Here is a 57,671-nt window from a genome sequence, read left to right on the forward strand (position 1 = left end):
AAACCTGATGAGTTTTACCATCTCCTTTTAGCCTGACAGCTGAACAGCAGGATGCTGCTCCGTACCCAGATGTGGCAAATTTGTTCTAATAAGTCGTCTCGTTAGGTACTCTTATCCATTTTGTCTAATATTGCAACAATGTTGCATTAATGAAGTTAAGTAGTCAGCATTAAAGGACTACGGCCTGACAAATGGGTAGTTTGAATAGAATAAGTATATTACTTGGGTTGTGGGTAGCCACAGGTTCGGGGTGTCTGGCGCAGAGCAGCACCTGCACCGGCGTGCTGAAAGGGCAAATTCTGGGGCAGGAAAACCGCGAGCCACTGGTTGGAGCGACTCTTTACGTTCGGGAGTTGAAAACCGGTGCCGTTGCTGACTCAGCGGGTTATTTTCAACTCGGTCAGCTGTGTCCGGGAAATTATACCATCGACTTCCAGTTTGTTGGGTACAAAGTCACGACACAATCAATCGTTATCAGGCAGGAACCGCTGGTTCGCCTAAATCCGGTTTTGTTGATGCCCGACAATCAAACCCTGCAGGAGGTTGTCGTAACGGAACACCGGTCCGAAGCTCAGCAACTCCTTCAAACACAGGTTAGTTTGTCAGGGGCGGCTCTCGATCAAACCAGGGGCCAATCGCTGGGTGAGAGTTTGAAGGCACTCACTGGCTTATACGCCATCCAATCCGGCCCCAGCATTTCAAAGCCGGTCATTCACGGGCTTTACAGTAACCGAATAATAATTCTCAACAATGGCATCCGGCAGGAAGACCAGCAATGGGGGAGTGAACACGCGCCCCAGGTCGACCAGTTTCTGGCGTCCCGACTGACGGTGATCAAAGGGGCGGCCAGTATCCGCTACGGTTCCGACGCTATTGGCGGGGTTATTTTAGTAGAGCCCAGCGCCATGCCCACCCGGCCGGGCATTCAGGCCGAGGTAAATCTGGTTGGAGCAACGAACGGGGGCATGGGTGTGGTATCGGGTCTGGTAGAAGGGGCCTTCGATAAAAAATTCGCCGGGTTAAGCTGGCGATTGCAGGGAACCCTGAAACGGTCGGGCTACGTCAAAACACCGAACTATTATCTCGAAAACACCAGCTACCACGAAAACAACTTTTCCGGTGATCTGCATTATGACCACAAGAATTTTGGTGTCGAGTTGTTTTACAGCCAGTTCGATACGAAAGTGGGCCTGTTTACGGGCGCACAGGTGGGCAGTCTGGCCGATTTATACACTGCCATCAGCCGGTCTGAACCGCTGGTTCAGCCGAATTTTTCCTATGCATTGAACCGACCTTATCAGGCTGTTCAGCATGACTTGTTTAAAGGGCGGGCTCATCTACATCTGCCAAAGGGGGGCACGCTGACCGCTACCGTTGCCCGGCAGCAAAATACCCGCCGGGAGTATGACTTTGTCTCGTTCAGCGGTATAACGACGCCCGAATTGTATCTGAAACTAGTTACCCATACCGCCGATCTGGTTTGGGAACATGCACCTATTAAAGCGGAAGCCAGAGGCCGTGCGGGTCAATGGTCGGGAAGTGTAGGTTTTAACGGGATTACACAAGGTAACGTGCGGCAATATCTGTTCCTGATTCCTAATTTCCGGAATTACGGTGCCGGACTGTTTGCCATTGAACGCTACGCGGTGGGACGTCTGACCCTGGAGGGCGGGTTACGGTATGATTACCGCTGGTTACGGGCCTACTTCCTCGATGAAGTTACCAAACAAACCTATTTTACCACCCATAACTGGCAGAATGCCAACGGATCGCTGGGGATAGCCTACCAGCTCCGACCCGACCTTACTCTAACCGGCAACGTCAGCACTGCCTGGCGGGCTCCCAATGTCGCGGATTTATATTCCAACGGCCTGCACCAAAGCGCGGTAGCCTACGAGCGGGGTAATCCCAACCTACGCCCGGAACAGGCTTTAAATAGTAACCTGGTGCTGGCTTATGCCGGGAAGCGGCTGAGTGGAGAAATTGGCGTTTATAACAATCGGATCGAAAATTACATTTACCTCAAGCCCGATTCGGTACCCATTGTCCGGCAGCGGGGCGCTTTCCCGTCGTATACCTATAACCAGGTTCGGGCCACGTTTCGGGGAGTCGATGCTACCCTGACTTATAAATTTACCGATCAGTTGGCGTTCACGACAAAAAACTCGCTGCTATTCGCCTATAACCAGACCGACCACGACTACCTCGTTTTCATCCCCGCCAACCGGTCGGATAATACGCTGCGTTACGATTGGGACCGGTGGGGCAAGTTCGCCAAACCCTACCTGTCCGTGACGGGCTTGTACGTATCCCGACAAAACCGGGCGCCATCCGTAACCACCCGACAGGAGAACGGGGCGGTCATCTTCACCGGTGATTTTGCCCCGCCACCACCCGCCTATTTCCTGCTGGGGGCCGAAGTGGGGTTCCAGACTCAGCTCGGGAAGCAGCCCATGAGTGTCATCCTGAGCGGCACCAACCTCGCCAATGTCGCTTACCGCGATTACCTGAACCGGTTCCGGTATTTCGCCGATGAGCCGGGGTGCAACATCATGCTCAAAGTGAAACTACCGCTGGCGTTTCCCAAAAGGTCTTAACCCGTTTTCAGTGCTTATTAACAACCTGTTTCACAATAAACCTCAACTACAATGACGTATACCCGGAAACCGTTACTTTTTATCGCTTTCCTGACGCTTTTTGCCGGAGCCTGCAAAAATGACGAAGAGAATGTAGCCCCAACGGACGATAACGAAGCGATTACCACAGCCACGCTTACGCTGACAAACAAAGCAGTACCTACCGAAATTGTCACGGCGACGATTGATAATCTCAACACCACGGCCGATTTCAGTAAGGCAACGCTGACCTTAAAAGCCAATACCACCTATACGGGCGTGGTGACACTGCTGGATAAAACAAAAACCCCTGTACTCGATGCGACGGCAGAGATCCGGGAGAAAGCGAATGAGCATCTGTTTGTCTACACCCCAAGCACGGGGCTGAATCTGACCGCTACGCTGACCGATAGAGACACGAATCCGGCACCGGGTCCCTATCCAATTGGCCTTACGACCGAAATGAAAACGGGTGCAGCTAGTTCAGGGAAACTGAAACTTGTCTTACGCCATCAGCCCGACACCAAGAATGGTACCGCCACCCCCGGTACGTCAGATTTGGATACAGATTTCACAATAGTGATTCAATAAACATAGTAAAGAAAATACAAGGCCTGATTCTTAACGAGTCAGGCCTTTGCGTTTTTAACTGTCTTGTAAGATAGCTCCCCTTATTCACTGGCGGCTAACTGCTGGATGATCCAGTCTATATATCACTGATTTTCGAAGGCAAACGGCTTCTCCTGCAAGAGAAAAGTATAATGGTTTTGATTACGCCAGGGAAGTACGAACCACACGCGTTGATCTGAACAGAGGCAGAGCAACTTATGACACTCTACATTGCAATTCTCACAAAAGGTATCTATGATTGTACCAAGCCTGAAAGGTCAATCCAATAGCGCCCATAGAAAGTGCACACTTAATGGTAAACAGTTGATAATTAGTAGGATTATCATTAAGTGACTTAACACACATTATTATGTTGGGTGAACACTTCATCATGTTTGCCGATAATCCATCGTTCGGGCGAAATCAAGCGCGTCTTCAAAGGCCAGATTTCGGTCGACAAACTGCGCTTGAGAGTTCGTTAAGTCCAAACGACTTAGTTACATTTCGGTTGATATTCAGTGCGTTAGAATTGGGTAAGTTTGAAAAAAGGCTGCGGTCGATATAAGGCGCTTGGGCGTTAGATAAACCTGTAAAAAGTAAGAAAAGCATCGGCTGAAAGTGGGCAACCGGGTGTTAGGCAAGCATAAAAAGTAAGGAAGGTATCAGCTAACTATTAAACTCAAATCTGATTATCATGGAATTCGATTTTATACCAAATCAGTATACAGAAAATTCAATTCCATCAGGTGGCATTTTTCCTGAGCGCTCCGAGTATCCTCATTCTGATATAATTGATGATACTTTGACTACTAATATATCCAAACAATTACATATTGAAATCATCCGTTTAGACAATAGATATTACCCTGTAAAGGGGCGAAAAAATGATCCTAACGAACGCCGAAGCCGAGTAACAGGTGTGCTTTTAGTAAATGGACGAGTAGTGACTGATACAATTGAAGATTATGATTATGGTTGGGATGATCATACGGCAGAAGCTGAAATGTTTTACTTTAAAGGCAGAGATGAAGGGAAGATTAAATATTTGGGAGTAAAGGATATTAGAACTAACATATCTTACACTGGAAGAGCCTCAATACCTACAGGCGAATATTATATAACGTTTGGTGGTGGTAAATTTGGCCCAGATGCTTTGATGGTATCAAAGAATGGAAAAGATGATCGTCTGCCCGGTTTTAATGGTGTGCGAATTCATGCAGGGCATCATAGTGGTTATAGCGTAGGCTGTATTTTAGTGGGAATGAGCAGAAACCTTGCAGAGAATCAATTAGAGACTATTGATACATTACCTTTTGATAAGGAAAAATTAAAAGACAAAAAAACCGGAAAAATTAAGGGCAATTCAACTTGGTCAGCCGATTGGCTGAAAGATTTACTAAGGAGCCATAATAATTGGGCAAGACTTACAATTAGGAGAAATTATTCAGCAGATTTGTGCTCAATAAAAGAACCTGATGAAGAATCTCTCGACTCTTTGAAAAAATATCGTAATAATATATTAATCCAGCATAATTTGGATTTAGACATAACAGTGAATAAAAACCAATTCGTTACTCCTCCTGCTTTAAATCCTTTTAAACCAATGCCTCATGCAAAACCAGGAGGCAAAAGGTAATATATTTTTGTAAATGAAGTTTTTCCGCTCCGCGTGGGATAGTTTTCCGCTGACAGGACTCTCGCCAAGTTGACAACGTCGGCAGCCCAACCGGCAAAGGATGTAAAGGTGGGGCTGAATCGTTCGACAATAGCAGCTTTCTCACCATCAGCCCTTTGGGTGCGGGTCCATTTTGCTGTAGTTGTTCTTCTGAAACCAAAAAAGATAACAAGAACGTAGAATTAGTAGATTATACGTTAGGAATGCAGGCATCTGATTCTGCCTTGCTGAAAGAAGTATTAGAAGCACCTTCGGCTCCAAAAGTCACGTTAAAAAAGTTTACCGAAGCGAATGTTGCCAAGTTTGTTATGGCATCTGTGATGTTCCAGCCGACGAAAATTATATCTGTAAAAAAAAGATGGAGATAGCTATATAGTTTCGTAAACCCGGCGCAATGAAGGACAAAGTTTCATGTACAAAGTCAAAATAGAATGCTATAGTGCCGTTTGGGCTAACATTGATGGTCGGTGGAGAGATAGTGCAGAAGATGAGCGAATAAAATATGTTGACGATGGTAAAAAACTTAAAATTATTCAGACGTTTAGTGATGGCTCGACTGACGAAAAAGAGTTTAGCAAATAGGTAATTTGAAAGGTGCGTCGTGTACGCTCCGCATGGGTAGGTTTCCGCTGACAATGACGCACGTCCCGAAAGAGAGTCTTCAGCCCAACATGACGGGTGTGTAAAGGTGCAGGGGGCTTGTGCTCAAGTAAGTTTTCTAATCACCATCAACAGCCGTGGTGGTTGGTGTGTAAGCAAGTAAATAAACAAACGCCGTGTTAGACTCCGACCAAACTACCTTGAATATGCAGGAGAGTATCATTGAAACCTCTCAAAAAAGATTTGGTACAAAACGGCCAGAGGTTATGGTAGAAAAAATCAGAAATACCCCTCGTAGTTATATAGGGTTGAAAAAGATAATCGACACGGTAGTTCAATAGACACTGCAACCTTGAAAGCGTATTTGGAAAGCTTATAGGTTGAGTGCAGATTAACATTTTGGCGATGTTTAATAAATAAGTAGCCTAGATAGAGACCGACTTAGAAAAAAGGATACAAGAAGCTAAAACCCAAGAAAAGGAAAGCTTTGTAGTTAGCCTATTACAACAAACTGATTTTGACGAAATAAAGATTATTACTCTTACAAACGTTTCGGTTGAGTTTGTGAAAAATATTCAACAAAAACTGATAGCTAACAAATAATGGCAGTAGTCGGCGACCGGATGCACGTCCCAAAGTCAACTTTGACAGCCCAGCATCCCATGTGTGTAAAGGCTCCTACGCCCACCATCAACACCTGCGGGTGTGGGATGGAAATTACAGAATGTGCTCGTTTGTGGGCATGCACAAGCTTAATGGCCATCTGAGTTTGTCTTCACCCTCAGCAAGCCAACTGTATCACGGTGTTAGCCAGATTGCCTGAATACTGGACCCAACTGACTGGCCATTTGTTGCGAGTGGGGTGGATAGTGCCATCGTTGCAGAGGGCTTATCAAAGAACTTTATCGGTGCTTAGATGGTCCCACTGCTTAACCTGGTCAATTAGTTTTCTCAGGGCTAGCTTACGTCGAATTTCACTAATCCGCTCAGTGCTTGTACCAGCGGGTTGGGTTGTTCGGATTTGTGAATGAGAACGTGCCGAATAGCGACCTCGTCAAAAGGGGTACCATCGGCATGTAGGATGGGTTTCGAAAGCAATTCCGGCTCCTGCCGTAAATCCAGTGAAGCGGGAATGAACGCAATCCCCTTCCCCAAACGAACCATACTCTTCAGCAACTCAAAAGAGGGCACGTGCTGCACGATGTTCGGTGCGCGATCGACGTTAGCCCGACGGCAGATCTCCTCCGCCTGGCCAAAAAACACGCCAGCCTCCCGTCCCACATCGATCCACTTCTGGTCGTGTAATTGTTCCAGCCGGATGCCCGTTTGGGTGGCCAGAGGGTGGTTCCGATTCGTTAGAATAGTATAATTCGTTTTAGCATAGGTTTTAGCTTCCAACCCTTCCCGGACTAACGGCAGCACTGTCATTCCCAGGTCGACCCGGTCGGTAGACACCCATTCCTGTACCTCAACCGTATTGGCCAACTCGACCAGTTGGACTGACAGGGCAGGAAAGTGGGTGGCAAACAGCTCCATCATCCCCACAATTCGTTCGGGTAGAATCAGTTTGAAGATCCCCAGCCTGACAGTGGGCTGATCGATCCCTACCTGCCGAACAGTTTGAATAGCCTGCTCACTTAATTGCAGAATACGTTTGGCATCGATCAGAAACAGGGCACCGGCCTGGGTCAATTCTACCTGATGCCATTTGGTGCGCTTGATACTAACAAACAGATCCACGCCCAACTCACCTTCGAGCAACTTGATTTGTTGACTCAACGCCGATTGACTAACAAACAGCCGCTTGGCCGCATGGCCAAAGTGCAGAGCTTCGGCTACGCCCACAAAGTACTTCAATTGCCGAAATTCCAAAGTTGATTCACCGATGTTGTGCCTATAACTAGTGAAGCAACCAACGTAATTAGTTTTACTTATTACCAGTTTAGAAAATAGAATTAGATAATTTAAAGGAAATTGCCTTATCTACGGAGATAAATGCCAACGATCAAAAGATCAGCCAGATGGACAGCGTAAACAGACGTGATTTTTTAACCCGATTAACATTGGCTACCGCAACGGTGAGCCTGCCCCAGTATGCTTTTTCGTTCAACGGGAGAGCCGATGAGTTTGTTACTACCGATACGACACATGGGAAACTGCGGGGAATACGAAAAGACGGTGTCAACCTGTTTCGCGGTATACCCTACGGTGGCCGGATTTCGGGCGATCGACGGTTCCGGCGGCCTGCTCCGCTTGACCCCTGGACGGGCGTTCGCGATGCGCTGGAATTTGGTGCACCGGCTATTCAGCCGCCCCGCAGGAATGAGCCAGCCCCGTCGGAAGACTGTTTGTTTCTCAACGTCTGGACGCCCGCGAATGATAATCGGAAGCGGCCCGTAATGTTTTATAGCCACGGCGGGGGCTTTGTCATTGGGTCAGGCGCATCGGGGGGACAGGATGGATCGAATCTGGCCCGAAATTTCGATGTCGTCGTTGTCGAGACGAACCACCGGCTAGGTTTACTTGGGTTTCTTTATTTGGATGAACTGGCGGGTGCCGACTATGCTGGCTCGGGCAACATGGGCATGCTGGATATCGTCGATGGACTGAAATGGGTTCATGACAACATTGCCCGGTTTGGGGGCGATCCTTCGAATGTGATGATCTGGGGAGAATCGGGTGGTGGCGCTAAAACCTCCTGTTTATACGCTATGCCTTCGGCTGCTCCTTATTTCAACAAAGCCTCCATTGAAAGCGGACCGGGGGTTCGGATGACCTCAAAAGAGACAGCCGCTGAAACAACAGCCATGCTGCTAAGAGAACTGAATATTGCCCCTAAAGACTGGCGGAAACTGCTGGATATTCCCGCATCCGAGCTGTTAGTCATGCAGGGGAAATTGCCTTTTGCCCCGCCATTTCAAGAGAAAAACAACCGGAAATCCCTGATGGAACGTAGAGCGGGCGGTTTTTCACCGGTAGTTGACGGAAGGGTATTGCCGCATAACCCCTTCGATCCGACGGCCCCGGCTATCTCCCGCAACAAACCGTTACTGGTTGGCTGGAATGAAGATGAATTTACCTTTTTCGCCTGGGAGCGTAAGGATACCGAATTTGCCAAACTGACATTCGAGACCTTGCCCAAACGGTTGGAAGCGCAATTTGGTGAGGATACCGCCAAAATTATCGATACCTACCGGAAAGCAAACCCCAATGCGACGGCTCCGAATGTTTTCATTGCCGTTTCGTCCATAACGATGATGGGACTGGGCTCGGTCGATATTGCCGAAAAGAAAGTCAAACAGGGAGGGGCACCCGTTTACCTGTACAATTTTGGCTATAAATCCGAGAAGCTCATTCCCGGTACCGACTACCCCATGGGGACACCCCATGCCATGGACATTTCGTTTAAGTTTAACAATGAAATCCCTCCCCGTGACGGTTCGCAGCCTAAAGAGAGCTTCTTTGGAGGAAACAAGCCGGAACGATTTACGGCGTCGCACCACTTCGCGGAATTATGGACGACGTTCGCCCGTACGGGTAAACCGGCTGCCAAAGACGTACCTGCCTGGCCTGCCTACAACCTCAAGGCTCGCCCAACGATGCGGATCGATGCCGAATGTGAGATAATCGATAACCGGTTTAGCCAGGAACTCGCCATGTGGCGGTCCATTGGCAAGTTATAACGCCAGGCTGATCCCGCCGTCCATCTCTTCACTATTTCCTTAATCTTAATCTTTACCTTGAAATGCAGTCTGCCTTTCACACCGTCATTACCTGTTTAATAACACTATCAGTCTTTCCCCGGCTCAGTGCCCAATCCGTCCGGGAATAGCTTCTGCAAAAACCCTGGAAAGCGCAATGGATTACCGGGCCGGGTAGACCCATTAACCGTTTTAATGCCACGTCGGACCTCAGCCTTAAGGAATACGGTGTTTATAAATTCAGAAAAACCATTTCGCTTCCTCAAAAACCGTCGTCTTTCGTTATTCATGTGTCTGCCGACAACCGGTACAAGCTTTTTGTGAATGGCAAACAGGTTGGGCAGGGGCCAACGCGGGGTGATCTCTATTTCTGGAATTTCGAGACACTCGATTTAGCGCCTTACCTGCAAGCGGGCCAAAATACGGTAGCCGCTGTCGTCTGGAACGATGGACGAGCCAAACCCGAAGCCCAGATTTCGTACCTGACCGCTTTTATTCTTCAGGGCAATACTGAAGGAGAAGAAGTGCTGAACACGAATGACAGCTGGAAAACGGTCAAAGACACTTCCTATCAGCCGTTACCGGTACGCGTTCCGGGCTACTACGTGGCTGGCCCCTCCGAATTGGTCGATATGACCAAACAGGTGAAAGGCTGGGAGAAAACAGCGTACGATGACAGTCGCTGGGCCAGCGCACGCCAGATTGGACCTGGCCTTACTAAAGATGCCGCCGTGAATGCATCGGGCTGGATGCTGGTGCCCTCTCCGTTACCACCTATGGAAATGACCGGGCAGCGTTTGGCTTCGACCAGTCAGGCGGTGGGCGTTCAGGTACCAGCGGGGTTTCCGGCCAGTAAAGTAAACGTTACCATACCGGCTAATACGAAAGCTACCATCCTGCTCGACCAGGGCTACCTGACCAATGCCTATCCAACCCTGGTCTTCAGCGGTGGGCAGCGTGCTACCGTGTCGATGGGCTACGCCGAAGCCCATCGACACGGTAGCACGCTGGCGCTGGACGGATGGGAGCGCTGGCCAAAGGAAACCGGAATGAGATCGACAACAAAATGTTTATCGGTAAAACGGATAGCCTGTTGTCGGATGGCACGGCCAGTCAAGTATATACACCGCTCTGGTGGCGCACATACCGCTATATACGGCTTACAGTCGACACAAAAGCGGAGCCACTGGTTATTGAAGACTTGTATGGAACGTTTACCGGCTATCCTTTTTCAGTAAAGGCAAAGCTTGAGACTGAAAATACTGAACTGGGGAAAATGCTTGACATTGGCTGGCGAACAGCCCGGCTGTGCGCATTTGAGACGTACATGGATTGTCCCTATTATGAGCAGTTGCAGTACATTGGCGATGCCCGAATACAAGGGCTGGTTTCCCTCTTCTACGCCGGAGATGACCGTCTGTTGCGCTATGGGCTGACGCTCATGGATCACTCCCGCATTCCTGAGGGCATCACCTTAAGCCGTTATCCGACGGATCTGCATCAACAGATACCCACCTTTTCTCTGTGGTGGGTAGCCATGCTCCACGATTATTACCGGTACCGACCCGATAGGGAGTTCATTAAGGCTAAACTGCCCGGTGCCCGGCAGGTTCTGTCTTTTTTTGAACGCTACCAACAACCCGATGGCTCGCTAAAAAATGTACCGTATTGGGTGTTTACCGACTGGACCCAGGGCAAAGGCTGGGATTTTGGTATGGCACCCATTGGTAAAAATGGTGAATCGGCCATCTTGGATATGCAGCTTCTGTGGACCTATCAACTGGCCGCTGAACTGGAAAACAATATCGGGCTGAAAGAGCTGGGCGGCCAGTATACAAGCCGGGCTGCACAACTTAAAACGACTATCCTGCGGAAGTACTGGAATTCGACAAGAAACCTTTTTGCCGATACCGAAACAAAAGATACGTACTCGCAGCACGCCAACTCGTTGGCTATCCTGTCGGGCATAACACCGGCTAGTCAGTCGAAGGTTATTGCCCAAACGATGCTGACGGATACGACGCTGGCGCCAGCCTCGATATACTTCAAGTTCTATCTGCATCAGGCGCTTAGTCAGGCCGGACTGGGTAATGACTACTTAAACTGGCTTGGCAAATGGCGGGAAAACATCGCGTTAGGTTTGTCGACCTGGGCTGAAACGTCCGATGTCAATACGTCCCGTTCTGATTGCCATGCATGGGGGTCAAGTCCAAACGTTGAATTTTTCAGGACGGTATTGGGTATCGATAGCGATGCACCCGGTTTTGCCAGCGTGAAAATTACCCCTCATTTGGGTTCACTAACGTCCATAAGCGGTGAGATGCCGCACCCCAATGGGACCGTATCGGTTAGTTACCGGGTGGAGCAGAACAAGCTACAGGTGCAAATCGACCTGCCGGATAAAACGCCGGGCCGATTCGTCTGGAAAGGAAAAACATTTCTGTTAAAGCCTGGAAAAAACAAGCTCTCGGTGTAAACAACTAATGAGTTTGTCGTTTTAGTGGCGCTCAATTGGATATTTAGCTCAACTAATAAGGACGTTCTAGTCCTTAAACGTACGCCTTGATGGTTTGAAATCCTTAATCAATGGTTTGATTCTCTTTACTACCAGGCCCATTTATAGCGTTACTTTTGTTCTAACTAAGTACCGCTTATAAATGGGAAAAATCTGTTCAGTACTGACTACAAACCTCGTAGTGCTACTCCTCTTTAGTCTTTCGGTTGCTGCACAAACCAGTGCGCTAACAGCAGCCAGTCAACACGCAGTCTTCCCCAAAGGTCAGAAGGCTACGGCGGGTAATTTTACGGGAACCGTCTGGGTACAGCCCTTAGTCGATAATGATTCGGTCTATAATCTGATCAGTGGGAGTGTCACCTTCGAACCGGGCGCCCGAACGAATTGGCATATACACCCAACCGGTCAAATCCTGATGATTACAGAAGGTGCCGGTTATCACCAGATTAAAGGTCAGCCTCGCGAGCTTATCCGGAAAGGGGAGGTTGTCAAATGTCCGCCCAATGTACCGCATTGGCATGGAGCCAGCTCGGGAAGCAGCATGACCCATATTTACATGATTCCTAATACCGAAAAAGGAATTGTTCAATGGATGCAACCGGTCAGTGAGGAGGAATACAACCGGTCAAAATAACGCGGGCATAGGATGGTGTTCGGATGACAGATCGGGTTCAAATTTCTTATCTTTATCAAATGCAGAATAACCTTGTCCGTTCGGTTTCAGAGTTTAATAACGAGCTGAAGCTCAAAGGCTTTAATGTGTTTCAAATCGAAGATGACAGCAATGCCACTCGTTTTTATAGCCGGAAGGACTTCTACAAGATTTGCCTGACGACCGGCAGGAGCATCATTCACTATGCGGACAAGAGTTTTGAGCAGGAAGGCACTGTCTTATTTTTTGGCAATCCCCACATCCCGTATTCCTGGGAGACCATTTCCACCACCTATGTCGGTTACACCTGCCTTTTTTCAGACGCGTTTTTAAAGAAGTCCGACCGCTCCGAAAGCCTGCTACAGTCTCCGTTGTTCAAGATTGGAGGTACGCCTATTTTACACATCACCGAGCAGCAGCGGGAGTTTTTAAGCACTATTTTCCGGAAAATGATGGAGGAGCAACAGACGGATTATGCTTACAAAGACGACCTGATTCGTAACTATATTCAGCTGATTATTCATGAAGCGTTGAAGCTACAACCTTCCGAAAACTACAACATCCATAAGAACGCGGGTCAACGCATTACGTCTGTTTTCCTTGAACTGTTGGAAAGGCAGTTCCCCATTGAAAGTACCGATCGTCCGCTTCAGTTAAAGACGGCCCAGGATTATGCGAAAAGCCTCGCTGTTCATGTAAATTACCTGAACCGTTCGGTAAAAGAAGTGACCGGCAAATCGACCACTGCCCACATTGCCGAACGCGTTTGTAGTGAAGCCAAAGCGCTCTTACAACATACTGGCTGGAGCATTGCCCAGATTGCCTATGCGCTGGGGTTTGAGTATCCTACATACTTCAATAATTATTTCAAACGGGTGACTGGCACAACGCCAACCTCGTTCCGGCCCTGAGTGACGCGGGAACACGTACCTGCAGCAGGTGATACGCCAATGCTGTAACCCGAGAGGGCTATACCTGCTTTTTTACGAGCGAGTTCTTAAGAAAATATTCCCGTTTAATGAGTCTGTTGCAATTTCCTTGATAATGCAACAGACTCAACAGGTTACGGCTTCTTAGAGCGTACCCAACGTATGTTCAGGCTCTACTAATCTCCTTCAGTAATTACGCCTGCCAACCCTACACCATGATGGCTTTAGGGTTTGAAATCCTTAACCATTGGCTTGATTTCCTTTACCGTCAGACTTATGTACCAGCCTACCTTTGTGATGTAGTTTTCAACTCAGTGAGAATGGGAATTAGGGTTCGGGAAAATTCAACGTGATAAGCAAATGAAGAAACTCACATCCTTGCTAGCCGCAGCTCTTTTGATGTTAGGTCAGGCTCAGGCACAATCTGGAAAATCGGTATCCAATCAGAAAAAAAATAGCATGAATAAGACAGTACAACCGAAACACTACACGTTTCAACTCAGTGATAACGTGACGCGTCAGGGCGTAACCTTCAAAAACCGGTATGGCATCACCCTGGCCGCCGATTTATACCTGCCCAAAAATCAGGTGAATAAACCTTTGGCGGCACTTGCTATCAGCGGTCCGTTTGGTGCCGTGAAAGAACAATCGTCTGGTCTGTATGCCCAAACCATGGCCGAACGCGGCTTTATAGCCCTGTCCTTCGATCCGTCCTACACCGGTGAAAGCGGTGGCGAACCTCGCCATGTCGCTTCACCCGATATCAATACGGAAGATTTCAGTGCCGCAGTCGACTTTCTGGGTCTGCAACCTTCGGTCGACAGAAACCGCATCGGCATCATAGGTATCTGTGGATTTGCAGGCATGGCACTGAATGCGACCGCCGTGGATAAACGCGTGAAAGCCGTGGCTACGACCAGCATGTATAATATGTCGCGGGTAATGGCCAACGGCTATTTCGACAACCTTACGGCAGACCAACGCACGAATATGCTGGAAGGGCTGAGCCAGCAACGCTGGGCAGATGCCGGGCAAGGTACCCCTGCGCCATCCACCAACAACCTCCCCGAAAAGCTACAGGGCAACGAACCACAATTTGTCGTAGATTATTTCAATTATTATAAAACGCCACGTGGTTTTCACGCCAATTCGATTAATTCGAATGGAGCCTGGACGGCTACCAATGCGCTGTCGTTCATGAATATGCCCCTGCTAACCTACATAAGCGAAATCGCACCCCGACCGGTTTTGTTGATCGCCGGTGAAAAAGCGCACTCCCGCTATTTCAGCGAAGATGCCTACAAAGCGGCTGCCGGACCGAAGGAGTTACTCATTATTCCGGGTGCCAGTCACGTGGATCTGTATGACAGGCTGGATATCATTCCATTTGACAAGCTAACCGATTTCTTTACGGAGTCTATGAAGCCGGGCAAGCCTCAGGAAAAGCGCGTTGGCGCGCCCTAATGGAGAACAAATAGTGGGTGACCCAGAGCGGTGCTGCCTCCAGCTTGGTCTACTTCCTTTACCTAAGACCGCTAATCCGGTTTACATGAAAGCCAATGCTGACGTAGCGTTCGTTATCTCGGAAGAGGATATGGAACTCCTGCGAACCAAGGAACAAATTGAGCATTATGGTGAGCTAGCATCTTTCCTGTATTTGGAGGGAAATAAGGGAACATACAGTTTGTATGTGGTTCTATTACCTGTAAGCAACAGAACTAGTGTTCGTAGGAGTAGGATTTATCAACATTAAGATAGTAGACATCATGGAAATCATAAAAAATGGAACGCAAGCTTCCGCCAAAGGACCGGAAGCCTGGTTTACCGGTTCAGTACGAATTGACCCCCTGTTTGCCAAAAAAGAAGTAACAAAAGGGGCTGGTGCGCTGGTAACGTTCGAACCCGGAGCCCGAACCGCCTGGCATACCCATCCGGCCGGACAAACTCTTATCGTAATCTCCGGCCTGGGCTGGGTGCAGCGCGAAGGCGGCCCAATCGAAGAAATTCAACCTGGTGATGTGGTCTGGTTTGCTCCTAACGAAAAGCACTGGCACGGCGCATCGCCCACTAAAGCCATGAGTCACATAGCCATTCAGGAAGCGGTAGACGGCGATGTCGTAACCTGGATGGAAAAAGTAAGCGATAGTGACTACTCCGGGTAAGGGATTGGCACAATCGGTGTAGTACTTTCTTTATATTGGCGAAAACTCAATTGTAGCTGCGGGCGCCGTATTGAGTGGGGTGGCCGGGGTACCGATCACCGGATCGCTGGTGACCAACTGGATGAGGCTGGTAGGCTGCACGCTGGGCAGGGTGTTGTTTAGCACCTTCCTGTTTTGGCTGATTGACTTATTCACTGCCTACGTATAAGTAAGCATTGGATGCATAGGTTTGAATGAGGTACAGCTGTTCTGACAAGCTGTTAATAGCCAGTCCACTCCAAACCTTCCCCTGCAAAAAGAAAAAGCCTTAATAGACTAGTGGCTAGTTTATTAAGGCTTTTTCTTTTTGCACAGGATGTACATACCTAAGAAACGGGGCAGGTTGGGCCGTGCGGGGCTTTTCTACGCAAAAACCCGCAGTAGGGCGGGTTTGGTGGCACTGGCCAGTGAAGAATAAAATGTAGCGGGGAGCAGGATCGAACTGCCGACCTTAGGGTTATGAATCCTACGCTCTAACCATCTGAGCTACCCCGCCGTTTCGTTTTACAAAAGTAAGGAAAATTCGTCTCAGCGCAAATAAAGCCGTTGACTTTCGCAAAAAAAATCGTTTACCTTTGCCAAGGACCCCTTATTCTAAGGCACATACACTATGGAGAAATTTAAGTTTATTACCGAATACGAACTTCGGGCATCTCCCAAAATGCTGTTCCCCTATATCAGCACGGCCTCCGGACTCTCTCAATGGTTTGCCAGTAAGGTAAACACCATGCCTGAACAACGGTTTGATTTTCAATGGGACAACGAAAGCCATATTGCGCGCCAAGTCTCCATGCGGCAAAATAAAGGGGTGCGGTTCGAATTTCTCGATACAGACGAAGAAGGCAGTGATAATAACTACGTAGATTTTCGGGTCGATCAAAGCGAATTAACCCAGTCTACCTTTCTCCGGGTAATCGATTATTCAAGTACGACCGATCAGGAAGAGCTTCAGGACCTCTGGGACGGTCTGATGGATAAGCTCAAGGAGATCGTTGGCAGTTAAAAATAGTTAAGGACCGCTGATGATGGAACCGCCAAGGTGCCCCCGTACGTATATATAGGTAGCCAGCGGTACAGCAGCATGAAGAAAATAGATAAATTAGTACTAGGCTCTTTTTGGGGGCCGTTTTTTTTAACCCTGGGTGTCGTCATCTTTATCTTCCTGATGCGGCTCCTGATGTTTTATATTGACGAGTTCGTTTCCAAAGACCTCGATCTGGCTACGTTTGGCCGTCTGCTCTTCTACTTTGCCCTGTTAACAATCCCGACGGCTCTTCCGCTGGCCGTACTCTTGTCCTCGTTAATGACGTTTGGTAATCTGGGGGAATTCTTTGAACTCACCGCCCTGAAAAGCGCCGGTATTTCCCTTACCCGTGCCATGCGTCCCCTGCTCATCGTTGCCATTGGTATCAGCGCGTTTTCGTTCTGGTTCAACAATTCGGTAGCGCCCTGGGCTAATCTTAAAGGGTACAGCCTGCTCTACGACATCAAAACCGCCAAGGCTACCTTGAACCTGAAGGAAGGAATCTTTTACAATGACCTGCCCGGATACAGTATTAAAGTCGACCGAAAAATAAAAGCCGAAAAGGGAAGTACGACCGGCGATCTGCTCAAGGGATTAGTTATCTACAAACACCCTACCAGCGGACTGGAATCGGGTAATCGCGAGATCATTCTGGCCGATTCAGGTCGTATGTATACGGATAAAGACCGAACCTACCTCGTTTTCCAACTTTTCAACGGCAACGATTATCAGGAGTACTCCGACAATAGCATCAGTTACGCCAGCAGTGGGCCAACGGCCCAGGGTGCACAGTTTATGCGGAATGGGTTTAAGGACTATAAACTCGTAATCAGCCTGGAATCATTCGGGATTAAACGAACGGATGAGAATCAGTTCGAATACCACGAATACATGAAAGACCTGAAGCAACTCTCGGCCCTAACCGATTCGCTGCGCAAGGACTATAAGAATACCAGCCTGAGTGTAGCCGGCGCATCACGGCAATATTATAACTATCAGTTTAAATCCGACGCCGTCCTGAAACAGAAAGTACTGAAAGATGGAAAATGGGCGGATTCAGTATTGACTGCGCAAAAAATACCGCAGCATGAACTGGCTCAGATAGCCTTGAATCAGGCTCAGAATATCCTGTCTTATTCTACCTCGAATGTGACCTATCTGACTGAGAAAGAAAAAAATGTCTGGCGTTACCAACTGGAAACACATCATAAATTTACCCAGGCTATTTCCGTCTTTGTGATGTTCCTGATTGGCGCATCGATGGGGGCCATCATCAAGAAAGGTGGTTTCGGTTTGCCTGTCCTTATCGCCATAGTCTTTTTTATATTTCTGTACGTGCTGACCATTGCGGGCGACAAGTATGCCAAAGACGGTTTGCTTTGGGTACCCATTGGTGCCTGGCTGGCGAATATCGTCCTGTTTCCGTTTGGCCTGTTACTCATGCAACGGGCCCGGCACGATTCCCGCCTGTTCGATAAAGATGTATATGTTATCGCCTGGGAACGGTTCCGGAAACGGCTAGCTTCAAGTCGGTAAGCGGCTTGTTGACTTACCAACTATTTTCGCTATCTTTGCACCCGAATTCATTTTTTTAATCAAATTAGCTGTCTGAAGATGTATCTAACGACCGAAAAAAAGCAGGAGATATTCTCTACCTCGGGCCATGCCAAAAGTGCAACGGACACCGGGTCGGCCGAATCCCAGATCGCGCTGTTCACTTACCGGATCAGTCATTTAACTGAGCACCTGAAAGTTCACAAGCACGATTACGGCACACAACTGGGTCTGTTGAAATTAGTTGGTAAGCGTCGTCGCCTGCTGAACTACCTTCTTAAAAAGGATATTACGCGGTACCGGGCCATCCTGGCTGCGCTGGGACTCCGGAAGTAATTGGGTCACCCAAAAAAGGGAATCTACCACACAGTAGATTCCCTCATTTTTGTTGTTTCTACTTGGACTAGACGTGGTGCAAACCCTTGCTGGACACAACGAGTAAACCGGTTCTCGAACCGGCGCGGTTTAAAGCTGTAAGAAGACGTATTCAAAATCTGTTGTATGTTTGAAATCACCACGCAATCCGTTGCGCTGCCCGACGGGCGGGAAATTACCATCGAAACCGGAAAACTGGCCCGACAGGCCGACGGCGCGGTGGTTGTACGGTTAGGCGACACCATGCTGTTGGCCACCGTCGTATCAAGTAAAGACGCTAAAGAGGGCGTTGACTTTCTTCCATTGTCCGTTGATTATCAGGAGAAATTCGCATCAGCTGGCCGCATTCCCGGCAGCTTCCAACGGCGCGAAGGTCGTTTGGGTGATCACGAAATCCTGATTAGCCGTTTAGTAGACCGTGCCCTGCGGCCTATATTCCCCGATAACTACCACGCTGACACGCAGGTGATGATCACGTTGATCTCTGCAGATCCTGATGTGCAGCCCGATGCGCTGGCAGCTTTGGCGGCCTCGTCGGCACTCGCGGTGTCCGACATTCCGTTTAACGGGCCTATTTCTGAAGTACGCGTCGCTAAAATTGACGGGCAGTACAAGATCAACCCTAAAACGGCTGAACTTGAGCGTGCAACCATCGACCTGATTGTTGCCGCCACCGAAAAAGATATTTGCATGGTAGAAGGCGAAATGGACGAATGTTCAGAAGCCGAAGTTGTGGAAGCCCTTAAGGTAGCCCACGAAGCCATCAAAGTACAGTGCCAGGCCCAGAAAGAACTCGAAGCGAAAGTTGGTAAGACCGTTAAGCGGGAGTACAACCACGAAACGCACGACGAAGATCTTCGGGCCGCTGTGCGCGCTGCCACCTACGATAAAATCTACGAGGTAGCCCGTCGGCAGAATCCAAGTAAAAAAGGTCGTTCGGAAGGGTTTAAAGCCGTCCGTGAGGAATATTTGGCTTCTTTCCCCGAAGGAGCAGATGTGAACGTCGGTCTGATCAAAACGTACTTTCACGACCTCGAATGGGAAGCCTCCCGTCGTTTAGTACTCGACGAGCGGACCCGTTTGGATGGCCGGAAACTGGATCAGATTCGGCAAATTTCGGCGGAAGCCGGTTATTTGCCAGGTCCACACGGATCGGCTTTGTTCACCCGTGGTGAAACCCAGTCGCTGACAACTGTAACACTCGGTACCAAAACGGACGAACAGATTGTTGATCAGACGATGTTCCAGGGCTATAGCAAATTCCTGCTGCATTATAACTTTCCCGGTTTCTCAACCGGCGAAGTGAAGCCCAATCGGGGTGCGGGTCGTCGTGAAATTGGTCATGGAAATTTGGCGCACCGTTCGCTGAAAAAAGTACTTCCTCCTGCCGAAGAAAACCCATACACCATCCGGATCGTATCCGACATCCTCGAATCGAACGGCTCGTCGTCTATGGCCACCGTTTGTGCCGGTACGATGGCGCTGATGGATGCCGGGATTAAAATTAAAGCTCCCGTTGCCGGTATTGCGATGGGTTTGATCTCGGATGGCGACAAATACGCCGTTTTATCCGATATTCTGGGTGATGAAGATCACCTGGGCGATATGGACTTCAAGGTTACAGGAACCGAAAAAGGAATCGTCGCCTGCCAGATGGACCTGAAAGTGGATGGTCTATCCTATGAGGTGCTGGCTCAGGCATTGGAACAGGCTCGTGTTGGTCGTCTGCATATCCTTGGGGAGATGAAGAAAGGTATTTCTGATGTGCGTTCAGACCTGAAACCACACGCACCCCGTGCGATGGTTATCAAAATTGATACCAATCAGATTGGTGCCGTTATCGGACCCGGCGGTAAAGTGGTTCAGGACATCCAGAAAGACTCTGGTGCTGTTGTGAACATCGATGAACACGACAATGCAGGTTGGGTCAGCATTTTTGCTACCAGCAAAGAAAGCATGGACAAAGCCGTTTCCCGTGTGAAAGGGATCGTTGCGGTTCCCGAAGTAGGGGAAACGTACGTTGGTAAAGTGAAGACGATTCAGCCCTTCGGTGCCTTCGTTGAATTCATGCCGGGTAAAGATGGTCTTTTGCATATTTCCGAGATTAAGTGGGAGCGTCTGGAAACCATGGACGGTGTTCTGCAAGTCGGTGAAGAGGTGACGGTAAAGTTGATTGACGTGGATAAAAAGACCGGAAAGTACCGATTATCGCGTAAAGTTTTGCTGCCGAAGCCAGAGAACAAAAATGCGTAAGTCATTGTTACTTTTTCGTGTAATGCAGCGTCATACGTTAGCGTTATATAGTCACTCCACCGGGGACAACGGATTATGAGACAGCTAAAAATTTCAAAACAGATAACCAACCGCGAGAGCCAGTCGTTAGACAAGTACTTGCAGGAAATTGGTAAGGTGGATCTGCTTACGCCCGATGAGGAAGTAACGCTGGCCCAGAAAATTCGGGAAGGTGACCAATTGTCGCTGGAACGATTAACGAAAGCAAACCTGCGTTTCGTCGTATCGGTTGCCAAACAGTATCAAAATCAGGGGCTATCATTAGGTGACCTGATCAACGAAGGAAACCTGGGTTTGATCAAGGCTGCTCAGCGCTTCGACGAAACACGTGGATTTAAATTTATCTCGTACGCCGTTTGGTGGATTCGTCAGTCTATTCTCCAGGCCCTGGCCGAACAGTCACGGATCGTGCGTCTGCCCCTCAACCGGGTAGGTTCGCTGAACAAAATTTCGAAGACGTTCTCCGATCTGGAGCAAAAATTCGAGCGGGAACCGTCGCCGGAAGAATTGGCGGCCGTGCTGGAAATTTCAGCTGCGGAAGTTGTTGACACGCTCAAAATTTCGGGACGTCACGTATCCATGGATGCGCCTTTCGTACAGGGAGAAGAAAACAGCCTGCTCGATGTACTTGAAAACGACGGCGAAGACAAGCCTGATTCGGGCCTGATCAATGACTCGCTGCGGAAAGAAGTTCAACGGGCACTCTCGACGCTCACCCAGCGCGAAGCCGATGTGATCACGCTTTATTTCGGTCTGAATGGCGAACATGCCATGACACTCGAAGAAATTGGTGAAAAATTCAACCTGACCCGTGAACGGGTACGGCAGATAAAAGAAAAAGCCATTCGTCGCCTGCGCCACACCTCACGGTCGAAAGCGTTGAAGACGTACCTGGGCTAAAATTCCTGTTTGCTTGTGAAGAACGGCTCCTGCGAAAGTGGGTGCCGTTTTTTTGTTAACCGTTCACAAAAAAATCGTTCTGCTGCACAAGGGGTTGACTTACCTTTAATTTGAGCCTTATTGTTCAGATCAATACATTGTCACTGATGTTCCGGCAAATTGTTACCGCACTGGGTCGCCTGTATAATTTTGTCATATCAGTGGTCGTTGCTCTGCTATTGGGGGTGGCTACCTGGGGAATGTGGCACTATTACCGGGACGTATACGTACAGGATGAGTTTTTGATGAAGGGCGTGGCGATGACCGTTTTGGTTGTCCAGGCCGAGCCACAGCAACGGTCATGGCAGGATCTGTTCAGCAACAGTACGTACCTGACGGTCGAGTTTAAAGGGAAAGCCTATAGCTGTCGGTTTGTTATGGATAGCGGCTATGTGGATACCGGAGATCGGGTGAAATTACTGTATCATCCAGAGTATGACGCTTTTCGACAAGCACATGCCGTTTTAACATTTAACGAGTCGAGCCGAAAATCCCGGTTGATTGGGTGGTCGTCGATTCGGGATTTTACCCCGATGCATCGACTGTTACTACTATGTCTACTCTTGTCTGCAGCGTCATTCTTTTTTATCTCGGGGCTGATTGTCAGCATCATCCCTATTCCTTTCCTGCAAACCATCGCCCGGTTTATTCTTGTCGTGGCACTGGGGTGTGCTGCGGTATTCTATACGTTCGATACAGCAGCGTATTTTCGATACTATCAGCAGTTAAAAACAGAGGGTCACACTATTTCTGTACCGGTTCTGGCTACTAACAGGACGACTCATGGGCGCAAGTATAGCTGGTATGAGTACGAGGCTACTATTCAACATCGGGGCCGGGAGCGGGTAATACCCATTAGTGAGGATGAGTTCGACAAGGCTACACCGGCCAGTTCGATGATGGTTCGCTATAATGCGTCGGTTGATGACCTGATGTCACTAGGGTATACACCCAAGTATGGACTCATGGTTGTACCCCTGTTTTTTAGCTTACTTGTCTTTCTGTTAATGCGCCCTGTCCAACAAAAGCCTGTTCCGTTAAACTAAGCGTAGCTGCTTATGCCCGCCATTAATTCTCGGTAAGCCATTTTTCAGTAGTTACCGGGTTATGCTGGTTCTGGCCGAACGGAAAAGGTGATCAATAGTTCGTCATCGATTCGGGAAAGAGAAACATCCAGCCAGGAGTGGTGGGTGTCGGTCGAGTGGTGCCATTCGATGGCCTGAGACTGACGTGCCAGATAAGCCTGGCGGCACTGGTCAAGAATGCTGGCGTCGGCGAACCACTGACTAAGAAGTGTTCCGGGCAGGATCGTTTCTGCCTGATCAAGATACTGGGCCAGTGTCTTGTTGGTGGTCACAATCCTGAAGTCGGTCAGTTCTGTGGCGTCTTCCTTCTGCCTATCAATGTATTGGGGGGTTAGGGTAAGAATAGCAGTGGGGCAGGAATCCAGAATATGTCGAAGTCGTTTGGCTTGTCGGTCGCGGTCGCGGTTGGCCTGCTGAATCGTTTCATAGGCTTGTTTAAGCATCGTTCCTTCATTCAGCTGGGTTATATCCCGAGCGATGGCCAGCACTCCCTCGACCGCACCGTCTTGCCCAAGTTCGGGAACCAAACGCGACTGGAAGAAGACGGCCCCATCGGGTTGGGCATAAACGTTATAATGCTCTTTCGGTTGTCCTGTGTCCAGCACTTCCTGTAAACTATCCATATAAGGAATCGCAATTTCATTGGGCTGTCCCATTTCCAGGTTGGTGAGCCCCAGCAACTGGTTCGAGGGTAAGCCGGTTTTTCGGGAGAAAGCCGAATTAGCGAAAACCAATCGTTGGTTTTTATCCCATCGGGTAATCACATCAGGGGTGTTTTCTACCAGCCGACTGAGTTGGGCTTCTCGCTCCAGAATCGCTTCTTCCGCTTTCTTCCGATCCGTGATTGTGGAGGTTACCAACAGAAATCCGTCCTCAAAGCGATTCGCCGAAATCAGGTGCCATTCGGGCTGGCGGGCCAGTTCGTCGAGTATTTCAACCTGCATAGGTTCGCCGGTTTCAACAACCTGTACATACCGGGAAAATAAGTCACTTTGTTCGGTGTCGCTGAATAGGGCTTTATAACTGGTTTTGTACAGATCTTCCACCGACTGTTTATCCCGTTGCCCTAATTCATTCACCAGTGGAACCAGTTGAAAATCCACAATGGTGTTGCGTTCATTCCGAACCGATTTGAACAACTGAATGCCAACCGGTGCGTGGGACAGTATACTCTGTAGAAATATTAGCAAGCGCTGGACCTGCGAATGATCGGTAATGTCTTCAATCGCGAGCAGTATAGCGGCCTGACCCTGTAGCCGAACGACCTTCCGTGCATTGAGCCGCAAGACCTTTTCGCCTAAATCCTGGAAATGATGGACCATCTCATAGGCCTGAATCGGGGTGTTCTGATTAATTACCTGGTCGAGCAACGAACGCAGGGCGGGTATATCCCACTGGCGGTTCCCTAATTCGTATAAAAGGCGGCCAATTGTATCGTCGGGCTCAATTCGGAAGGTTTTAAAAAAAGCCCGGTTGGCTGTTCGCACACGGAGGTCTTTGTCGAGTACGAGTACCGTTTCGCGGATCGTTCCAAAGATGGCGTCGGAATAATCGTAGGCTTCTGACAACTGATCGTTGCTGAGCTGCAGCTCCTGATTGATGGTTTGCAGTTCTTCGTTATTCGACTGGATCTCTTCTTTACTGGTTTCCAGCTCTTCATTGATGCTCTGCAACTCCTCATTGCTACTGATAATCTCTTCATTAGCGGATTGCAGTTCTTCCCGGCCAGCTTCCTGTTCTTCAAACATCGACCGCATATCATCCCGCAGGGTTACCAACTCGTCCTCCAGTTGTTTAATGCGTCGGTTGCGGAGCTGGGTCAGGGAGATAGCGGGCTGTAGGGTAGGGGTCACCTCGCCGAAAATAACCAGTATCAGGGGTTCATGGTTTTGGGACAGGAAAGGGACGGCATTGATCGTTATATGGTATGTCTGCTCCCGCACCCGGATCATCAACCCGGTTTTTGACGCTGGCTGGCCGGATTTATGCGCTTTGTTAATGGCCGTACGCAGGTCAAAGACCAGCTCGGGTCGGGCCATCTTCAAGAGATTGAAATTAGCCCGACCCGGTGCAGGTTCCAGAAACAGGCTGGTTGACCCCTGAAAGCGGATAATCTCCATGTCTTTATTGATAACAACGGAGGGTGGGGTATACTGGGTAAGCAGTCCATTGACACGTTGGTCCAAATCGTCGGGCTGACCAGGTTTTTGATGCATAGACATAGATTGTAGCTCTCTTTTTTCACCCGCTTCAGCCGCATAATCGGGGGGTGATGGTTCAGGAACGATTAGGTTAACGGGAGGGTAGGAACCGGGTACCGGCACTGGCTCCTGATCGCCGGTATAATCGAGCCGATTCAGATAGCCAGGGGTTGTGGTTGTTCGTTGCTGCAATAAATCCACCAGCGGCATAACCGAACGAAGACCCATGTTTTTTCGGGCGTAGATTTTAAAGTTCTTGGCTATCTGCGTAAAGAGCATGGTCGACGAACCAATCGTTTCGGCTTTTCCCAGGATTAGGTGACCCGTTGGGTTCAGGGCATAATGAAAGGTGGCAATCGCTTTCCGCTGGAGCACGTTATCTGTGTAAATCAGCAGGTTGCGGCAGCTAACCAGGTCGAGCCGGGAGAAGGGCGGATCGACAAAGATGTTGTGGGTGGCAAAAACGCACAAATCGCGGATAACCTTACTGATGCAGAACCCGTCCTGATCTTCGGTAAAAAAACGTTTTAGCCGCCTGGGGGAAATATCCGCCACCTGGCTGGCTGAATAACGGCCTAATCTGGCGCGAGCAATGACCCGTTCACTCAGATCGGTAGCAAAAATCTGGATGGAGACAGTCTTATCGAGATTGCCCATTGCTTCCAGCAGCAAGATAGCCAGCGAGTAAACTTCTTCGCCCGTTGAGCAGGCCGGAATCCAGAGCCTGAAGGGCTGATTGAGTGGTTTAGTAGTAAGTAGTCTGGGGAAAAGAACATTTCCCAGGTAGTCCATCGTGTCGGTATCCCGGAAAAAGCTGGTTACGTTAATGAGTAGATCATGATACAGCAAACCTGCTTCTGTTGGATGCTGGTGCAGATAGTCCATATAGTCCGGCACTGCCCGTAGTTTATACAGTGCCATCCGCCGGAGTACCCGTCGCCGGATAGTAGCTGTTTTATAATGCGTAAAATCGACCCCGATAAACTTGCGTAATAACTCAAGAAGAGTAACTAATTCGTCATTACTAGTTTCAGCCTCCTGGTGTGCCCCAGGTTTTTCGGGCGTATCAGGCACTACCGCTTCCTGACCATCCACACCTGTAGGAACGGCAGTATCCGGTGCATCAGGGTCGGTATTGTCAGGTAAGTTCATGTATCGGTTGGCTTAAAACGCATCATTTCGCTCGCCGGTGGCTTGCCAGTCGGCATCCATGTCCTGAAATCGCTGCGCAACCCGGCTCATAAAAAGCTCATCGAGCATGGCGGGTACAACCGCCGGGTCGGTCAGGTCCATTTCGCTGATTTTATATGTCTGCTCATACGGCCCTGCTTCAATTTTGACGATATATTTGCCGTTCCAGGCATACAGGCCGATGCGAAAACGGGTGTGGGGGATATCCTGAACGAAACGCATAGGCGTAATGATGATTAATAAACTATGAATTATTTTCCGATAAAACCATATTCTTTCGCAAAGGTAACTAACGCAATGGCCCACTCACTATTCCGAGTATATATCATTCGTCAGGTACTCCTGCTGATTTTTACATCTATCTTTTTTGTTCGCTGCGGCAATAACACTACCGATGAGGCTGCTCAGTTTTTCCTAAAGGGGAATGTTCAGTTGCAGAAACGTGAGTACAAAGAGGCAATCCGGTTCTATTCAGAAGCCATCGCCAAAAAATCAGATTTTGCGGACGCCTATAATAACCGGGGGTTAGCCAAGTTCCGGGACGACGACCGGGAGGGGGCGTTGGCTGACTACACCCGTGCTATTGAACTGGACCCTGATTTTGGTACGGCGTACTTTAATCGGGCCGAGGTTCTCCTCGAAACCGGTGATGCGGCCGGTAGTGTGTCCGACTTGATGCGGATCAACAAACAATACCAGGATTCTACCTTCTACCAAACTCGTTTGGGCGATGCCTATGTACGACTGGGGAAGCAGGCCCAGGCCCAGGTGGCCTACGACCGGGCTTTGCAACTTAACCCCGATAATGTGGAGGCTCTAACCAACCGAGGGGCTTTATTGTATAGTCAGAAGGCCTATGACCAGGCCGGTGAGGATATTCAGCGGGCTCTTCGGCTCAATCCAAAACAAGATGCGGCCTTGAACAATCAGAGTTTGCTCCTCGCGCGTGCCGGCAATTTTGCCGAAGCGCTCGTCTATGTAGAACGTGCACTGGCTTTACAACCCCGACAGCCGTATTACCTGAACAACAAAGCGTATCTACTACTGAAACTAAACCGGGCTTCTGACGCACTACCGCTGGTGCAGGAGTCTCTGCAACGCGATGACCGGAATGCCTGGGCTCATCAAACCCTCGGCTTGTATTACCTGAGTCAGAAACAGGCGGACAAGGCACTTGCCGAATTTCGGCAGACCGAAAAACTGGATGCGTCTGTAGATCAGATCTATTATTATATCGGTATAGCGGAGCAGGCCCTCAACCAGCAGCAGGCCGCCTGCGAAGCCTGGCGACTGGGCGAATTGGCCGGTGATGTACAGTCCAGAAAAATCCGGTCTCAGCAATGTAAGTAGATGTCGCGTGAATTGATTAAACGTTGTATTCGGATAATAAGCCTCAAATAACTATAACTACAGGTATAGTTATTTGAGGCTTTAATGTGTAGCAGTAGGGGAGCCGACTACGTATCATTGATTAACGGAACGGGATTGAAACGCTTTCACCGAAGCTTTGTAGGATAAGAACAGATCTTGATTGGCCTGTTTGTCCGTTTTTAATTCAAGGAGTTTAGCGGTTGAGGCTGGCTGGAAAAAATCGGATAGTATCTCCCCAAGTGCTTCAGCAGAATTACAGAGTATGTACGTCAGCCCGGCATCCTGTGCGGTATTTCTGGCTGTATAGCCGTGGGGTGTTTCGAAATAGGTTTCCAGCTCGGGTTGTCGACTGGGGCCGTCGATGATTCGGAAGATATGCCCGCTGTCATTATTCAATAAAATAATCCGCAGGTTGGGTGGAACCGGAGCCGACCAGAGGGCATTTCGATCATAGAAAAAAGCGACGTCGCCAATTAATAGAGTAACGAGCTTATCTGTCATCAGCGCAGCTCCAACGGCCGTACTCAAACAACCGTCAATGCCACTAACCCCGCGGTTTGAGGATACACTAATTTGCTGTCGTTCGTCCAATCCGCACAGGTTAGCGTAACGAACGGGCATACTATTGGCCAGATGCAGTATGGATGCATCCGGTAGCTGGTCGAGAATACGTTGTACTGCCAGCCAGTCGGTTAGTGGCTGGCTGGGTTCGGCGAGGGTTTTTTCAACCAGACGGGTGGCCTCTCGGTCCATGTGGTGCCATCGACTCAGGAATTCCTGCTGGTCTTCGGCCTCATCGTCGCCCTGAAGGAACCGCTGGTAGTCGACATCGGCAAAGAGTTTTTCCAGAAAGGCGAGGGGATCTGCCGGGATCAGGGTTGTCAGACTCTGAAAGGAATCATTGATGTGGTCGATGGCGGGTTGAATATGCCAGTGCCTGTGTGCCGGATACTGGCGCAGAAACGTTTTAAGGTTTCGGGTCAGGAATGAGTTGCCAATGGTCAGGAGTAAATCGGGCTGCAGCGTACGCGCGTTCGTCTCCCCAATCCCGGCCAGGAACGTATCAGTCCGGGTGATGAATAAATTATTCCGGGGAATGTTCCCAACTAGTTCACCAACAATAACTACTCCTGTTTCTTCACTAAGTTTCCGCAGAACGGTCAACAGGGCCGGATTGTATGGCAACTGTCCCACGGCGATCAGCGTCCGCTTGCTTTGTTCCCATTCGGTGAGCAGGCGGTGCCAGCTATCGGCGGGTAGAGTCGGCTGGGCTGAGAGTACCTCAATAGTCCGCACTGGACCGTAGGCGAATGACTCGTCGGTGGTTGGATAGAAGGGTTCGCGAAGGGGCACATTGACATGTACGGGTCCGGCCGGTGTGAGCTGGCTGAGGGTTATAGCCTCGTTAAGTGTCCGTTCGATGAACCAGCGTGCGTCGGCGTGGGTGTAGTCGGCTGGCAGGTCATAACTACGTTTTACGTGGGTTCCAAAAATACCAGCCTGATTGATTGTTTGACCATCCTGCTGGTGAAGCCACTCGTGCGGCCGGTCGGCGGTTAGGAGCAGGAGGGGTACCTGTCCGAAGAATGCTTCCGCAACGGCTGGGGCCAGGTTGTAAACGGCACTCCCCGAGGTACAGATAACCGCTACCGCTCGCTGACTCTGGAGAGCCATCCCGAGCGCAACAAAGCAGGCGGAACGTTCATCCGCCATGACCCGAACCCGCAGGTGTCGGTGCCGGGCCACGGCCAGCGTCAGGGGTGCCGAGCGGGAGCCCGGTGAGACAACAACATCCGTTATGCCTTTCTGATAGAGAAGTTCGGCAATGTTAACAATAGGTTGAAGAACGGGCATGGGATAAGCTAACAGTGTTAAGAAAAATACGCATCGACCAGTTCGTTGATCATGGCGAGCGTTAGGGGCTTAGTCCGATAGCCATTGATTTCTGGCAGGGAACCCGCCCGTTGCCGATCCACAAAACTGATTGAGGTCGTCAGCATTACGACAACCACTTGCCCTTTGAGTTGCGTATCGAGTTTTTGGTACTCTTCCAGAAACTCGAATCCATTCATACCGGGCATATTTATATCAACGAAAACGACATCGGGGCGGATATAATCGGGATGATCGGTATGGGTCAGGTAGGTAAGCGCCTGCATGCCGCTGGTTACTATTCGAACGTCATCGCACTGATTGGATTCGTTGATGACAAGCCGGTGAAGGAAGTTATCGTCGGGGTCGTCGTCAATTAACAGGATACAGTGAATGGGTCTGGGCATAATGCTGACTTGTCTTGATAACTTTTGGAATGACTACATAAAATGTTGAGCCCACACCTACCGTACTGTCGAGTCCGATCTGTCCGCCGTAAATGTCGACCACTTTTTTACAGGTAGCTAAACCAATGCCCGTTCCCGGGTATTCATTTCGACCGTGCAGCCGCTGAAAAATCTGGAATACCCGATCATAGTATTTTGAATCGATACCAATCCCGTTATCGCTGACCGTAAATCGGTATTGATTTCCTTCGTCGGACGCCCGTATTCGGATATGGGGAACAACGTCTGCCCGTCGATACTTCAGTCCATTGGTGACAAGATTCTGGAATACCTGTTTTAAATCGGTTCGGTGGGCTCTGATTGTAGGGAGTGGGCCAACATCAATCGAAGCCCCGGTTAACCGTATTTCGGTTTGATGTTCCTCCAGTATTTCGGCCAGTACCTCGTTGAGGTCTACCGTTTGAAAATCGATATCTGTACCCACGCGGGAGAAGTCGAGCAGGTCGTTGATCAGCACCCGCATCCGTTCGGCGGCAGCTGTCGATACATTGATTAATCGGACAGCATCCGTATCCAGTTTCTCTCCGTGTTTACTTTCGAGCAGTGTAAGGTAGTTAACGATTGTTTTGAGCGGTGACTGTAAGTCATGCGATGCGATATAGGCAAACTGTTGCAGCTCTTCATTAGAGCGGGTAAGCTCCTGCATAGCCTGCTGACGAAAAGACAACTCGCGGTCATATTCTTTTGATGTACGGAGGCCAACGGCTTCATCGAAGTACCGGATCAAAGCGAGAACGGTTGCAATGGATACCATGGCGGTACAAAAACGGACCAGGGCATTGATTCGATAGGCGGGCCACCAGAACATGACTGCATCGAGCAGGTGGGTAAGCCCGCAGAGAAGAATGAAGGCACCAAACAGGACAAAAACCCCGGACAGGGGTACGCCCTTTTTGACTAGTATAAATCGGATTAAAATGAGCGGGATAGCCATGTAGGCCAGCCAAATGGTTAAGTCAGATAGTATATAAAGCCAGCCGTGAAAGTCTGTCCAGCGACCACAATACCAGCGGGGAGGCCAATCGTTAACATTTGCGAGTTGCTGAAAAAACTCGATTACTTCGTTCATAAATTACTAATGATGAGTAGTTTAGGTAGGTGCACTGGGTATAATTAACTACATCAGTGTCATATTCATTAGCCAAATATACGAGGGTCCCCTTTGTTCTCATATCTATACATATAAATTGTATAGGTTGTGGGCAGCATCGTTAAACAAGTCAGTCAAACTAATTCTTTTTCCCAATTAATACAAGCCGTTTTACAGGTACCTTGTTAATTTTTGAGTTACTTTGTTTACCCAGTTGGCCTATAAACGTCCCGTTCATAAACGAAGTAGGCACTGGTAGCGTTATTATCAGGAAAACGATCCCCTGCATGAACCGTATTACCTTTGAGAATGAGGATGAGATCCGGGTAAAGTCCCTGGCTGGTGCTATTATCATCAACGTGATTTTAGTCGCCCTGCTATTGCTGGTCAACTTATCCCAAACTGTTCCCAATCCGCCCCCCATTGAGTTTGTAGAGGTTAATTTTGGTACCGATGCCCGTGGCAGCGGACGTATTCAAACGTACAATAAAGCCTCAGACTCCCCTAATCCGGTGGATGTCAAAGCCGCTGATAAACGACCAAATCCCAAGGTAAACACCACGCCCCGAGTAGAAAAGACCCGCGTGACCCCATCACCAAAGGTAGAGGAGGCCAAACCGGCCAAAACCGCTACGGAGAAACCAATTATTGCCAGTAAATCGGAGAGTCCCGTTACGACGCCCGAGCGCCCTGAACCCAAGCGTGTTGAATCAGCTAAGCCAACGGCTCCTGTAGAGCGTCCAGCCCCTCCGGCCCCACCCAAAAAGGTGGAGACGGTTAATAACGATGCCCTGTTCAAGAAATCATCTGGAGGAGGAGGTTCTAATGGAACGGTTGGGAAAGTCTCAGGAACAGGTGGTAACAATAATGGTGACGACGCCAGTGGGGTGGGTGATAAAGGCAACCCCAATGGGAAGATAGATGCCAAAGCACTTTACGGCACCCCGGGGGGGAGTTCTTCTGGTGTAGCTTTTGATGTTTCGGGTTGGTCTTTGGCCAGTCGTCCCAGTATTAATGATGATTCAGATGAAACCGGGAAGATCGTCTTTAAGATAACCGTAGATGGGGAAGGTGAAATAATCCGGGTTCAAACCCAGCAAACAACGGTTAGCCCGTCGGTTGTAGAAGTATACCGGAAAGCCGTTCAACGGCTACGGCTGCGGCCAAAGGGGGGGGCTACACCACCAACGGCAAGCGGTACCATAACATTTATCATTAAGTCAAAAGATTAATGCAGTACACGGAAGCAATCGACTATTTATATAGTCGGCTCCCAGTTTTTCATCGAATTGGTCCTAAAGCCATAAAGCCCGGTTTAGGAAATACCATATTACTGTGCGAAGGGCTTGGAAACCCGCATCAGCAGTTTACCAGCATTCACGTTGCCGGAACAAATGGGAAGGGGAGTACCTCCCATATGCTCGCGGCTATTTACCAGTCGGCAGGGTATCGCGTTGGCCTATATACGTCCCCCCATCTCAAATCATTTACGGAGCGGATTCGATTGAACGGACAGCCTATTCCGGAAGATGAGGTTGTCCGCTTTGTAGAGCAGCAGCAGCCGTTGATAGAATCGGTTGAGCCTTCTTTTTTCGAAGTAACGGTTGCCATGGCCTTCGATTTCTTTGCTCGTCACGCCGTTGACGTAGCCATTATTGAAGTTGGCCTGGGGGGGCGTCTTGATTCGACCAATGTGATCACCCCTGTTGCTTCGGTTATTACGAATATAGGTTACGATCATACTGATATACTGGGGGATACGCTCCCGCTCATAGCCGCCGAAAAAGCGGGTATTATTAAACCAGGGGTTCCGGTTATTATTGGCGAATCACATCCGGAAACACAGGATGTATTTACATCCGTAGCGGCATCGCTTCAGGCTCCTATAACCTTTGCCGATCGACAGTATCTGGTAAATGATTTGGGTTTGGTTGACGGAATTCGTCAGGCGTATGTAAGCCGTGGTGATGAGTCTGGCTGGCTTGTTAAACTCGATCTGTTGGGAACTTACCAACTCAAGAACCTCCCAGGTGTTGTGGCTACTGTGAATCTATTGCAACGACAGTTTCCCGTTACAGTGACTGAACAGCAGGAGGGGCTCGCTTCCGTAAGTTCATTGACAGGATTAACAGGTCGTTTTCAAACCCTGCGTTCACATCCAACGGTTATTGCGGATACTGCCCACAACCAATCTGGTTTAGAAGCTCTCTTCGAGACGATACGATCTATACGTTACAAAACGCTTCGTATCATTATTGGGCTTGTGGCAGATAAAGATCGTAGTAAGGTACTGTCTGTATTGCCCACAACTGCCGTTTATTACTTTTGTCAGGCGAATACGCCCCGCTCATTATCTGCTCAGTTACTACAACAGGAAGCGCGTGCTTTTGGCCGTATGGGTGATGTGTTTACTGATGTAAATACTGCTTTAGCGGCAGCCCTGGAGCAGGCTGACCCAGCTGATTTACTGCTTATAACTGGTAGTAATTATACCATTGCTGAATTAACCAATTTATAAACGTGACTCGTAGAAAATCGCATCGCTTTCTTCAGAATGCAGAGAGTACAAATGTCATCGAATCTGGTAAGCCCCTTTATAAAACAATTCTCGGTCGTTGGCGACCTGACTTTTTTGGGAACGGGAATCCAATTGTTCTTGAACTGGCCTGTGGAAAAGGGGAATATACGGTAGGATTAGCGCAGGCTTTTCCGAATGTAAATTTTATTGGTGTTGACATTAAGGGAGACAGGATCGCTCGGGGTTCCAGAATTGCTCAAAATCTGGGTTTATCGAATGTAGCGTTCTTGCGAACGGACATTAACTTTCTGGGCGAATTCTTCACTAAAGGGGAAATTAATGAGATCTGGATCACTTTCCCGGATCCACAGCCAAGACCAAAACAGGAGAAACATCGGCTCACACATCCTCGTTTTTTAGCTATGTACCAATCCTTGCTTGTTCCGGGAGGGACGCTACACTTAAAAACGGATAATCCGGAGCTGTTTACCTATAGTCTGGAGCAGGTTCAAGCAGCCCAAGGTAGAGATTTACAATACACAACTGACTTATATAACTCTCCACTGAATGAAATCCATTTAGGCATAAAAACGAAGTACGAACAAATCTTTTTTGATAAGGGATTTACGATTAACTATTTACAATGTAAAATGGGTGTGATTTAATAAAATCACACCCATTTGTAAATTAACTATTGTAATTTGATGGATGATTTACATGATTAATTTTGTAAATTTAAATAATTGAATTAAGCTGTAAATCTCCATGTTACATTGTTAAAATAACTTGCCGATAAGATCTGCAACACGGCTGGAATAACCGTATTCGTTATCATACCAGCCTACAACTTTCACCAGTGTACCATTAGCAGCTGTCAATTTTGAGTCGAAAATGCAGGAATGTGGATTGCCTACAATGTCAATCGATACAATTTCGTCCGTGCAGTACTCAAGGATGCCGTTCAAAGTAGTTTCCGATGCCTGTTTGATGGCATCATTAATTTCCTGAATTGAGGCTTCCCGTTTCAAAACTACTGTCAGATCGGTTAAAGAACCATCTGGTGTTGGTACACGCATGGCATTACCATCAAGTTTGCCCTTTAACTGTGGAAGAACCAGTCCTACAGCTTTAGCGGCTCCCGTTGAGGTCGGCACAATTGATAAAGCGGCAGCTCTGGCTCGGCGAAGATCAGAGTGAGGGGCATCCTGTAAATTCTGGTCGGCTGTGTAAGCGTGAATGGTTGTCATATAACCCTTCTCGATTCCGAAGACGTCGTCCAGGACTTTCGCCATTGGCGCGAGGCAGTTCGTTGTGCAGGAAGCATTGGAAATAATCGTTTCCTCGCCTGTTAAGGTGTCATCATTCACACCTAATACTACAGTTGGAATATTTCCTTTAGCAGGAGCAGAGATAACCACCTTTTTAGCGCCAGCTTGTAGGTGCATGCCTGCACCGGCCTGGTCAACGAATCGTCCGGTTGATTCCAGAACAACATCAACGTTTAATGCACTCCAGGGAAGATTTTTTGGGTCACGCTCAGCATATGCATTAATTCTAATGCCATTTACGGTCAGACTTTCGCCATCAGAAGCAACTGTTCCGGAAAATTTACCGTGAACGGAGTCATACTTAAGCAAGTGAGCTAATGTCGCATTATCGGTTAGGTCATTGATAGCGACTACTTCTATGTTTTCTTTTTCAAGTAGACGTCTGAATGATAACCGCCCAATACGGCCAAAGCCGTTAATAGCAACGCGTATTTTTTCCATGTACAGAGAAAATTGGTTTGTTTTCGGGGTCAAATATACAGATTTATAAGCCGATATAGGCAAAAAGAAATTACTAATGCACTTGATGATAATAACTGATAAGACAGCATTTTAGCAAAATAGCATATACTGCTTTAGTATTTGTGTCAATTATAGTAGAAAATTAGTATTTTTATTAGTAAATACTAAACATTAATAGCATTTTTAGTAATATTTACTAATTTATATTAGAATTTGATAATAGTATTACTAAAATACTAATTTATTCATGTTTTTTTTTACTAATGCCATTAAGATTTACTTCTATTCGTTTTTACTAAGCACCATGGGTAGGAGGAGAGTAAGAACAACCTGATTTTAATTGAATATTTTTATATTATATAGGTTGACATTATATCAGTAGCCTTGCTAAGGAAACCGTATCATTCGTGGTGTAAATCTCATTAGCAAGGCTGAAATAGTTTTTCTATACGGATATAATTAGGATCCTTAGATATAAACAGCACAAATTCTTTTAATAAACATACTCAAGAGCCCTTTACTACCTTACTGAGTAGAGTTTACTCCACTAATTGTCCATAGAACACTACAGTCAACCAATAAACATACAACAGGCTATATCCTTGTAGAATGCATAAAATCCGTTTTACTGGTTGCCTAATGATGGCTGGTATTCTGATCAGCGTTTAGGTAAGACTTCTATCTATTACCATGACCATTACACTCGGTTTAACAGGATATATGTTAGGAAAACGACCTTTGGATATTGATGTATTTATTACTGATCCTATTCTTTTAAACGCGTTGAAAAAACAGGCCTAATTTTTGCCACTCCTAATTTAAGTGTGGGTACGTGGCACAACGATTTATGGTCGACGATTAATACATCCGTTTAGAGAGTCGATCATAGCACAGATGGTCAATGTAAGCATAACCTACTGATTGGAGAGTTGAGGCAAATACCAAGGCACAAATAATTTGATTCTTATATTTCAACTATACGTGTGTTCGTGTTACCTTTGGAAAAAGAATTTCTGACTTCTCTATAATATTGTTGTATAACAATAGAAAATTTCGTTCATAAAAATATATTATTGATATTCAGGTAGTTATGTGTGTATTTATAAACATTCACTTTAATTAAATGATCAATCAAATCGAGGACATCTGGGCCAACCGTGAATTATTATCCGAGCCGCAATCCATCAATTTAATCAAAGACGTAATAAATCAATTAGATAGGGGAGAACTCCGCGTGGCAACGCCACCCACAACTGAAGAAGACAGCTGGACTGTCAATGAGTGGGTAAAAAAGGCGATCCTACTTTATTTCGTTAGTCAGCAAATGAAGACCGAGGAAGTTGGGATCTTTACATTTAACGACAAAATACCCCTTAAGACCAATTTCGCTGAAGCTAAAGTTAGAGCAGTGCCTCCTGCCGTTGCACGGTTTGGTTCTTACCAGGCACCCGGTGTCATACTAATGCCATCCTATGTGAACATTGGTGCTTACGTCGATGAACGCACAATGGTCGACACGTGGGCAACAGTTGGTAGTTGCGCACAAATTGGTAAAGATGTTCACCTTAGTGGGGGTGTCGGCATCGGTGGTGTACTGGAGCCACCGCAAGCAGCCCCCGTTATTATCGAAGATGGAGCATTTGTAGGTTCCCGTTGCATTGTAGTAGAAGGTGCCCACATTGGGAAACGGGCTGTACTGGGTGCTGGTGTAACAATTACAGGATCGTCAAAGATTATTGACGTGACTGGCAACACGCCAGTTGAATACAAAGGCTTTGTCCCTGCTAACTCCGTTGTGATTCCAGGAAGTTATGCTAAACAGTTTCCCGCTGGAGAATATCACGTTCCCTGTGCAATAATTATTGGCCAGCGTAAGCCATCTACTGACCTTAAAACGTCACTGAATGAAGCATTAAGGGAAAATAACGTCTCTGTTTAATTATGTATAATACAGGTTTGTAAATTAAATAGATTTACAAATTTAATCAGTATAAGTTATTAAATCAGTTTACATGGCCACACTTTACAGATGTGGCCATTTTATTTTTGTAATTTACAATAGAAATTTGTGACTATTTACATGCTTATTATTTATATTTGTAACATATCGATTGACATTATTTAAACAGGGCAATTATGATGACGATAAATGACAAGATTAAACAGATTCTGATTGACAAGAATTTAACGCCTTCGTATTTCGCCGATGAAATAGGCGTCCAACGATCAAGTATATCGCATATTCTATCTGGTCGAAACCGGCCCAGTTTCGATATAATTCAAAAGATAATCCGTCGCTTTCCCGAACTTGGGTACGAATGGATCATGGAAGAAGAGAGTCAGCTTACTAATCAAACGGTACCAGCAGGAGTAGGATATGGAACAAACCGTTCTGTAGGCAGGCCTCTATCCATCGAACGACCGGATCGATTTACTGCTGGCGGTATCGTATCTCAACAACCACAATCGCCGGGTGTCCGTAGCCAACGCACTGAAATACCACCCGTAAGTTTACCACAACAAGTAGAGGTAACCAACCCATCCGATAGTCAACCAAGGGAAAATCCGAACTCTGATAAACCCGAGAAGAAGGTTGAACGCATTCTGATTTTTTACACAGACGGGTCGTTTCGTGAATATACACCAACTGCTTAAGCTCTTACTAATGCCTTTCAATAAGGACAGTTTTAGGGCATGTTTCTTATTGATCTGGTTGGCCAACCTCTAATTGGAAGCAGTCATACCGGCTAAGAAGAGTCGACTCGACATTCGATTAATGCCAAACTATACAAGGATAGCAATCAGGTAGAGCGATATTTCAACAGGCTGAAGCATACCGCCAGGTGGCTACCCGCTACAATTGAACTTGTGCCTTTGAAAACGTTACAAGGTATTGATAAGCTTTTAATGGGTTAATCATGACTTTCAACCGGTAGTATATGGTTAGACTGGGAAGATTGGAAAACCACTACCCAGGGAATGATTTGGAATTACTTGGATGCCAAATCAATCAATAATATACGGCCGAAAGAAGTTATTGGCACACAGATAGACAATATATTAGAACAATAAGCGGCATTCTCGACTGACTACTCATCTCTACAATATTTCCTCGACGATTATCGAAGAGAGACGTTTAAAACTTTGAGTCTTTGCTGAACTGTGTACTGAATCAATTCAAGACCAGGAATTACTAATCATAAATTTTCCGCAATCCTTATCATTTGTGGTAGTGTTTGAAGTTCCTTGGTTTTCCTAAAATGGCCTTTAAAGCCCTGTAAAAGCCATTTTTAAGCCTTTTACTACCTAAGTCCCTGTAAAGCAATACTTTAGTGTTCCACGTGGATAACGTGTTAATAAGTCTGTGGACTACCCATTTTATTTGTTGTATAATTTATATTATGTTAAGTAAAGTTTTTATTAAATAGGGTCGATACCTTCCGGTACCGACCCTATCCTTACTGTCCTAGGCTTCATTTACCAGCTTCGATACACACAATCTTCTTCTCTTCGTACTGTTTCAGAATATTCTGAAGATTGGTCAGGTTTTCATTTACATCAGCTTCATCTTTAATTGATTTAGCTTTCGTGAAGTATGGCAACGATTGCTTGAATTTACCGCAAACTTTACCATCCAGTTCCTTACCATTCTTATTGTACTCAGCCATATCCATCCGGTCTACACCACGCTTCATTTCTACAGCCTCGTTGAAGAGGAAAACTGCCGTATTGAAATTAGCGTCATAATTGTTAGGATCAATGGCCAATGCTTTATCCAGGTACATCTTCTCCTGATTCTTATTTTCAGTCTGTGCCTGCTTGAGTTGGGCTAACCGCTTCGCTCCGTCCGTTGCAGCGCTGGCATTTGCTGCCGCTTCTTTAGCCTCAGCTTCCAGCTTGGCAACTTCTGTCTTCTGCTCTGCCAGACGCTTCTGTACATCCGTTAGCTGACGCTTTAGCTCGGGTTTAGGCGACTTTTTGATCGATGCCTGTAAGCGGGCAATCTCACCGTTATAAGCGTCGATAATACTTTTGGCATCGGCTAATTGCTTGGCGGTGTTGCCGCCCTTTTTGCTATCCCCTTCCAACTTCCGGATCTCCTCAGAGGATTTGCTGGCAATGTTATTATAAACAATTGAGAGGTTCACCAGATTCTGTACGTTATTTGGATCTTTCTCAACCATCGCTTTCATACCCGTGATGGCTTCATCCATCCGATTTGTCGACAGCATGATATTGATCTTCTCATTGGCCAGATCTTTATTTGTGGGTGCCAAAGCAATCCCTTTATCCAAAGCAGCCAGCGCTTTATCAACTTCATTATCGGCCCGATACAGCATTGCTAACGAACCATAAATAGTTGCATCCTTTCCTCCACTGGTAATGTACTTTTCCAGTTGAGTTTTAGCCGTTGCATTATCCTTGATCTGCTGGGCAGCAATAGCCGTATAGAGCGGTGCCAGCGTATCTTTCGGATTAATGTCGCCCGCTATGGCCATCGACTTCATCGCATCAGCATAATTCTTCGATTGGAACTTGGCAACGCCCTGCTGCATGAAAGCGGTGGCCATAAGGGGAGCCTTTAACGCTTCTTCTGCTTCTTTAGCTAATTTACCAGGACCACCTTTTTTGTCCTTATCCAATTCAACTACTTTCTTGAAAGCATCGTAAGCTACCGTAGCGGCAGCCGAATCGATTTTCATCTGTCCTTGCGAAGCGATATTCTGATACGTTTTGGCCCGATCCATCCAGGTGCTGGCTTTAGCAGCCGCTTTGGCATCGGTAATATCCTTATCACTCTTTTCCTTTTCTTTCTTAAATGCTTCCATAGCAAGCGCGTCTCCGGCTGCCTGCTGGGCGTGTACACCTAGTGAGAGGAGACACGCGACGGCGATTACAAAAACTTGTTTCATGTGTAAACTGGGGTTGTGTTTTCTTTTAAAGAACGAAATTACGGATTCTGTCTGTATAAGCATGACCTATCTGAAATTGTTTGAGCCGCCCGACTGATTATAGAATCAGCACGGGCGGCTCAAAACTACTTGGCAATAATGCCTATTCTTCTACTGCGGCTTCAGGTTCAGCGGTAGCTATCTCCTCGCCTTCCTCCCTTTTGATTTTTGTTACCGATGATATTTCATCGCCCTCATTTAGCTTAATTAAGCGTACACCTTGTGTATTTCTGCCAATTACATTAATCGCGTCGACCGGCGTTCGAATAGCAATGCCCGATTTATTGATGATCATCAGGTCGTCGTTGTCGGCTACATCAAGTACCGCTACCAGTCGGCCGACTTTCTCCGTTATCTTGAGCGTACCGACACCTTTAGCACCCCGGTTCGTAATTCGATACCCATCAATTTCCGACCGTTTACCGTATCCGTTCTGAGAAACAACCAGTAATTGAGCATCCTGAGAGGAAATACATACCATACCGATCACATGATCGGTTGGATCCTCCTCGTCCAGAGAAATACCCCGAACACCCGCTGCCGTACGACCCATGGGCCGAACCCGGCTTTCATGGAAGCGAACCGCCTTACCTGCACTCGATGCAATGACAATGTCATTGTCGCCATTGGTCATGCAAACGCCCAGCAGCTGATCGTCTTCATCAATCGTAATGGCGATGATTCCATTCTGACGAGGGCGGGAGTAGGCTTCCAGCATCGTTTTCTTGATGGTGCCTTTCCGGGTACACATCACAATATAATTATTGTTGATGTAATCCTCGTTCTTCAGGTCTGTTACATTGATAACGGCCCGTACTTTATCGTCCGACTCGATGTTAATAAAATTAGCCAGTGGCCGACCTTTCGATGTCCGGGAACCTTCGGGAAGTTCATAAACCGGCAACCAGTACATGCGTCCTTTCTGGGTAAACGCCAGCAGGGTATTGTGCATGGTAGCCGTAAACAGGTGCTCGGTGAAGTCTTCTTCTTTAGTCGAAGCGGCCTTCGCCCCTACTCCTCCCCGCCCCTGCGACCGGTACTCCGTCGTAGGTGTTCGTTTGATATACCCCTCATGCGAGATGGTGATCACCATGTCCTCATCGGCAATCAGCGAAAGGTCACTGATGTTACCGTCGCCAAGCGGATTGATTTCGGTCCGACGCTCATCGCCGTAGCGGGCCCGAATATCGGTCAACTCCTCTCTGATAACCTGACGTTTCCGTTCCTCGCTGGCCAGAATCTCTTTCAGGTCGGCAATTTCAGTCATCAGCTCATCGTACTCGGCCTGTAGTTTATCCCGCTCCAGACCGGTCAGCCGTTGCAAACGCATTTCCAGGATCGCTTTCGCCTGAAGATCGCTTAGACTGAACCGCTCCATCAACCCCGTACGAGCCACTTCCGGGTCACGTGACGAGCGAATAAGCTCGATAACAGCATCTATATTGTCGAGAGCAATTAACAGCCCTTCCAGGATATGCGCGCGTTTCTCGGCTTCGCGGAGTTCGTACTGCGTCCGACGAGTAATTACTTCGAACCGGTGCTCGACGTAATACTTCATCATGTCCTTCAGATTCAGCATCATCGGGCGTCCCTTCACCAGAGCCACGTTATTGATACTGAACGAGGATTGAAGCGCGGTATGCTTATAGAGGTTATTCAGAACGACGTTGGGAATAGCATCTTTCCGAAGATCATAAACCACACGCAGGCCATCCCGGTCTGATTCGTCCCGGAACGCCATAATCCCTTCTATTTTCTTGTCGTTGATCAGTTCGGCCGTTTTTTCGAGCATCACGGCTTTATTGACCATGTACGGAACATCCGTCACGATGATCTGGGTCTTGCCACGATTTTCTTCAATGGTGGCATGGGCCCGCATCACAACGCGTCCACGACCGGTCTTGAAGGCTGACTTAACCCCTTCCATACCATAAATGGTCGCACCCGTCGGAAAATCAGGCGCTTTGACAAACTGCATCAGCTCCTCAACGGTGATCTCACTGTTTTCCAGGTACGCCAAAATACCATCGATTACCTCTGTCAGGTTATGCGGGGCCATGTTTGTGGCCATACCAACGGCAATGCCAGACGACCCATTCAACAGAAGGTTCGGAAGTTTGGCGGGCATCACGGTCGGCTCCTGCAGGGAATCATCGAAGTTACCCTGAAAATCAACCGTTTCTTTATAAATATCCGTCAGTAGTTCATCGGCTATACGCTTCAGACGCGCTTCGGTATAACGCATGGCAGCGGGTGAGTCGCCATCAATAGAACCAAAGTTCCCCTGTCCATCGACAAGCGGGTAGCGTAATGACCAGTCCTGGGCCATACGAACCATGGTGTCATATACTGATGAGTCACCGTGGGGGTGATACTTACCCAGTACTTCACCGACGATACGGGCCGATTTTTTATGTGGTTTGTTGTAATTGACTCCCAGTTCGGCCATTCCAAACAGCACCCGGCGGTGAACGGGCTTTAGGCCATCACGCACATCGGGCAAGGCACGAGAAATGATAACCGACATTGAGTAATCAATGTAAGCACCACGCATCTCGTCCTCAATGTTAATGGGAATGATATTACTGGGAGATTCGAGGTCGGGAGTTTCGTCCGCCATGTGAAAAAGGAGTTTCGCAGAAAATTACTATTCCAGACCACACACTGCGCGTGGGCTGCTCTATAGACAAATATACAAAATTTTCAGGAGAAAAGAGAAATAAAGGCGTGAAAACAGGCCTCAACGGCCTCAGCTACTCGTCAGAACCCAGCTACGAAAAGTATAAAAACCGAACGGAACACGTCATCATCATCTAAATGAAATACAATTCTATTTCAACTAAAACATAGACCTTTCTTAAGGCCGTCTGCCGGCCCGAGTCCGGTTGTATAGCTGTCAGGATTTTAACCTGGGGTCGAAGGAAAACGGCTCCGATCGAACCAGGTTGATACCAGAAAAATCGGGATGTGCCGGGTTCAGGAGGTAATTCCATTCATCGGGTATAATAGCGGATGGTACACGTAGTACGGCAGAGCGTCTGTTTTCAAGCCACTCCCCTCCTATCTGCTGGCAAACATTGTATTGCCAATAATCAGACCAGTTGGCAGGCAGGCGTTCGGCATCCACCGTATCCACCAAAAGACCGTCCGGTACATTGATGACCATTACCCGAAAGCTGTCCATCAGGCCTTCACTGGAGCGGTGAACGACATTTTCAAGGCAGGCCAGCGCTCGTGTTCCTGCGGTGTAGATAACAAACTGGCCGCGGCTATTCCAGCGGGCTGCCCCGCCCGATGCCACCAGCCGATCGGCGTAAACGGCTTTCGTGATTCGATAAACAAGCATTCAGCAGAAGATCCGTTAGTAACGTCAGGCCAGGTCGCCGTATTCAATCCGGGTGACCTCATCCATCACCAGGTCTATCCCCCCTGAGGTATGCAGCAAGTCAAACGGAATCTGATTCCCTAATCCATAGGCTGGCTTGTCCATCCAGCGACGAAAAGAATCAGCTGTTCCAAATACGGATTCGCCGGTTTGAAACAAGGCCATAATTTTCAGCACTTTCTCGCTATCCTGCGGATTGAGACTTTTCTTCTCCCGTTCGTAACGCTGAAACGTTTTAAGAGACGTATCGAAAATTTCGGCCAATTGTTCGCGCTTGTAGCCGGTCAGCTCAGCAATTTCAAAGAAACGCGTGGCCGGAACCCCTTTCAAGGCTGAAAATACAAGCGCTATACGATCTGGAATAACCATACGACAAACATAGGAATTTTGTCCGATAAACTCAGAATTTTGTCTAAAAATTCCCAATTCAATATAGGGTTCAAAACCTAAAGGGCTTAAAAGCGTTTGTAGTAATAGTCCATTAATTAACCACTAACGTTATGAAAAAGATTAGTCTGCTTTTGTTGTTCGCGATCAGCACCCTGAGTTTCCAGGCATGTAGCGATAAGAAGAAAGAAAGTAATGACAGCGTTGAAAACGCTGAAAACGCCAATGATGCCAAAGAAGATGCCGGAACCGGTCAGACCGAAGAAAGCAATGAATTCGCGGTGAAAGCCGCGACTGGCGGCATGATGGAGGTTGAACTAGGTCGTATGGCGCAGGAAAAAGCCCAGAGTCAGGATGTGAAGGAGTTTGGCGCCATGATGGTTACCGATCACTCAAAAGCAAATGACGAACTGAAAACCATTGCGGCTACGCACAACATCACGTTACCAACTACCCTTGGTGAAGATGAACAGAAACACGTAAACGACATGGCGAAGCTGACCGGGGCCGAGTTCGACAAAAAATACGTTAGTATGATGGTCGACGATCACAAAGAAGATATCGATTTGTTTAAAAAGGCCGCCGACGACGAGAAAACGAACCCGGCGGTTAAGGAATTTGCAACGAAGACTCTGCCTACGCTGCAAAAGCACATGGACCGCATCAGCGCCATTGACAAAAAGATTGATTAATTAACTGTTTTGTTTCGTACCGGCTGTATTAGCCGGTACGAAACAAAAACTAGCGTACTCAACGTATGAAAACTCTGGTCTCAGCAATTACACTAGTCACACTATTTGGTAGTGTATTAACCAGTCGGGCTCAATCAACGACGGGCGGACGTAGTGGCGGTTCGACAGCCTCTACCGGAACGGGTTATCTGACAGAAGGAAAGCGGCAAGCCGCATCAAATCCCTCCAGCATGACGATTGCCGATGAAGGCGCTTCCCGTGCGTACATGTACGTTCCTCCTAGCCAAACGAAAAACCGATCAACTTCACCTGATGGATCAGGCGGGGTGAATAAGGATAAAGCCCAGCCTAAAACATCCGCAAATACCGGATCAAAGGCATCTCCGAAAAAGGCGAATTAACCTGCGCACTCGGCAAGGCTGTTATTTTCTTACTTTTGACTACCCGAATCGTTACTGAGGGATAGTTCAATGGTCATGAAAAAATACGTTGCCTTCGGCTTGACACTCGAAACCGAGCTTGATTTCACGGGCGTTTTACAGGAGTCAACGAAAGAAACCGATGTTCGCATAGCTGAAGCACTCCTTCACAACCAGGCCAGGCGACCAACTCGCGTACACCGCCGTGGCGTACAGGCCCGGTTCGGTAAAACACCAACCAGTCTGCTCTTGCACTGGGCTGGCATTGCATCCTTTCAGGTCTCCGGAGGAAAGGAAATCATTTACCAGAATCTGGGTGCCGACGAAGGCACCCTGCGACTATTCCTGCTGAGCGAAGTTATTGGCCTTCTGCTCTACCAACGGGGGCTCTTTTTGCTACACGGTAGTGCCGTAAAGGTGGGAACGACCGCATCAGTATTTGTGGGCGTGCCCGGCGCTGGTAAATCAACGACGGCAGCCGCCTTTGGCCAGATTGGGCACACGGTGCTGACAGATGATCTGGTCGCCATTCAGTTAATGGGCAACAAACCATTTGTGATCCCGGCGTTTGCTCAGTACAAAATCTGGAAGAATACGGTCGATGGGCTAAAGCTCAATAAGTCAAGCCTGGAGCCGTCCTTTGAAGGAGCTACCAAATTTCTGGTAACGCAGCCTTTAGCCGATTTCCCCAACGCTCCTGTTCCCTTACAACGCATCACCCTTTTGTATCCGTCCAATGCCCGTAGGCCTGATGAGCCCATCAAACCCCTGCGGTCACCGGTCGAATTACTCAAACATTTTCCACTTCCGGTTCAACTCCTGACGGGTAATTTTTTACAGGCACATTTTCGGGATTCGCTGGCGATTGCTCAGTATGCTGCCATTTATCAACAAAAAAGGCCCAACGGGTTTGACGCGCTGAACCTTTTTGTGAAATCGTATTCGGATAGATGCTTAGCCTAACCGTTGTATCAACTCGTCTGTGGTTACTTTAAGCTGCTCGCCCGTCAGCATGTTTTTTAGCGATAAAACACCCGTTTGCACCTCTGCAGAACCAATCAGCACAACAAACGGAATATTTTTCGCATTGGCATAATCGAGCATTTTCTTCACTTTCGATAAATCAGGATACATCTCGGCGGCAATGGCAGCTGTTCGGAGTTGACGCAGTACAGGCAACGCTACCGAACGGGCCTCGGTATCGAAAGGTATAATCAGAACCTGAGTGCCCTGTCCGGCATCGGCGGGAAAGAGGTTCAGTTCCTCCATCACGTCGTAAATGCGATCTACACCGAAAGAGATTCCCACACCCGACAAACCCGGCATACCAAACGCACCGGTTAAGTTATCATACCGGCCGCCCCCGCTTACGCTGCCAATAGAAACACCATTGGCTTTCACTTCAAAAATGGCGCCAGTATAGTATGACAGCCCACGCGCGAGGGTTGGGTCAATTTCTACAGTGGAATCCGACAGTCCATATTGATTGACTAGTTGAAGCGTTTCTTCCAGTTCAGCAATCCCCTGGCGTGCAGTGTCCGAAGCGGAAAGCCAGTTTTTTAACTGATCGAGTATTTGATTAGGTTCCGTGGGTTCCGAAACGCCAAACAGAAACAAGGGTTCCAGGCTAGCGATGGTCTCGTCCGAAAATCCCCGCTCCTGGAGTTCGTTCAGTACTTTCTCTTTCCCAATTTTGTCCAGTTTATCAATTGCCACGCTCAGGGTACCCTCCTGACCGGGCGCACCAATAACTTCTGCGATGCCCGCCAGAATCTTGCGGTTGTTGATTTTAAGGGTAAAATCCTGAATGGTCAGATTCCTGAATACTTCGTGGATCATCAACACGATTTCGGCCTCACACAGAAGCGAATCGGTGCCAACTACATCGGCATCGCACTGGTAGAACTCGCGGTAGCGTCCCTTTTGTGGCCGGTCGGCCCGCCAGACAGGCTGCATCTGGTAGCGTTTAAACGGCAACGTTAGCGAATTCCGATTCATCACCACATACCGGGCAAAGGGAACGGTAAGGTCGTAACGAAGGCCTTTCTCGGCTATTTTCGGGGTTAACTTCTTTGAACCTGAGGCCAGATCGAGTTCGGTGACTCCCGCAGCAAAATCACCGGAATTAAGTATTTTGAAGAGAAGCTGATCACCCTCCTCCCCGTATTTCCCCGTCAGGGTAGACAGGTTTTCCAGGGATGGCGTTTCTATCGGCTGAAAACCAAATCGTCGAAATGTCTGGCGAATTGTATCAAAAATAAAAAGCCGTTTACGCATCTGCTCCGGCCCAAAGTCACGGGTACCTTTCGGCAATGTTGGTTTTTGCATTGGAATAAAGCCGGATTTTAGTCCGTTTTTACAGCCTGATGGACACAAGCTGCGTATTAGGATGCAAAAATACTGACTTTAGTCGGTGGTGCTTTCAAAAATCAATGAAAAAGCGTACTTTTGCGGTCTGATTTTGAACTGACACGTAAAAAGATACAATCATGGGAGTAACAGAATTAAAGCGGAAGGCTCGCCGGAACCGCGCTATCGCCAATAACAAGACTAACGCAATCAAACAACTGCTGCGCAAGCCAACCATTAAAAACGTAGACGTAGAAGCCATCAAGGCGTCGTTTGCGGAAAAGAAAGCAGCCTAAACGAATACATTGTCTGTTCACCCAGACGGCCCTTATCAAGTAGCCTCACCTTTACCGGGTGAGGCTTTTCTTTTGGGGCGAAAACGCGCCCAGTCGCGGTCACGCTTCTTAAGTTCACGACGCACAAACCGACGATAATCCAACTGTGCCCGGTAGCGAATAGCCTGCCCGAAAAGCAATAGTCCGCCATTGATCAACACCAGGCTATAAGCGCCCCACAAAAACCATTGCCGAAAAGGAGCGCCCCCGTGTTTTGCCTCCACAGCTCCACTTAACACACACAGGCCAACACTAAATAGAAGTAAACCCAGCGGGGCCACAATCAAGCCTTTGGTTCGGGTACTCATGCGTTTTACCAATCGTTGACCTGGCGGTTTAGCGAGCTTTGCCATCGAGTATCGGGGGTTGAAAGGGTTTATGTAACTAACGTTCCAATGGTTAATTTCGTTGATTCAGGCAAGGTATTACGTACTAAAGGGTACGGCTTACGAAGGGTATTCGAGGGTAGCTCCCGTTTCGCGGAATCCTTTGGGCTCCGTCAGGCGCTTCCAGCCTTCGCTCAGGAAACCAACTCCGTACCCGATTAGCTGAACAAAAGCGGCTGCTACGCTCAACAGACCAACGTACAGACTTTTTTCCTTACGGGTGGCATCCACCAAAATCAATACCGAAAAAAAACTCAATATACTTATCGCCAGTGTAAATAACAGGGAGCTAATGAACGCCCAAATCGGAACCGAAAAAACAAAAAGTGTAAACAGAGCCGGAAAGGCATGAACGAGTTTCAGTTCGGCCGGATAGTACCGGGATATGTTGATACGGGCTCGACCAAAGAATCGCAACTGGCGAAAAAATTGTCCGAAATTGGTCCGGCGCTTGTGGTAGATGAAAGCGTCGGAAATCAGGCCGGTACGAAAGCCATTTTCAATAATCCGAATGGCAAACTCAATATCCTCCCCCATCCGGCTTAGCTTATACCCACCGACGGCTTCCCAAACCGCACGGGAAAGCCCCATATTAAAGCTACGGGGATGGTAGGTCCCACCCAGGTTTTTTTTACTACCGCGAATCCCGCCCGTGGTAAAGGGCGAGGTCATGGAGTAACTGATGGCTTTCTGAATGGGCGTAAAGTCGGGGTGAGCCGCATCGGGGCCACCGTAGGCATCAAGCCACGATGACCCCAGCTGCTGGTTAACCGCCGAAAAATAGTGTGGGGGAACAAGCGCGTCCGAATCAAAAATAACGAAGTAATCTCCCCTGGCCCGCTCAAAGCCGTAATTTCGGGTAAACCCCTGCCCGGAATTTTCTTTGAAGAAATACCGGATAGCCAACTGGTCAGCGAAATCAGCGACTACCCCATCCGACGTGTCAGTCGAACCATCTTCAATAACCAGTACTTCAAAATTTTTATACGTCTGCTTCGTCAAACTCACGAGCAGTTCGCGCAATTCGCCCGGACGGTTATAAACAGGAATGATAATCGAATAATACATTACGTATTCATTATTTCCAGTAAGCTTTCTTCGTTGGCCTTGATAACCTCATCCACCAGTTCATCGGTAAGGGCAACGGATAGAAACAGGCTCTCGAACTGGGATGGGGCCAGGTAAACACCCCGGTTCAGCATAGCGTGGAAATAGCGGCCAAAAAGCGGAGTATCGCACGTTTTGGCTTCCGTGAAGTTGCTCACCGGGCGATCTGTCATAAACAGGGTAAACATGGACCCAATATGATTGATAGTATACGGTAGGCTGGCCTTCTGCAATCCAGCCCGAAAACCATCGGTTAGTTTTTTTCCAATCGTCTCCAGCCGGGTGTATAACTCCGGGTGGTCATTCAGGTGATGAAGCATGGCCAGCCCTGCCGACATGGCAATCGGATTTCCAGATAGCGTTCCGGCCTGGTAAACCGGACCTGCCGGGGCAACCATGTCCATAATGTCGGCCCGTCCACCATAGGCACCAACGGGCATACCTCCACCAATAATTTTACCCATGGTTGTGAGGTCGGGGGTAATGCCAAAGCGTTCCTGAGCTCCTCCTTTGGCAAGCCGGAAGCCGGTCATCACCTCATCGAAAATCAGAATAACACCGTGTTTATCGCACAACGAACGAATCCCTTCCAGAAAGCCCGGTTCAGGTAGTACGCACCCCATGTTCCCAACTACCGGCTCCAGAATGATGGCGGCTACCTGATTGTGGTTATTATCCAGCAACGTTTCAACAGCTGCCAGATCATTGTACGGCGCGGTCAGTGTATCCGCAGCCGTTGCCTTGGTAACACCCGGGCTATCGGGAATACCCATGGTCATGGCGCCACTTCCAGCAGCGATCAAAAACGAATCGCCATGTCCGTGGTAACACCCCTCAAACTTAATCAGCTTGTCGCGACCGGTAAACCCACGCGCCACGCGAATAGCCGCCATGGTGGCTTCGGTACCGGAGTTCACCATCCTGACCTTTTCGACCGAGGGCACCATAGCCGTAATTAACTCAGCCATCTCGACTTCTTTGCGCGTGGGCGCTCCGAATGAAAACGAATACTGAATTGCGTCACGGACGGCTTTCTCGACCGGCTCAAAGGCGTGACCCAGAATCATAGGGCCCCACGAATTAATCAATTCAATGTATTGCCGGCCATCCTCATCCACAATGTAGGGACCCTTTGCCGATTTGATAAAAATGGGCGATCCACCCACAGACCGAAACGCCCGCACGGGTGAGTTTACTCCACCGGGAATCAGCGTCTTCGCTTTTTCAAACAATTGTTCGCTCGTTGTCATTTTTTGAAAGGCAAATGATGAGATGAACGAGTTAATCCCTCAGGATACGTTCGTTCGTTTGCTCATTCACTCATTAATTTTCACAAACCGACCGTCTTCGTATTTTACGATTGGTACAATTTGATTGTCGTTACTTTGTGTATAGTCAAAACCCGAAAGCAGGTAATCGTCGGTATCGGAGATAAGTGTGGTTCGATCACGAAGCTGAAGACCATTTTTCGCTAACTGACGGCCGAAGAACAGCATCATGTCGTATCCCTCACTCGCGTAAACCGACGGAATGGTATTTCGTTTGGCCAGGTACTCCTCCTCAAACGCAGTAACCGACTCACGGCTTTTGTCAATAAAATCGGGATATAACAAATACAGTTCCCGCCGGGTAAAGGTCGAAGCGGGTACTTTGTACAGATCAAAAGCAGAAGCCGTTGAAATCAAAGGTGCCGTTATGTGTCGGCGGCTGAGTGCATCGAGCATTCGAACCCCATCGTCTTCATTGCTACTGGAGAAGAACACGTGCCCAACGGCCGAACCGGTGGACTGCGAAGACATTGCGTTACCGGACCGGGTAGCCGTTGCCGTACCGGACAGTTGCATGGCATCAGCCATCTGCTGTGCCGATCCGCTTACTTTACGAAAATCAACAACCTGGTAGTTCTGCCGTTTGAGTTCAGCCTGATACGAAGCCGCGAGTAATGAATCTTTCCGCGTAGCCCCAAAAAAGATGGCAGCCCGTCGGGAGGTATTTAAACTACGAACCAAATCAGCTACTTTTCGCGCCTGTTGGTTCATGGAAGGCTGCGCCAGAAAAGACATTGGCTGGTCAATGATCAACTCGCTGCTGGTCGCTATTGGATTGAGCAGCAATATAGTATGCTGGTTGGCGTATGCCAGCGCAATCCGATTAGGCTCCACGTACAGCGGGCCTATGATCAGATCCGTTTGAGCAAAGGCCGGACTATTAACCAGCTCAAGGGCTTTATTGGCATCATTATCCAGATCGTAAGCAAACAGGTTGACGGTAATTCCCTCTTCCTGCAACTTAGCTTTTGCGAGCTTAATGCCATTATAGAGATCATAAACGTACTGATTGGACCTCAGCCTTTTATCCGAATTAAACTCGTCAACCCGAAAAGGAAACATCACGGCGACATTATAATATCCCTTCGTTCGTGAATTTCGTCCATTCGGCGAAATAGGGGTAACCGGACGGGAGCCGCCCACCTGAGATGTCGTTCCTGCTGGCTGAGTCGACGTTACGGGCGGAACACCAAACCGGTTGGTCAACCGGTCAGACAATTCCAGGTCGTCCTTATCGGTTGCCGTTCGCTGGATCAGGTCGATTAGCGCCAGCCCGATAATCCGGTCAGCGGGAAATGACTGACTCAATGCCTTTAGCCGGGTCAGGTCGGTAATACGCGGGATAAAGTTCTGCTCAAGCTTTGTAACGTCGGTGCGGAGTTCGGCATCCGTGATGGACTGCAGTGCTGTCAATGCTTCCTCGTATTGGCCCAGCTCCATGCCATTAGCCGCAAAAAGGTAGTTAGCATCATCCATCTTCTGCCAATCCGGATATTGCTCCATCAGTTGCTTAAGCATGCCTCGGGACTGCGGGTACTTTCGCTGCCGGAACGCAGCAATAGCATAATGGTAGGCGGCATAAGGAGCCAGCGGGCCGCGCTGCTGAATCAGCACGTTAAGATCGGACTTGGCTCGTTCGTAGTCGCCCATCCTCACCAGTTCAAGAGCTGCTTTATAGCGTTTCTGCGCATCGGTTGTAAGTTGTGCCCATACTAGCTGCGAGCAAATTAATCCGCAGAACACAAGAACTGTCCGGATCAGTAAAAGAAATCGTCCATTCATAGTCAATTGGGTTAATGCACAAAAGCAACGCGAAGGCGTTGCTTTTGTCAATGAAGGATGATAAATAGAAGCAGTAGTCACCGTTTATTCATCACTTACTTCTTAGACTTTGCTCGGCGCTGGGCTTCATCAGCCTGCTTACGGGCCTCTTCGGCGGCAGCCAGCTGTTTTTGCAGCAGCGCCTGGAATCCGCCGGGCTTCTTGCCTTCTCCGGCTGCGTTCTTACGACGGTTTTCGTCCAGAACCGCTTTGATCTTATCTTCATCAACAAACCGGCGGATCAGTTGTTGCTGAGCAATCGTTACAACGTTCGATACAAAGTAATAAAACGTCAAACCGGCCGGATACGAGTTGAGAACGAACATGAACATAAGCGGGAATACATAGCTCATAGCTTTCATATTCACTGGTCCCGGCTGCGTTGGTGTTGTCTGGTTATTGTAATACGCGTACGCAATGGACGAAATCGTCATTAATACCGTAAACAAACTGAGGTGACTACCAATAAAAGGGATAGCCGGGAAGGTAATAAACGCATCATAGGTTGACAGGTCATTAGCCCACAGGAACGATTTCTGGCGCAGCTCAATTAAATTCGGGAAGAGCATAAACAGCGAGAAGAGAATCGGCATGGTTGCCAGTACCGGAACGCAGCCACTCAGCGGACTAACACCCACTTCCTGATACAATTTCATTTGCTCAGACTGTTGCTTGGCCATGTCGTCACCAACCCGTTCCTTCATCTCGTTCAACTCCGGCTGGAGAACCCGCATTTTGGCCATACTGATGTATGACTTGTAGGTTAACGGTGTTAGAATCAGTTTTACGAATACCACCAGTGCAATGATCAGTAGGCCGTAGTTGGCAATGAACTTCTCCAGGAAGTTGAACACTGGCACGAAGAAGTACTTGTTGATTGGCTTCAGGATGGAGTACCCAAGGTATACGTTCTGATCAAATTCGGGGGCTACACTACCCAGCAACTGAAAATCATTGGGTCCGTAAAAGAGTTTGTACTGTCCTTTTCCGGCTTTTACATCGGCAATGGGCAGGGTTACATCGGCAATGGCCGTTTTTACGACACTACTGTCGGCCGGATCGACCAGCGCTTTAAAATTTGCCTTGGTCAGCGGGCTGTTTCTGGCAACAAAACCCGACAGGAAGTATTTATGCTTGATGGTAAACCATTTCACGGGTTCTTCGACAGTTGCTTCCTGGTTACTTTCGCCCTCGGTTAATTTCTCAAAATCTTCGTCGGCCGTCAGGTAATTGATGGTAGCAGCCCGGCGGTTGTTGGCCAGGTCATTTTCATACTGCCGCATTTTATCTTCCCAAAAGAACCGGATATCGCCAGTACCGATCGCATTTGACAGACCGTTCAGCTTAAGGTCATAGTCGAGTACATACCCCTCGGCCGGAATTGTGTACACCTGTTCAACAGACTGCCCCGGCGCTACTTCTGCCCGAAAGACAATCTGCTGCGCCTGACCACTAACCGTACCACCTTGCGCTGTTGTCTGGTAGTATAGCTTGTGTAAATCAACCTTACCCTGATTTGTAGGGAGTTCAAGAAGGGTTTGACTGCTTTTCTCGTCAATAAGAACGAGTGGTTTCTGGTCGAAGGTCTTGTACTTTTTCAGAATAACCTCCTTTACCCGACCGCCCTGCGTGGTAAGGGTTACTTTAATATCGTTATTTTCAACGACAATATCACGGGCCTGGCCGATGGCAACGGTTGCGAAATCACCAAATTTAGCCGTTAAGGCAGCTGAGTCAGGAGTTTGTTGAGTGCTTTTGCCGGCACCTGTATCCGTAGCGGCAACCCCGGAGGCAGTTGTGGGTTTTGTTGTTTGTGTTTGTTGAGCAGCCTGTTTTTCGGGCGCAGGTTTCGGTACCAGCAGCTGGTAGCCGACCAGCATCGCCAGAATCAGGACAATGCCAATAAGTTGATTACGATCCATTTTATAAGTTAGTAAGTCGGTAAGTCGGCAAATCGGTAGCCGGTAAGCGGCTGGCGCATGTGTTTTATGGCGTCAGCCACTTACCGGCTACCGACTTGCCGACCCACCGACTATTTTGCGCAAAAATACGTCAATCCGGCTGCTTAATCAACCACATCGGCGGTTTCTACACGGGCGGTCAATACATCGGATGTAGTTTCTGCAGTACGTTTTTTCTGAGTATACGTAAGCGCAGCTTTCACGAACTGAACAAAAAGCGGATGGGGATTCATCACGGTACTTTTCAGTTCCGGGTGAAATTGAACGCCCACATACCAGGGATGTCCTTTTAATTCAACGATTTCGACCAGGCCAGTATCCGGATTGATACCTGTTGGGCGAAGTCCTGCTTTTTCGAAGGCTTCCTGGAAATCACTGTTGAATTCGTAACGGTGACGGTGGCGTTCGCTGATTTGCATTTTGCCGTAAATCTGGTGAGCCAAAGAATCCCGCTTGAGTTTGCAGGCATAGGCACCCAGACGCATCGTGCCTCCTTTGTCCGTAATGCTTTTCTGCTCCTCCATCATACTTATAACCGGATTAGGTGTGTGCGGCTCCATCTCCGTCGAATGGGCATCCGGAATGCCCATCACATTACGGGCGTACTCGATTACCGCCATTTGCATCCCAAGGCAAATTCCCAGGAAGGGAATGCCTTGCTCCCGAACAAACCGAACAGCGTTGATTTTTCCATCGATACCCCGCTCGCCAAAGCCCGGCGCTACCAGAACGCCGTCGAGTCCACTAAGTACCTGAGCACAATGATGCTCATCGACCAGCGTTTCGGATTGAATCCACTCCAGCTGAACTTTACATTCGTTGGCAGCCCCGGCATGAATAAAGGCTTCGGCAATAGACTTATAGGCGTCGTGCAGTTCAACGTATTTCCCGACAAGGCCAATACGAACGGTATCGCCCGGATTCTTCAGCCGTCCTAAAAAGCCCTTCCAGGCATCCAGATCAGCGTCCTTATCGTTGTAGAGATCAAGCATATACAGCGCCCGCTGATCGAGCCGTTCCTTTTGCATCAGCAGGGGGACATCATAAATCGTTTCCGCATCGAGGGCCTCGATTACTGAGCTCACCTGAACATTGCAGAACTGAGCAATTTTTCGACGGATGTCCTGCGGCAATGGATGCTCGGTACGGCAGGCGATAATATCCGGCTGAACTCCGTTTTCGAGGAGCATCCGGACCGAGTGCTGTGTCGGTTTTGTTTTAAGTTCCCCGGCCGATTGCAGGTAAGGTACCAGCGTAAGGTGAATAACAAGGGTGTCTTTTTCGCCGAGTTCAAACTTCAACTGGCGAACCGCTTCTACAAAGGGCAGCGATTCAATGTCACCTACGCAGCCGCCAATTTCGGTGATCACGATATCGTAATCGCCCGTTTCGCCAAGGAGCTTGATGTTACGCTTGATCTCGTCGGTGATGTGGGGGACGACCTGTACGGTTTTACCCAGAAAATCGCCCCGGCGTTCGCGGGTGATCACGTTATTATAGATGCGTCCCGTAGTAATGTTATTCGCCTGAGAAGTTGGCCGGTTCAAAAACCGCTCGTAGTGCCCAAGGTCGAGGTCTGTTTCAGCCCCATCGTCTGTTACATAGCATTCGCCATGCTCATAAGGATTGAGTGTACCAGGGTCGATATTGATATACGGATCGAATTTCTGAATCGTAACCGTAAGCCCCCGTGATTGAAGCAGTTTGGCAAGTGAAGAAGCAATGATGCCCTTGCCCAGTGATGAAGTTACTCCGCCAGTAACAAAAATATATTTCGCGGATTTTGGTCCCGTAGCCGCCATGATTGAAACCTGTTTAGGTCGTTACGGGACGTAAAGGTACAAGAAAAAAGGCGGAATGGGCGAACTGAATTTGCAAAAAGTTAATCTAATTCGCCTAATCAATTGGTCATCAGATCGCTCTGAAGGGAATTATCTTTTTGTAACCTAAATTAAAGCTAAACTTTACATAAACAACTTTTATGCCGTATATAATAATCATACCCTATGCATAAAAACTAGGTTCAGAAGTATGATTGCATATGCTAGCCTGATTATATTCTACTAGTAACGCCTTCCGGTAAACTGCTGTCGTACAGCCAGTATGCCGGACAGCTGGTTTTATACATTTACATCAAACATATATACTTATCATACAAAAGCGCCCTTACTTTTATCATAAGGGCGCTTGCGGTTAAACCTATACTTTACTTACCTTGTGTCAGTTCTCGCTCCTCGTAGGCAAGTCCGTACTGCTTCAGGACATCTTCAGGAACGCCATCCCACTGGTTCGGCACGTTACCCACATAGCCAATGTCTTTAATTCCCATCTGACTGGTGTAAAAACCGGTAGCCGTGAGGTTACGCATGAAGCTGAAAAAAGAGGCTCCTTGTGTCATATCAGGCTTTGCTTTTCCCGGATAAGCGATCTGCTCCACCATGTCAATTTGCTGTGCTTTTGTGCACAGAACGAAGGATTTGCCGTATCGCTTGGTACAGGTGTTATCCAGCCACTTGATACCACCCCGCATGGGCGTCTGGTTTTTGGGCTGGTCTTTCATCATGAATTCGATGAAGGCCGGAACTCCCGCCTGCGACGCACTCCCCGACCGTTCATCGGCGGGTATAATGATATCGGATAGCACCGTTACCGTTTGCAGTTCGTGAGGAGTAAAGAATTTCTCGGCGTTCAGTCGTGCGTCCCGCTCGGCTTCGAACTTCTGACGGCCACCGGGAATTTTCAGCGGCTTAACGTCTGGTGGCGCGGGAACGGCCGCTTCAACGGGATTGACAGCCAGGCCAAAACCCGTGAGCGACAGGGCTTTAAGGGAATCTCTGCGTTTCATTGGTTTTCGGGTTTAAGGTTATATGTTTTTCTGTTTTACCTGATCGATTAAATACTCACTGGTACGCATGGAGCTGGCAAGGATGGTCCAGGTAACGTTTTTATCACCCTGCGACGGGAAGGGAGCCGCATCCACGACAAACAGGTTCTTCACATCGTGGGCCTGCTGGTATTTGTTCAGCACCGAGTTTTTTGGATCATTCCCCATCCGGGCAGTACCTACTTCGTGGATGATCTGACCCGGAGCGGCCAAGCCGTAGTTATTGGCGGCATTTGGTTTGTCGCCTAAGGCAATTCCTCCCATCGAATGAATAATCTCTTCGAAAGTTTCCTGCATGTGCTTCGCCTGCTTCACTTCATAATCCGACCATTTGTAGTTGAACCGCAGAACAGGAATACCGTATTTATCAACCACATTCGGGTCGATTTCGCAATAGTT

The 57,671-nt window shown here is 48.2% G+C and carries 47 protein-coding genes and 1 tRNA gene (1 of these 48 only partly in view); 26 read left to right on the forward strand and 22 right to left on the reverse strand.

Going from position 1 to position 57,671, the window contains the following annotated elements; genetic code table 11:
• Positions 1-191: 191 nt before the first annotated feature.
• The 3 genes from NT073_RS17510 to NT073_RS17520 all read left to right on the forward strand — a co-directional run bounded on the left by NT073_RS17510 (position 192) and on the right by NT073_RS17520 (position 4,860).
• Positions 192-2,597: a TonB-dependent receptor gene (locus NT073_RS17510; RefSeq protein ID WP_297375922.1), complete on the forward strand. Its 2,406-nt coding sequence runs from the start codon at positions 192-194 to the stop codon at positions 2,595-2,597.
• Positions 2,598-2,648: 51 nt separating this feature from the next.
• Positions 2,649-3,206 (forward strand): hypothetical protein, encoded by a 558-nt coding sequence (locus NT073_RS17515; RefSeq protein WP_297375924.1) that lies wholly within the window; start codon positions 2,649-2,651, stop codon positions 3,204-3,206.
• 712 nt (positions 3,207-3,918) lie between these two features.
• Entirely contained in the window at positions 3,919-4,860 is a 942-nt protein-coding gene (locus tag NT073_RS17520; protein WP_297375926.1) for a DUF5675 family protein, read from the forward strand.
• A 1,596-nt stretch (positions 4,861-6,456) separates the two neighbouring features.
• On the opposite strand, the gene NT073_RS17525 is transcribed toward NT073_RS17520, so the two are convergent.
• Positions 6,457-7,371 (reverse strand): LysR family transcriptional regulator, encoded by a 915-nt coding sequence (locus NT073_RS17525; RefSeq protein ID WP_297375928.1) that lies wholly within the window; start codon positions 7,369-7,371, stop codon positions 6,457-6,459.
• Positions 7,372-7,562: 191 nt separating this feature from the next.
• Here NT073_RS17525 and NT073_RS17530 point away from each other — a divergent pair, with 191 nt between their 5' ends.
• The 7 genes from NT073_RS17530 to NT073_RS17560 all read left to right on the forward strand — a co-directional run bounded on the left by NT073_RS17530 (position 7,563) and on the right by NT073_RS17560 (position 15,458).
• Positions 7,563-9,182, forward strand: coding sequence for a carboxylesterase family protein (locus tag NT073_RS17530; RefSeq protein ID WP_297375930.1), 1,620 nt, complete (start codon positions 7,563-7,565; stop codon positions 9,180-9,182).
• Between the two features lie 308 nt (positions 9,183-9,490).
• On the forward strand, positions 9,491-10,438 hold the full coding sequence (locus NT073_RS17535; protein WP_297375932.1) for an alpha-L-rhamnosidase N-terminal domain-containing protein: 948 nt from the start codon (positions 9,491-9,493) through the stop codon (positions 10,436-10,438).
• 38 nt (positions 10,439-10,476) lie between these two features.
• Positions 10,477-11,676 (forward strand): alpha-L-rhamnosidase C-terminal domain-containing protein, encoded by a 1,200-nt coding sequence (locus tag NT073_RS17540; RefSeq protein ID WP_297377065.1) that lies wholly within the window; start codon positions 10,477-10,479, stop codon positions 11,674-11,676.
• A gap of 220 nt (positions 11,677-11,896) precedes the next feature.
• Positions 11,897-12,349: a cupin domain-containing protein gene (locus tag NT073_RS17545; protein ID WP_297375934.1), complete on the forward strand. Its 453-nt coding sequence runs from the start codon at positions 11,897-11,899 to the stop codon at positions 12,347-12,349.
• 59 nt (positions 12,350-12,408) lie between these two features.
• Positions 12,409-13,278, forward strand: a complete 870-nt coding sequence (locus tag NT073_RS17550; RefSeq protein ID WP_297375936.1) for a helix-turn-helix domain-containing protein — start codon at positions 12,409-12,411, stop codon at positions 13,276-13,278.
• Positions 13,279-13,656: 378 nt separating this feature from the next.
• Positions 13,657-14,760, forward strand: coding sequence for an alpha/beta hydrolase (locus NT073_RS17555; protein WP_297375938.1), 1,104 nt, complete (start codon positions 13,657-13,659; stop codon positions 14,758-14,760).
• Between the two features lie 302 nt (positions 14,761-15,062).
• Positions 15,063-15,458, forward strand: a complete 396-nt coding sequence (locus NT073_RS17560; RefSeq protein ID WP_297375940.1) for a cupin domain-containing protein — start codon at positions 15,063-15,065, stop codon at positions 15,456-15,458.
• A gap of 30 nt (positions 15,459-15,488) precedes the next feature.
• Here the strand turns inward: NT073_RS17560 and NT073_RS17565 are convergent, their stop codons facing one another.
• Positions 15,489-15,653 carry a hypothetical protein gene (locus NT073_RS17565; RefSeq protein ID WP_297375942.1) on the reverse strand — a complete coding sequence of 55 codons (165 nt, stop codon included), beginning with the start codon at positions 15,651-15,653 and terminating at the stop codon, positions 15,489-15,491.
• A 266-nt stretch (positions 15,654-15,919) separates the two neighbouring features.
• Positions 15,920-15,993 (reverse strand) — tRNA-Met (locus tag NT073_RS17570).
• A 114-nt stretch (positions 15,994-16,107) separates the two neighbouring features.
• On the opposite strand from NT073_RS17570, the gene NT073_RS17575 reads away from it, so the two are divergent.
• The 6 genes from NT073_RS17575 to NT073_RS17600 all read left to right on the forward strand — a co-directional run bounded on the left by NT073_RS17575 (position 16,108) and on the right by NT073_RS17600 (position 22,727).
• Positions 16,108-16,500: an START-like domain-containing protein gene (locus tag NT073_RS17575; RefSeq protein WP_012926577.1), complete on the forward strand. Its 393-nt coding sequence runs from the start codon at positions 16,108-16,110 to the stop codon at positions 16,498-16,500.
• Between the two features lie 78 nt (positions 16,501-16,578).
• A complete protein-coding gene (locus NT073_RS17580; RefSeq protein WP_297375945.1) occupies positions 16,579-18,057 on the forward strand; it encodes an LptF/LptG family permease in 1,479 nt (492 codons plus the stop codon).
• Between the two features lie 78 nt (positions 18,058-18,135).
• Complete coding sequence (gene rpsO, locus NT073_RS17585; RefSeq protein ID WP_012926579.1) at positions 18,136-18,411, forward strand: 30S ribosomal protein S15; 276 nt, start codon at positions 18,136-18,138, stop codon at positions 18,409-18,411.
• Positions 18,412-18,576: 165 nt separating this feature from the next.
• Positions 18,577-20,703, forward strand: a complete 2,127-nt coding sequence (locus NT073_RS17590; protein ID WP_297375947.1) for a polyribonucleotide nucleotidyltransferase — start codon at positions 18,577-18,579, stop codon at positions 20,701-20,703.
• 75 nt (positions 20,704-20,778) lie between these two features.
• Positions 20,779-21,642 (forward strand): sigma-70 family RNA polymerase sigma factor, encoded by an 864-nt coding sequence (locus NT073_RS17595; protein WP_009282104.1) that lies wholly within the window; start codon positions 20,779-20,781, stop codon positions 21,640-21,642.
• 146 nt (positions 21,643-21,788) lie between these two features.
• Positions 21,789-22,727, forward strand: a complete 939-nt coding sequence (locus tag NT073_RS17600) for a hypothetical protein (RefSeq protein ID WP_297375954.1) — start codon at positions 21,789-21,791, stop codon at positions 22,725-22,727.
• A 59-nt stretch (positions 22,728-22,786) separates the two neighbouring features.
• Here the strand turns inward: NT073_RS17600 and NT073_RS17605 are convergent, their stop codons facing one another.
• Together NT073_RS17605 and NT073_RS17610 are read right to left on the reverse strand one after the other, a co-directional pair.
• The gene (locus tag NT073_RS17605; protein WP_297375956.1) at positions 22,787-26,119 is read right to left on the reverse strand and encodes a CheR family methyltransferase; all 3,333 of its coding nucleotides are present in this window, start codon (positions 26,117-26,119) and stop codon (positions 22,787-22,789) included.
• Positions 26,120-26,131: 12 nt separating this feature from the next.
• Positions 26,132-26,380: a hypothetical protein gene (locus NT073_RS17610; RefSeq protein ID WP_297375958.1), complete on the reverse strand. Its 249-nt coding sequence runs from the start codon at positions 26,378-26,380 to the stop codon at positions 26,132-26,134.
• A 75-nt stretch (positions 26,381-26,455) separates the two neighbouring features.
• Here NT073_RS17610 and NT073_RS17615 point away from each other — a divergent pair, with 75 nt between their 5' ends.
• A complete protein-coding gene (locus tag NT073_RS17615) occupies positions 26,456-27,508 on the forward strand; it encodes a tetratricopeptide repeat protein (protein WP_297375960.1) in 1,053 nt (350 codons plus the stop codon).
• Between the two features lie 114 nt (positions 27,509-27,622).
• Here NT073_RS17615 and menD read toward each other — a convergent pair whose 3' ends face one another.
• Genes menD through NT073_RS17630 form a run of 3 tightly spaced genes read right to left on the reverse strand, consistent with a single transcriptional unit; the run spans position 27,623 to position 30,937 of the window.
• Positions 27,623-29,383, reverse strand: a complete 1,761-nt coding sequence (gene menD, locus NT073_RS17620) for a 2-succinyl-5-enolpyruvyl-6-hydroxy-3-cyclohexene-1-carboxylic-acid synthase (protein WP_297375962.1) — start codon at positions 29,381-29,383, stop codon at positions 27,623-27,625.
• Positions 29,384-29,400: 17 nt separating this feature from the next.
• Positions 29,401-29,808, reverse strand: a complete 408-nt coding sequence (locus NT073_RS17625) for a response regulator (protein ID WP_297375964.1) — start codon at positions 29,806-29,808, stop codon at positions 29,401-29,403.
• On the reverse strand, positions 29,774-30,937 hold the full coding sequence (locus NT073_RS17630; protein WP_297375966.1) for an ATP-binding protein: 1,164 nt from the start codon (positions 30,935-30,937) through the stop codon (positions 29,774-29,776). The genes NT073_RS17625 and NT073_RS17630 overlap by 35 nt, the downstream gene beginning before the upstream one ends.
• A gap of 308 nt (positions 30,938-31,245) precedes the next feature.
• Here NT073_RS17630 and NT073_RS17635 point away from each other — a divergent pair, with 308 nt between their 5' ends.
• Genes NT073_RS17635 through trmB form a run of 3 tightly spaced genes read left to right on the forward strand, consistent with a single transcriptional unit; the run spans position 31,246 to position 34,141 of the window.
• Complete coding sequence (locus NT073_RS17635) at positions 31,246-32,190, forward strand: hypothetical protein (protein WP_297375968.1); 945 nt, start codon at positions 31,246-31,248, stop codon at positions 32,188-32,190.
• A complete protein-coding gene (locus NT073_RS17640) occupies positions 32,190-33,476 on the forward strand; it encodes a folylpolyglutamate synthase/dihydrofolate synthase family protein (protein ID WP_297375970.1) in 1,287 nt (428 codons plus the stop codon). Before NT073_RS17635 ends, NT073_RS17640 begins: the two co-directional genes overlap by 1 nt.
• 2 nt (positions 33,477-33,478) lie before the next feature.
• Positions 33,479-34,141, forward strand: a complete 663-nt coding sequence (gene trmB, locus NT073_RS17645) for a tRNA (guanosine(46)-N7)-methyltransferase TrmB (protein WP_297375972.1) — start codon at positions 33,479-33,481, stop codon at positions 34,139-34,141.
• A gap of 111 nt (positions 34,142-34,252) precedes the next feature.
• Here trmB and gap read toward each other — a convergent pair whose 3' ends face one another.
• Entirely contained in the window at positions 34,253-35,245 is a 993-nt protein-coding gene (gap, locus tag NT073_RS17650) for a type I glyceraldehyde-3-phosphate dehydrogenase (protein WP_297375974.1), read from the reverse strand.
• 1,144 nt (positions 35,246-36,389) lie between these two features.
• Between gap and NT073_RS17655 the strand changes: the two genes are divergently transcribed.
• Positions 36,390-37,205, forward strand: a complete 816-nt coding sequence (locus NT073_RS17655; RefSeq protein ID WP_297375976.1) for a 2,3,4,5-tetrahydropyridine-2,6-dicarboxylate N-succinyltransferase — start codon at positions 36,390-36,392, stop codon at positions 37,203-37,205.
• A gap of 197 nt (positions 37,206-37,402) precedes the next feature.
• Positions 37,403-37,921, forward strand: a complete 519-nt coding sequence (locus tag NT073_RS17660) for a helix-turn-helix transcriptional regulator (protein ID WP_297375978.1) — start codon at positions 37,403-37,405, stop codon at positions 37,919-37,921.
• Positions 37,922-38,739: 818 nt separating this feature from the next.
• Here the strand turns inward: NT073_RS17660 and NT073_RS17665 are convergent.
• The 4 genes from NT073_RS17665 to NT073_RS17680 form a co-directional block, all read right to left on the reverse strand.
• Positions 38,740-40,179 (reverse strand): tetratricopeptide repeat protein, encoded by a 1,440-nt coding sequence (locus NT073_RS17665; protein WP_297375980.1) that lies wholly within the window; start codon positions 40,177-40,179, stop codon positions 38,740-38,742.
• Positions 40,180-40,321: 142 nt separating this feature from the next.
• Positions 40,322-42,838, reverse strand: coding sequence for a DNA gyrase subunit A (gene gyrA, locus NT073_RS17670; RefSeq protein WP_297375982.1), 2,517 nt, complete (start codon positions 42,836-42,838; stop codon positions 40,322-40,324).
• Between the two features lie 276 nt (positions 42,839-43,114).
• Positions 43,115-43,564 (reverse strand): RES family NAD+ phosphorylase, encoded by a 450-nt coding sequence (locus NT073_RS17675; RefSeq protein WP_297375984.1) that lies wholly within the window; start codon positions 43,562-43,564, stop codon positions 43,115-43,117.
• 24 nt (positions 43,565-43,588) lie between these two features.
• Complete coding sequence (locus tag NT073_RS17680) at positions 43,589-43,972, reverse strand: antitoxin Xre/MbcA/ParS toxin-binding domain-containing protein (protein WP_297375986.1); 384 nt, start codon at positions 43,970-43,972, stop codon at positions 43,589-43,591.
• A 131-nt stretch (positions 43,973-44,103) separates the two neighbouring features.
• Here NT073_RS17680 and NT073_RS17685 point away from each other — a divergent pair, with 131 nt between their 5' ends.
• From NT073_RS17685 to NT073_RS17695, 3 genes are all read left to right on the forward strand, one after another.
• Positions 44,104-44,682, forward strand: a complete 579-nt coding sequence (locus tag NT073_RS17685) for a DUF4142 domain-containing protein (protein WP_297375988.1) — start codon at positions 44,104-44,106, stop codon at positions 44,680-44,682.
• A 65-nt stretch (positions 44,683-44,747) separates the two neighbouring features.
• The gene (locus NT073_RS17690; RefSeq protein WP_297375991.1) at positions 44,748-45,083 is read left to right on the forward strand and encodes a hypothetical protein; all 336 of its coding nucleotides are present in this window, start codon (positions 44,748-44,750) and stop codon (positions 45,081-45,083) included.
• Between the two features lie 75 nt (positions 45,084-45,158).
• Positions 45,159-46,064, forward strand: a complete 906-nt coding sequence (locus NT073_RS17695; protein WP_297375992.1) for a serine kinase — start codon at positions 45,159-45,161, stop codon at positions 46,062-46,064.
• Here NT073_RS17695 and hisS read toward each other — a convergent pair.
• A complete protein-coding gene (gene hisS / locus NT073_RS17700) occupies positions 46,056-47,429 on the reverse strand; it encodes a histidine--tRNA ligase (protein ID WP_297375994.1) in 1,374 nt (457 codons plus the stop codon). The genes NT073_RS17695 and hisS overlap by 9 nt on opposite strands.
• Before the next feature lie 161 nt (positions 47,430-47,590).
• Between hisS and NT073_RS17705 the strand changes: the two genes are divergently transcribed.
• Positions 47,591-47,746 (forward strand): hypothetical protein, encoded by a 156-nt coding sequence (locus NT073_RS17705; protein WP_012926602.1) that lies wholly within the window; start codon positions 47,591-47,593, stop codon positions 47,744-47,746.
• A gap of 35 nt (positions 47,747-47,781) precedes the next feature.
• On the opposite strand, the gene NT073_RS17710 is transcribed toward NT073_RS17705, so the two are convergent.
• From NT073_RS17710 to NT073_RS17745, 8 genes are all read right to left on the reverse strand, one after another.
• Positions 47,782-48,138, reverse strand: a complete 357-nt coding sequence (locus NT073_RS17710) for a hypothetical protein (RefSeq protein ID WP_297375997.1) — start codon at positions 48,136-48,138, stop codon at positions 47,782-47,784.
• Between the two features lie 93 nt (positions 48,139-48,231).
• Positions 48,232-49,239 (reverse strand): glycosyltransferase, encoded by a 1,008-nt coding sequence (locus tag NT073_RS17715; RefSeq protein WP_297375999.1) that lies wholly within the window; start codon positions 49,237-49,239, stop codon positions 48,232-48,234.
• Complete coding sequence (gene hemL, locus NT073_RS17720) at positions 49,239-50,528, reverse strand: glutamate-1-semialdehyde 2,1-aminomutase (protein WP_297376001.1); 1,290 nt, start codon at positions 50,526-50,528, stop codon at positions 49,239-49,241. Before hemL ends, NT073_RS17715 begins: the two co-directional genes overlap by 1 nt.
• A 66-nt stretch (positions 50,529-50,594) precedes the next feature.
• The gene (locus NT073_RS17725) at positions 50,595-52,388 is read right to left on the reverse strand and encodes an ABC transporter substrate-binding protein (protein ID WP_297376003.1); all 1,794 of its coding nucleotides are present in this window, start codon (positions 52,386-52,388) and stop codon (positions 50,595-50,597) included.
• 95 nt (positions 52,389-52,483) lie between these two features.
• Positions 52,484-54,349, reverse strand: coding sequence for a membrane protein insertase YidC (yidC, locus tag NT073_RS17730; protein WP_297376005.1), 1,866 nt, complete (start codon positions 54,347-54,349; stop codon positions 52,484-52,486).
• A gap of 143 nt (positions 54,350-54,492) precedes the next feature.
• A complete protein-coding gene (locus tag NT073_RS17735; RefSeq protein ID WP_297376007.1) occupies positions 54,493-56,190 on the reverse strand; it encodes a CTP synthase in 1,698 nt (565 codons plus the stop codon).
• 404 nt (positions 56,191-56,594) lie between these two features.
• A complete protein-coding gene (locus NT073_RS17740; RefSeq protein ID WP_297376009.1) occupies positions 56,595-57,233 on the reverse strand; it encodes a gluconate 2-dehydrogenase subunit 3 family protein in 639 nt (212 codons plus the stop codon).
• Positions 57,234-57,251: 18 nt separating this feature from the next.
• Positions 57,252-57,671, reverse strand: partial view of a GMC family oxidoreductase gene (locus NT073_RS17745; RefSeq protein ID WP_012926610.1) — the 3' portion only. 1,326 nt of this gene lie beyond the right edge of the window; the window shows 420 of its 1,746 coding nt (coding positions 1,327-1,746); its start codon lies off the right edge, out of view; the stop codon is at positions 57,252-57,254.

This window comes from Spirosoma sp. (genome assembly GCF_026391055.1).
In the GTDB taxonomy this organism is placed as follows: Bacteria; Bacteroidota; Bacteroidia; order Cytophagales; family Spirosomataceae; genus Spirosoma.

Coding starts and splice junctions, on each gene's coding strand:
- gap (WP_297375974.1), bottom strand. CDS start 35,245: ATGGAAAAAATACGCGTTGCTATTAACGGCTTTGGCCGTATTGGGCGG.
- NT073_RS17665 (WP_297375980.1), bottom strand. CDS start 40,179: ATGAAACAAGTTTTTGTAATCGCCGTCGCGTGTCTCCTCTCACTAGGT.
- NT073_RS17630 (WP_297375966.1), bottom strand. CDS start 30,937: ATGAACGAAGTAATCGAGTTTTTTCAGCAACTCGCAAATGTTAACGAT.
- NT073_RS17555 (WP_297375938.1), top strand. CDS start 13,657: ATGAAGAAACTCACATCCTTGCTAGCCGCAGCTCTTTTGATGTTAGGT.
- NT073_RS17575 (WP_012926577.1), top strand. CDS start 16,108: ATGGAGAAATTTAAGTTTATTACCGAATACGAACTTCGGGCATCTCCC.
- gyrA (WP_297375982.1), bottom strand. CDS start 42,838: ATGGCGGACGAAACTCCCGACCTCGAATCTCCCAGTAATATCATTCCC.
- NT073_RS17705 (WP_012926602.1), top strand. CDS start 47,591: ATGGGAGTAACAGAATTAAAGCGGAAGGCTCGCCGGAACCGCGCTATC.
- NT073_RS17695 (WP_297375992.1), top strand. CDS start 45,159: ATGAAAAAATACGTTGCCTTCGGCTTGACACTCGAAACCGAGCTTGAT.
- NT073_RS17540 (WP_297377065.1), top strand. CDS start 10,477: ATGCTTGACATTGGCTGGCGAACAGCCCGGCTGTGCGCATTTGAGACG.
- NT073_RS17715 (WP_297375999.1), bottom strand. CDS start 49,239: ATGTATTATTCGATTATCATTCCTGTTTATAACCGTCCGGGCGAATTG.
- NT073_RS17520 (WP_297375926.1), top strand. CDS start 3,919: ATGGAATTCGATTTTATACCAAATCAGTATACAGAAAATTCAATTCCA.
- NT073_RS17550 (WP_297375936.1), top strand. CDS start 12,409: ATGCAGAATAACCTTGTCCGTTCGGTTTCAGAGTTTAATAACGAGCTG.
- NT073_RS17640 (WP_297375970.1), top strand. CDS start 32,190: ATGCAGTACACGGAAGCAATCGACTATTTATATAGTCGGCTCCCAGTT.
- menD (WP_297375962.1), bottom strand. CDS start 29,383: ATGCCCGTTCTTCAACCTATTGTTAACATTGCCGAACTTCTCTATCAG.
- hemL (WP_297376001.1), bottom strand. CDS start 50,528: ATGACAACGAGCGAACAATTGTTTGAAAAAGCGAAGACGCTGATTCCC.
- NT073_RS17680 (WP_297375986.1), bottom strand. CDS start 43,972: ATGGTTATTCCAGATCGTATAGCGCTTGTATTTTCAGCCTTGAAAGGG.
- NT073_RS17735 (WP_297376007.1), bottom strand. CDS start 56,190: ATGGCGGCTACGGGACCAAAATCCGCGAAATATATTTTTGTTACTGGC.
- NT073_RS17635 (WP_297375968.1), top strand. CDS start 31,246: ATGAACCGTATTACCTTTGAGAATGAGGATGAGATCCGGGTAAAGTCC.
- NT073_RS17595 (WP_009282104.1), top strand. CDS start 20,779: ATGAGACAGCTAAAAATTTCAAAACAGATAACCAACCGCGAGAGCCAG.
- hisS (WP_297375994.1), bottom strand. CDS start 47,429: ATGCAAAAACCAACATTGCCGAAAGGTACCCGTGACTTTGGGCCGGAG.
- NT073_RS17610 (WP_297375958.1), bottom strand. CDS start 26,380: ATGCGTTTCGTTCAGGATATCCCCCACACCCGTTTTCGCATCGGCCTG.
- NT073_RS17510 (WP_297375922.1), top strand. CDS start 192: ATGGGTAGTTTGAATAGAATAAGTATATTACTTGGGTTGTGGGTAGCC.
- NT073_RS17740 (WP_297376009.1), bottom strand. CDS start 57,233: ATGAAACGCAGAGATTCCCTTAAAGCCCTGTCGCTCACGGGTTTTGGC.
- NT073_RS17685 (WP_297375988.1), top strand. CDS start 44,104: ATGAAAAAGATTAGTCTGCTTTTGTTGTTCGCGATCAGCACCCTGAGT.
- NT073_RS17590 (WP_297375947.1), top strand. CDS start 18,577: ATGTTTGAAATCACCACGCAATCCGTTGCGCTGCCCGACGGGCGGGAA.
- NT073_RS17655 (WP_297375976.1), top strand. CDS start 36,390: ATGATCAATCAAATCGAGGACATCTGGGCCAACCGTGAATTATTATCC.
- NT073_RS17675 (WP_297375984.1), bottom strand. CDS start 43,564: ATGCTTGTTTATCGAATCACGAAAGCCGTTTACGCCGATCGGCTGGTG.
- yidC (WP_297376005.1), bottom strand. CDS start 54,349: ATGGATCGTAATCAACTTATTGGCATTGTCCTGATTCTGGCGATGCTG.
- NT073_RS17560 (WP_297375940.1), top strand. CDS start 15,063: ATGGAAATCATAAAAAATGGAACGCAAGCTTCCGCCAAAGGACCGGAA.
- rpsO (WP_012926579.1), top strand. CDS start 18,136: ATGTATCTAACGACCGAAAAAAAGCAGGAGATATTCTCTACCTCGGGC.
- NT073_RS17690 (WP_297375991.1), top strand. CDS start 44,748: ATGAAAACTCTGGTCTCAGCAATTACACTAGTCACACTATTTGGTAGT.
- NT073_RS17660 (WP_297375978.1), top strand. CDS start 37,403: ATGATGACGATAAATGACAAGATTAAACAGATTCTGATTGACAAGAAT.
- NT073_RS17605 (WP_297375956.1), bottom strand. CDS start 26,119: ATGAACTTACCTGACAATACCGACCCTGATGCACCGGATACTGCCGTT.
- NT073_RS17600 (WP_297375954.1), top strand. CDS start 21,789: ATGTTCCGGCAAATTGTTACCGCACTGGGTCGCCTGTATAATTTTGTC.
- NT073_RS17515 (WP_297375924.1), top strand. CDS start 2,649: ATGACGTATACCCGGAAACCGTTACTTTTTATCGCTTTCCTGACGCTT.
- NT073_RS17725 (WP_297376003.1), bottom strand. CDS start 52,388: ATGAATGGACGATTTCTTTTACTGATCCGGACAGTTCTTGTGTTCTGC.
- NT073_RS17710 (WP_297375997.1), bottom strand. CDS start 48,138: ATGGCAAAGCTCGCTAAACCGCCAGGTCAACGATTGGTAAAACGCATG.
- NT073_RS17615 (WP_297375960.1), top strand. CDS start 26,456: ATGGCCCACTCACTATTCCGAGTATATATCATTCGTCAGGTACTCCTG.
- NT073_RS17625 (WP_297375964.1), bottom strand. CDS start 29,808: ATGCCCAGACCCATTCACTGTATCCTGTTAATTGACGACGACCCCGAC.
- NT073_RS17580 (WP_297375945.1), top strand. CDS start 16,579: ATGAAGAAAATAGATAAATTAGTACTAGGCTCTTTTTGGGGGCCGTTT.